The organism is Nocardia arthritidis (assembly GCF_011801145.1).
In the GTDB taxonomy this organism is placed as follows: domain Bacteria; phylum Actinomycetota; class Actinomycetes; order Mycobacteriales; family Mycobacteriaceae; genus Nocardia; species Nocardia arthritidis_A.
Window position 1 is genome coordinate 9932028 of record NZ_CP046172.1, and the last position, 57671, is coordinate 9989698.

Annotated in this window: 51 protein-coding genes and 3 pseudogenes (2 of these 54 cut by a window edge); 27 read left to right on the forward strand and 27 right to left on the reverse strand. The window is 66.6% G+C overall.

The window, feature by feature from the left end:
* Both F5544_RS45400 and lon read right to left on the reverse strand, forming a co-directional pair.
* Nucleotides 1–1481, reverse strand: the 5' portion of a protein-coding gene (locus tag F5544_RS45400) for an FAD-dependent monooxygenase (RefSeq protein WP_167478825.1). The gene continues 118 nt to the left of window position 1, outside the view; the window shows 1481 of its 1599 coding nt (coding positions 1–1481); the start codon lies at nt 1479–1481; its stop codon lies beyond the left edge, outside the window.
* A 146-nt stretch (nt 1482–1627) separates the two neighbouring features.
* Nucleotides 1628–4039, reverse strand: a complete 2412-nt coding sequence (gene lon, locus F5544_RS45405) for an endopeptidase La (RefSeq protein WP_275106998.1) — start codon at nt 4037–4039, stop codon at nt 1628–1630.
* A gap of 186 nt (nt 4040–4225) precedes the next feature.
* Here lon and F5544_RS45410 point away from each other — a divergent pair, with 186 nt between their 5' ends.
* The 10 genes and pseudogenes from F5544_RS45410 to F5544_RS46110 all read left to right on the forward strand — a co-directional run.
* Nucleotides 4226–4981, forward strand: coding sequence for an SDR family oxidoreductase (locus F5544_RS45410; RefSeq protein ID WP_167478826.1), 756 nt, complete (start codon nt 4226–4228; stop codon nt 4979–4981).
* Between the two features lie 10 nt (nt 4982–4991).
* A complete protein-coding gene (locus tag F5544_RS47260; protein WP_275106999.1) occupies nt 4992–5126 on the forward strand; it encodes a nuclear transport factor 2 family protein in 135 nt (44 codons plus the stop codon).
* 57 nt (nt 5127–5183) lie between these two features.
* Nucleotides 5184–5702: a hypothetical protein gene (locus F5544_RS45415; RefSeq protein WP_167478827.1), complete on the forward strand. Its 519-nt coding sequence runs from the start codon at nt 5184–5186 to the stop codon at nt 5700–5702.
* Nucleotides 5699–6766, forward strand: coding sequence for a PrsW family intramembrane metalloprotease (locus F5544_RS45420; protein ID WP_167478828.1), 1068 nt, complete (start codon nt 5699–5701; stop codon nt 6764–6766). Before F5544_RS45415 ends, F5544_RS45420 begins: the two co-directional genes overlap by 4 nt.
* An 87-nt stretch (nt 6767–6853) precedes the next feature.
* Nucleotides 6854–8209 carry a hypothetical protein gene (locus tag F5544_RS45425; RefSeq protein WP_167478829.1) on the forward strand — a complete coding sequence of 452 codons (1356 nt, stop codon included), beginning with the start codon at nt 6854–6856 and terminating at the stop codon, nt 8207–8209.
* A 101-nt stretch (nt 8210–8310) separates the two neighbouring features.
* Nucleotides 8311–9102: a TIGR03084 family metal-binding protein gene (locus tag F5544_RS45430; RefSeq protein ID WP_167478830.1), complete on the forward strand. Its 792-nt coding sequence runs from the start codon at nt 8311–8313 to the stop codon at nt 9100–9102.
* Nucleotides 9103–9550: 448 nt separating this feature from the next.
* Nucleotides 9551–10189, forward strand: coding sequence for a hypothetical protein (locus F5544_RS45435; protein ID WP_167478831.1), 639 nt, complete (start codon nt 9551–9553; stop codon nt 10187–10189).
* Between the two features lie 17 nt (nt 10190–10206).
* Nucleotides 10207–11397 carry an L-2-hydroxyglutarate oxidase gene (gene lhgO / locus F5544_RS45440; RefSeq protein ID WP_167478832.1) on the forward strand — a complete coding sequence of 397 codons (1191 nt, stop codon included), beginning with the start codon at nt 10207–10209 and terminating at the stop codon, nt 11395–11397.
* Between the two features lie 183 nt (nt 11398–11580).
* Entirely contained in the window at nt 11581–12051 is a 471-nt protein-coding gene (locus tag F5544_RS45445; protein ID WP_167478833.1) for an SRPBCC family protein, read from the forward strand.
* A 10-nt stretch (nt 12052–12061) separates the two neighbouring features.
* Nucleotides 12062–12535: pseudogene (locus tag F5544_RS46110) on the forward strand (ribonuclease H family protein); the annotation flags it as partial.
* 315 nt (nt 12536–12850) lie between these two features.
* On the opposite strand, the gene F5544_RS45455 reads toward F5544_RS46110, so the two are convergent.
* The 9 genes from F5544_RS45455 to F5544_RS45495 all read right to left on the reverse strand — a co-directional run bounded on the left by F5544_RS45455 (nt 12851) and on the right by F5544_RS45495 (nt 22475).
* The gene (locus F5544_RS45455) at nt 12851–13753 is read right to left on the reverse strand and encodes a hypothetical protein (RefSeq protein WP_167478835.1); all 903 of its coding nucleotides are present in this window, start codon (nt 13751–13753) and stop codon (nt 12851–12853) included.
* Between the two features lie 131 nt (nt 13754–13884).
* Complete coding sequence (locus F5544_RS45460) at nt 13885–15066, reverse strand: MlaD family protein (protein ID WP_238847011.1); 1182 nt, start codon at nt 15064–15066, stop codon at nt 13885–13887.
* Nucleotides 15063–16145, reverse strand: coding sequence for an MCE family protein (locus F5544_RS45465; protein ID WP_238847012.1), 1083 nt, complete (start codon nt 16143–16145; stop codon nt 15063–15065). The genes F5544_RS45460 and F5544_RS45465 overlap by 4 nt, the downstream gene beginning before the upstream one ends.
* Nucleotides 16146–16153: 8 nt before the next feature.
* Nucleotides 16154–17245 (reverse strand): MlaD family protein, encoded by a 1092-nt coding sequence (locus F5544_RS45470; protein WP_167478837.1) that lies wholly within the window; start codon nt 17243–17245, stop codon nt 16154–16156.
* The gene (locus F5544_RS45475) at nt 17245–18240 is read right to left on the reverse strand and encodes an MCE family protein (protein WP_167479966.1); all 996 of its coding nucleotides are present in this window, start codon (nt 18238–18240) and stop codon (nt 17245–17247) included. The genes F5544_RS45470 and F5544_RS45475 overlap by 1 nt, the downstream gene beginning before the upstream one ends.
* Nucleotides 18240–19283, reverse strand: a complete 1044-nt coding sequence (locus F5544_RS45480) for an MCE family protein (protein ID WP_167478838.1) — start codon at nt 19281–19283, stop codon at nt 18240–18242. The genes F5544_RS45475 and F5544_RS45480 overlap by 1 nt, the downstream gene beginning before the upstream one ends.
* Nucleotides 19280–20791: an MlaD family protein gene (locus F5544_RS45485; protein WP_167478839.1), complete on the reverse strand. Its 1512-nt coding sequence runs from the start codon at nt 20789–20791 to the stop codon at nt 19280–19282. Before F5544_RS45485 ends, F5544_RS45480 begins: the two co-directional genes overlap by 4 nt.
* A 6-nt stretch (nt 20792–20797) precedes the next feature.
* Nucleotides 20798–21661 (reverse strand): MlaE family ABC transporter permease, encoded by an 864-nt coding sequence (locus F5544_RS45490; RefSeq protein WP_167478840.1) that lies wholly within the window; start codon nt 21659–21661, stop codon nt 20798–20800.
* Nucleotides 21662–21665: 4 nt separating this feature from the next.
* A complete protein-coding gene (locus F5544_RS45495) occupies nt 21666–22475 on the reverse strand; it encodes an MlaE family ABC transporter permease (protein WP_225725747.1) in 810 nt (269 codons plus the stop codon).
* A gap of 564 nt (nt 22476–23039) precedes the next feature.
* Here F5544_RS45495 and F5544_RS45500 point away from each other — a divergent pair.
* Nucleotides 23040–23702, forward strand: coding sequence for a trypsin-like peptidase domain-containing protein (locus F5544_RS45500; protein WP_167478842.1), 663 nt, complete (start codon nt 23040–23042; stop codon nt 23700–23702).
* 50 nt (nt 23703–23752) lie between these two features.
* Here the strand turns inward: F5544_RS45500 and F5544_RS45505 are convergent, their stop codons facing one another.
* Entirely contained in the window at nt 23753–25213 is a 1461-nt protein-coding gene (locus tag F5544_RS45505) for an MFS transporter (protein WP_167478843.1), read from the reverse strand.
* 41 nt (nt 25214–25254) lie between these two features.
* Complete coding sequence (lppU, locus tag F5544_RS45510; protein ID WP_167479967.1) at nt 25255–25839, reverse strand: LppU family putative lipoprotein; 585 nt, start codon at nt 25837–25839, stop codon at nt 25255–25257.
* Between the two features lie 286 nt (nt 25840–26125).
* Here lppU and F5544_RS45515 point away from each other — a divergent pair, with 286 nt between their 5' ends.
* From F5544_RS45515 to F5544_RS45550, 8 genes are all read left to right on the forward strand, one after another.
* Nucleotides 26126–27319, forward strand: coding sequence for a serine hydrolase domain-containing protein (locus F5544_RS45515; RefSeq protein WP_167479968.1), 1194 nt, complete (start codon nt 26126–26128; stop codon nt 27317–27319).
* 35 nt (nt 27320–27354) lie between these two features.
* Nucleotides 27355–28737, forward strand: coding sequence for a cytochrome P450 (locus tag F5544_RS45520; protein WP_342760407.1), 1383 nt, complete (start codon nt 27355–27357; stop codon nt 28735–28737).
* A 351-nt stretch (nt 28738–29088) separates the two neighbouring features.
* On the forward strand, nt 29089–29994 hold the full coding sequence (locus F5544_RS45525; protein WP_238847014.1) for a L,D-transpeptidase: 906 nt from the start codon (nt 29089–29091) through the stop codon (nt 29992–29994).
* 370 nt (nt 29995–30364) lie between these two features.
* Nucleotides 30365–31294, forward strand: coding sequence for a carbohydrate ABC transporter permease (locus F5544_RS45530; RefSeq protein WP_194252459.1), 930 nt, complete (start codon nt 30365–30367; stop codon nt 31292–31294).
* Between the two features lie 71 nt (nt 31295–31365).
* On the forward strand, nt 31366–32157 hold the full coding sequence (locus F5544_RS45535) for a carbohydrate ABC transporter permease (RefSeq protein WP_225726253.1): 792 nt from the start codon (nt 31366–31368) through the stop codon (nt 32155–32157).
* A 15-nt stretch (nt 32158–32172) separates the two neighbouring features.
* Nucleotides 32173–33501 carry an ABC transporter substrate-binding protein gene (locus F5544_RS45540; RefSeq protein ID WP_167478847.1) on the forward strand — a complete coding sequence of 443 codons (1329 nt, stop codon included), beginning with the start codon at nt 32173–32175 and terminating at the stop codon, nt 33499–33501.
* 56 nt (nt 33502–33557) lie between these two features.
* Nucleotides 33558–34637 carry an ABC transporter ATP-binding protein gene (locus tag F5544_RS45545; protein ID WP_167478848.1) on the forward strand — a complete coding sequence of 360 codons (1080 nt, stop codon included), beginning with the start codon at nt 33558–33560 and terminating at the stop codon, nt 34635–34637.
* 44 nt (nt 34638–34681) lie between these two features.
* Nucleotides 34682–35872, forward strand: coding sequence for an alginate lyase family protein (locus F5544_RS45550; protein ID WP_167478849.1), 1191 nt, complete (start codon nt 34682–34684; stop codon nt 35870–35872).
* Between the two features lie 59 nt (nt 35873–35931).
* Here F5544_RS45550 and F5544_RS45555 read toward each other — a convergent pair whose 3' ends face one another.
* The 3 genes from F5544_RS45555 to F5544_RS45565 all read right to left on the reverse strand — a co-directional run bounded on the left by F5544_RS45555 (nt 35932) and on the right by F5544_RS45565 (nt 39316).
* Nucleotides 35932–37950, reverse strand: a complete 2019-nt coding sequence (locus tag F5544_RS45555; RefSeq protein WP_275107000.1) for a M13 family metallopeptidase — start codon at nt 37948–37950, stop codon at nt 35932–35934.
* A 121-nt stretch (nt 37951–38071) separates the two neighbouring features.
* Nucleotides 38072–38455, reverse strand: coding sequence for a DUF397 domain-containing protein (locus tag F5544_RS45560; protein ID WP_167478850.1), 384 nt, complete (start codon nt 38453–38455; stop codon nt 38072–38074).
* 9 nt (nt 38456–38464) lie between these two features.
* The gene (locus F5544_RS45565; RefSeq protein ID WP_167478851.1) at nt 38465–39316 is read right to left on the reverse strand and encodes a Scr1 family TA system antitoxin-like transcriptional regulator; all 852 of its coding nucleotides are present in this window, start codon (nt 39314–39316) and stop codon (nt 38465–38467) included.
* 172 nt (nt 39317–39488) lie between these two features.
* Between F5544_RS45565 and F5544_RS45570 the strand changes: the two genes are divergently transcribed.
* On the forward strand, nt 39489–40007 hold the full coding sequence (locus F5544_RS45570) for a hypothetical protein (protein ID WP_167478852.1): 519 nt from the start codon (nt 39489–39491) through the stop codon (nt 40005–40007).
* Here the strand turns inward: F5544_RS45570 and F5544_RS45575 are convergent.
* Both F5544_RS45575 and F5544_RS45580 read right to left on the reverse strand, forming a co-directional pair.
* The gene (locus tag F5544_RS45575; protein ID WP_238847015.1) at nt 39979–40302 is read right to left on the reverse strand and encodes a DUF4190 domain-containing protein; all 324 of its coding nucleotides are present in this window, start codon (nt 40300–40302) and stop codon (nt 39979–39981) included. The two genes, F5544_RS45570 and F5544_RS45575, sit on opposite strands and share 29 nt — an antisense overlap.
* A 243-nt stretch (nt 40303–40545) precedes the next feature.
* A complete protein-coding gene (locus F5544_RS45580; RefSeq protein ID WP_167478853.1) occupies nt 40546–41313 on the reverse strand; it encodes a pirin family protein in 768 nt (255 codons plus the stop codon).
* 272 nt (nt 41314–41585) lie between these two features.
* Between F5544_RS45580 and F5544_RS45585 the strand changes: the two genes are divergently transcribed.
* The 3 genes from F5544_RS45585 to F5544_RS45595 all read left to right on the forward strand — a co-directional run bounded on the left by F5544_RS45585 (nt 41586) and on the right by F5544_RS45595 (nt 45162).
* Nucleotides 41586–42053 (forward strand): NUDIX hydrolase, encoded by a 468-nt coding sequence (locus F5544_RS45585; RefSeq protein ID WP_167478854.1) that lies wholly within the window; start codon nt 41586–41588, stop codon nt 42051–42053.
* A gap of 133 nt (nt 42054–42186) precedes the next feature.
* Nucleotides 42187–43455, forward strand: coding sequence for an MFS transporter (locus F5544_RS45590; RefSeq protein ID WP_238847564.1), 1269 nt, complete (start codon nt 42187–42189; stop codon nt 43453–43455).
* 126 nt (nt 43456–43581) lie between these two features.
* Complete coding sequence (locus F5544_RS45595; RefSeq protein ID WP_167478856.1) at nt 43582–45162, forward strand: DUF4185 domain-containing protein; 1581 nt, start codon at nt 43582–43584, stop codon at nt 45160–45162.
* An 18-nt stretch (nt 45163–45180) separates the two neighbouring features.
* Here F5544_RS45595 and F5544_RS45600 read toward each other — a convergent pair whose 3' ends face one another.
* The 8 genes and pseudogenes from F5544_RS45600 to F5544_RS45630 all read right to left on the reverse strand — a co-directional run bounded on the left by F5544_RS45600 (nt 45181) and on the right by F5544_RS45630 (nt 52000).
* Nucleotides 45181–46035 (reverse strand): biotin-dependent carboxyltransferase family protein, encoded by an 855-nt coding sequence (locus F5544_RS45600; protein WP_167478857.1) that lies wholly within the window; start codon nt 46033–46035, stop codon nt 45181–45183.
* Nucleotides 46035–46736, reverse strand: coding sequence for a 5-oxoprolinase subunit B family protein (locus tag F5544_RS45605; RefSeq protein ID WP_167478858.1), 702 nt, complete (start codon nt 46734–46736; stop codon nt 46035–46037). Before F5544_RS45605 ends, F5544_RS45600 begins: the two co-directional genes overlap by 1 nt.
* A gap of 87 nt (nt 46737–46823) precedes the next feature.
* Nucleotides 46824–47579 carry a LamB/YcsF family protein gene (locus F5544_RS45610; RefSeq protein WP_167478859.1) on the reverse strand — a complete coding sequence of 252 codons (756 nt, stop codon included), beginning with the start codon at nt 47577–47579 and terminating at the stop codon, nt 46824–46826.
* A gap of 129 nt (nt 47580–47708) precedes the next feature.
* Entirely contained in the window at nt 47709–48491 is a 783-nt protein-coding gene (locus F5544_RS45615; protein ID WP_238847566.1) for a TOBE domain-containing protein, read from the reverse strand.
* Nucleotides 48492–48644: 153 nt separating this feature from the next.
* Nucleotides 48645–49223, reverse strand: a pseudogene (locus F5544_RS46970) (sulfate/molybdate ABC transporter ATP-binding protein); the annotation flags it as partial.
* 799 nt (nt 49224–50022) lie between these two features.
* Nucleotides 50023–50802, reverse strand: a pseudogene (locus tag F5544_RS45620) (ABC transporter permease); the annotation flags it as partial.
* A 38-nt stretch (nt 50803–50840) separates the two neighbouring features.
* Nucleotides 50841–51605: a molybdate ABC transporter substrate-binding protein gene (gene modA, locus F5544_RS45625; protein WP_167478862.1), complete on the reverse strand. Its 765-nt coding sequence runs from the start codon at nt 51603–51605 to the stop codon at nt 50841–50843.
* Complete coding sequence (locus tag F5544_RS45630) at nt 51602–52000, reverse strand: TOBE domain-containing protein (protein WP_167478863.1); 399 nt, start codon at nt 51998–52000, stop codon at nt 51602–51604. The genes modA and F5544_RS45630 overlap by 4 nt, the downstream gene beginning before the upstream one ends.
* A gap of 121 nt (nt 52001–52121) precedes the next feature.
* On the opposite strand from F5544_RS45630, the gene F5544_RS45635 reads away from it, so the two are divergent.
* Nucleotides 52122–52901, forward strand: coding sequence for a hypothetical protein (locus F5544_RS45635; protein WP_238847016.1), 780 nt, complete (start codon nt 52122–52124; stop codon nt 52899–52901).
* Between the two features lie 8 nt (nt 52902–52909).
* Here the strand turns inward: F5544_RS45635 and F5544_RS45640 are convergent, their stop codons facing one another.
* Entirely contained in the window at nt 52910–54370 is a 1461-nt protein-coding gene (locus F5544_RS45640; RefSeq protein WP_167478865.1) for a CCA tRNA nucleotidyltransferase, read from the reverse strand.
* An 87-nt stretch (nt 54371–54457) separates the two neighbouring features.
* On the opposite strand from F5544_RS45640, the gene F5544_RS45645 reads away from it, so the two are divergent.
* The 3 genes in view from F5544_RS45645 to F5544_RS45655 are tightly spaced (each overlapping or abutting the next) and all read left to right on the forward strand, a layout consistent with a single transcriptional unit that may run on beyond the window.
* The gene (locus F5544_RS45645) at nt 54458–54994 is read left to right on the forward strand and encodes an NUDIX hydrolase (RefSeq protein WP_167478866.1); all 537 of its coding nucleotides are present in this window, start codon (nt 54458–54460) and stop codon (nt 54992–54994) included.
* The gene (locus F5544_RS45650; protein WP_238847017.1) at nt 54991–57579 is read left to right on the forward strand and encodes a DUF6049 family protein; all 2589 of its coding nucleotides are present in this window, start codon (nt 54991–54993) and stop codon (nt 57577–57579) included. Before F5544_RS45645 ends, F5544_RS45650 begins: the two co-directional genes overlap by 4 nt.
* Nucleotides 57579–57671, forward strand: the 5' portion of a protein-coding gene (locus F5544_RS45655) for a murein biosynthesis integral membrane protein MurJ (RefSeq protein ID WP_238847018.1). 4308 nt of this gene lie beyond the right edge of the window; only the first 93 of its 4401 coding nucleotides appear in the window; the start codon lies at nt 57579–57581; the stop codon falls past the right edge of the window. The genes F5544_RS45650 and F5544_RS45655 overlap by 1 nt, the downstream gene beginning before the upstream one ends.

Below are 57671 nucleotides of genomic sequence, written 5' to 3' on the forward strand. Positions count from 1 at the left end.
CGCACCAGCAGCGCACCGCCCTCCGGCAGCCCGGTGCACGCCGACCACTCCGCGGCGGGCAGCGCGTCGACGGTGATGTCGATTCCGGTGTCGCGCTGGGCTTTTGCCGCCGCATCGCGCCAGCGCGCCGAGGTGCCCACGATGAGCAGACCGAAACCGGGGCCGGGCAGGTCGACGGTGGAGACCTGCTCGTCGGCGTCGATCCACATATGCGGCACCCTGGTGCCGACCTGGCCGGTCAATTCCGGGACGTGCCCGGCGGATTCGCCGCCGAACAGGGCCGTGGATTCGTATCGGTATTTCATCAGCACGGTGCCGAAATCCAGCTTCCCGGCGAAGGCTTCGGCATTGTCAGCGGTCCGGATGCCGTAGCGGGCATCGAAATCCACATTCCGCATTGTCTGTTCAACGGCGACGACGGCACGGGGTCGGCGTTCGGTCTGGTAGCTGTCCAACAGCGCGTCCTCGGCGACACCGGACCATACGGCCGCGAGCTTCCACACCAGATTGTGCGCGTCGGCGATACCGGTGTTCGCGCCGAAACCGCCCCACGGCGCGTGCCGGTGGGCCGCGTCACCCACGAGGAAGATACGGCCGCGGCGGTATTCGTCGGCGACGAAAACGCCAGTGTCCCAAGCCGCTTTGCCGAGAACATCGACTGGAATATCGGGGATGCCGACGGCTGCGCGGATCAATTCGACGCAGCGCGTGTCCGGGTAGTCGGCGATGCTTTCCCGATCTGGATCGTATTCGAGATGGAACGACCATTCATCGGTGTTGTTCTTCGCCAGCACCAGGCAGCGCACAGTGTCATTGCGAATTTCGCACTGGCTGAAGGTTTTTCCGCCGAGCACCGCGGTGAGGTCGACCCGCGCGAAGGTATTGATGTAATGCTCGGTCGGCGCCACCGTCCAGCCGCCGATGCCGAGCGTCTGCCGGACCGGACTGCTCGCGCCGTCGGCGGCGATAAGGTAATCGGCGCGAATGATCCTCTTGCCCTTGGCATCTCGCACGCGGGCCGTGACACCGGTGGTGTCCGCATCGAATTCGATCAACTCGGTACCGAAGCGCAGATCGCCACCGCGGGCCCGGGCCGTTTCGACCAACGCCGGTTCGAGCGACACCTGTGGGGCGAAGCAAAACTTGGACGGACTCGCCACGCCGCCCGCGACGCCGTGGCGCAGGTGCCCGAGATCCAGCTGAGTCGCGGTGGTCAGGGTCGCGCCACGGCTCGCTCCGCCGAAGGAGCCCGCCTTGACCACGCCCGCGGAAACCTGCTCGACCTGCCGCTCGACACCGACCTGCCGGAACATCTCGCTGGTCCTGGTGTGTACGCCGCGGGCGCGGGGCAACGCCGACACGGAGTTCCTGCGTTCGACGAGAAGATAAGGGATGCCGTGATATTCGAGGAACAGTGCGGTCGAGATACCGACCAGGCCGCCCCCGACCACGAGCACCGGGACACGTTCGGTTGTTGTCATGGGCCAAGTTTCGGTACGGACGCTTGCACGACTCTTGCATCGCGGTGTCGGCCTGCCGGCCCGGTCCGCTCCACGCCGAGCAAGACGCGGATAAACAAACGAGCCGTGCGTGTCCGAGGACAACGCACGGCTCGTTCGCGATCCGATCAGGCGGTCGCCGCGAAGGCGGGACCGTCCAGTGCCGGTTCGGCCACCGGCTCGATGGCGTACGCCAGGATCTCGGCCACATCGGCGACCGGCCGGACATCCAGTGCGGCAAGCACATCCGCCGGGACCTCGTCCAGATCCGGCTCGTTGCGGGCCGGGATGAACACGGTCTTCAACCCGGCGCGCTGGGCGGCGAGCAGTTTCTGCTGCACCCCGCCGATCGGCAGCACCCGGCCGTTCAGCGTGACCTCACCGGTCATGCCGACATCCGCGCGCACCTGCCTGCCCAGCGCCAGCGACACCAGGGCGGTGACCATGGTGACGCCCGCGGACGGACCGTCCTTCGGCACCGCGCCCGCCGGGAAGTGGATGTGGATATTGCGATCGAGCACCTTCGGTTCGATCCCGATCTCCTCCAGGTGTGAGCGCACGTAGGTCAGCGCGATCTGCGCCGATTCCTTCATGACGTCGCCCAACTGGCCGGTCAGGGTCAGCGAGCGCTCACCCTCGGCGGCGTTGGCCTCGATGTAGAGGACGTCGCCGCCCGCGCCGGTCACCGCGAGGCCGGTCGCGACGCCGGGCACCGCGGTGCGTTCCACCGAATCCGGGGTGAACCGCGGACGGCCGAGGTAATCCTTCAGATCGGCCACGTCGATCTCCAGTTGCCTTGCGGCCGAGCCGGATTCGACCTTCGGCAGGTCGTAGCCCAGATCTGCGTCGTAGCCCAGGTCGACCTTCGTCGGCCCCTCGGACAGCCGGGTGGCCGCCTTGCGCAGCGCCTTCGCTATCAGCCGCTCCATCTGCCGCACACCGGCTTCCCTGGTGTAGTTCGCGGCGATCTCGCGCAGCGCCGCCTCGGTGATCGAAACCTCCTCGGCGGTAAGGGCATTGCGCTCCAACTGCCGCGGCACCAGGAAGTCGCGGGCGATGGCCACCTTGTCGGCCTCGGTGTAGCCGTCCACGGTGATCAGCTCCATCCGGTCCAGCAGCGGGCCGGGGATGGTCTCCATGACGTTGGCGGTCGCGATGAACAGCACATCGGACAGGTCGAGATCCAGATCCAGGTAGTGGTCGCGGAAGGTGTGGTTCTGCGCCGGATCCAGCACCTCGAGCAGCGCCGCCGCGGGATCGCCGCGGAAATCGGAGCCGACCTTGTCGATCTCGTCCAGCAGCACAACGGGATTCATCGATCCCGCCTCCTTCATGGCGCGCACGATCCGGCCCGGCAGCGCACCGACATAGGTGCGCCGGTGACCCCGGATCTCGGCCTCGTCGCGCACGCCGCCGAGTGCGACGCGAACGAACTTGCGGCCGAGTGCCCGCGCCACGGATTCACCCAGCGAGGTCTTGCCGACACCGGGCGGGCCGACCAGCACCAGCACCGCGCCGGAGCCGCGACCGCCCACCACCTCCAGGCCGCGCTGGGCCCGCCGGGCGCGCACGGCCAGGTATTCGACCATCCGGTCCTTGACCTCGTCCAGGCCGTGGTGGTCGGCGTCCAGCACCGCCCGCGCGGCCGAAACATCGGTGGAGTCGGTGGTTTTCACGCTCCACGGCAGCTCGAGCACGGTATCGAGCCAGGTGCGGATCCAACCGGATTCCGGGCTCTGGTCGCTGGAGCGCTCCAGCCGGTCCACCTCGCGCAGCGCGGCCTGACGGACATTGTCGGGCAGGTCGGCCTGCTCGACGCGGGTCCGGTAATCGTCGGCGCCGTCGGGCTCGCCCTCGCCGAGTTCCTTGCGAATGGCGTTGAGCTGCTGGCGCAACAGGAATTCGCGCTGGCTCTTCTCCACGTTCTCGCGGACCTCGTCGCTGATCTTCTCGGTGACCTCGGCCTCGGCGATATGCGCCTTGGTCCAGTCGATCAGCGTGGTCAAACGCTTTGCCACATCCGGGGTTTCGAGCAGTTCACGCTTCTGTTCCGGCGTCAGGTAGCTGGCGTAGCCCGCGGTGTCGGCGATGGCCGACGGATCGGTCAGCTGGTTGACCGCGTCGATGATCTGCCACGCCTCGCGGCGCTGCAGCACCGAGACCACCAGCTTCTTGTATTCGGCGGCGAGTTCCCTGGTCCGGCCGTCGGGGGCGGGTGTATCGACCGGTTCGGCCTCGACCCAGAGGGCGGCGCCGGGTCCGGTGACCCCGTGTCCGATCTTCGCGCGGCGCTCGGCCTTCAGCACGGCGGCGGGCGCGCCGCCGCGCATCCTGCCGACCTGTTCGATGGTGGCGACGACGCCGTAGCTGGCGTACCCCTCGTCGAGCCGAGGCGCGATGAGAACCTGGCCCTCCTTGGCGGCGCGCGCGGCGTCGATCGCGGCCTGCGCGGCCTCGTCCAGCTCGATGGGCACGACCATGCCCGGCAGCACGATCGGATCGGTCAGGAACAGCACCGGCAGGTTCTGTGGTGTAGTCACGTCTTCGACCCTTCTTCAGTACGCAAAAGTTGAGCGATGCCTACTCAACCCCGCTCCCCTCCGGTTTGTTCCGCACCTGGTCCGACGTTCGCTGAGGGCGAATCACCCACCTCCCGCCGAGGTTCGATGGGCACCTCAGGGTGCCTATCGGCACTGCCAGGCTGGTGCGGAGGACAGGAGGAATTGATGGACAACCGAGGCAAAATCGCGGTGGTAACCGGCGGGAACAAAGGGATCGGCTACCAGATCGTGCGGCAATTGGCGGCTGCGGGACTCACCGTTTATCTGGGTGCGCGAGATGTGGAGCGCGGGTCGACGGCGGCCGAGAAATTGGTGGCGGACGGATTGGATGTGCGCGTCCTCCGACTCGATGTGACCGATCCGTCGTCGGTCGGGGTGGCCGCCGAGCAGGTGGCGGGCGATTTCGGCAGGCTCGATGTGCTGGTCAACAATGCGGGCGTGGTGGTGGAGTGGGGGATCCCCGTCAGCGAGATCACCGCCGAGCAGCTGCGCACCGCCTTCGATACGAATGTATTCGGCGTCGTGACGGTGACCAACGCCTTCCTGCCACTACTGCGGCGCTCGGCCGCGGCTCGCATCGTGAACATGTCCAGCCCACTCGGGTCGCTGACGCTGCTCAGTGACCCGGACAACCCGATCTCCACGCGGGGTCTGCTGGCCTACAGCTCGTCCAAGGCCGCGTTGAACGCCGTCACGGTGCTGTACGCCAATGCACTGCGCGCCTCGGGGGCCAAGGTGAACTCGGCGAATCCAGGCCTGGCGGCGACCGACCTCAATGCCGATTCACCGTTCAGCCGCGGCGTCCTCACCGCCGAACAGGCCGCGGCGGTGCCGGTGCGGCTGGCCCTGCTGGACGCCGACGGACCGACCGGAGCATTCCTCGGCGCCGACGGGCCGGCGGAGACCGTCATTCCCTGGTGAACCACGTCATATGACGTTCGCGCCCGGCGACCGAGGCAGCGCGATCATGGACATCTTCCGGATCGCCGACGGCAGAATCGTCGAGCACTGGGATGTCGGACAGGAGATCCCCGAGACGGCCGCCGACGACAACTCCATGTTCTGAGGCGGCACCGCGAGTCATATCGGGCACTTTGGACGGCGCGGCCCCAAGATGGGCGTTATGCGTGATTGGCGGCAGGCGGGGCTGGTGCTCGCGGCGACTGCGGTGTTGATCGGCGGACCCGTCGTGATCTCGGCGAACGTGCCGACGAAGCAGACGCCGGTCGGCGCCGAGCGGATCGAGGTGACCGCGCCTGGCGATTCGCCCGATACGGTCGGCTTCACCGGCGTGAACGGGTGGTCGCGCAGGCCCACCGGGGACCAGACCACCGCACTGCTGGACGCGCCCGACGGTTCGGTACTGCTGGTGACGGTGGCCAATGGCGTCACCGATCTGCCCGCCGCACTCGAGTGGCGGCGAAAAGTGTTGGGACTACAGGCCTTCGACGCGGTATTCGACGGCGGCGAGATCGGCAACCCGGCCGGATTCCACGGGCTCACCTGCCGGGCCGCCACCGCATCCGGAGTGTGCGCGGTGATCGGGAAGGACAACCTGGTGGTGAGCATCGCGCTCGCGGGCGGCGGCGCGCGGCTGCCGGAACTGCTGCCGATCGTGCAGAGCGTGCAGGTGGCGTCATGAGGTGGTTTCAGCCGAGTTCGGCGCTGTTCTGGGTGTATTTCCTGATCGTCTGCGTCGGCTGGGCCGGTCTGGTGCTGCAGTTGCTCGGCGTCTTCGCGCTGACGGCGTCGGAGGTGCTGGTCGGCTTGCCCTTCACGCTGGCCACCCTGGTGATCTTCGGCTGGGTCATCATCCGGCTGGACAGTCTGCGGGCGCGGCATGTGCTGCGCACCGGCCTGCGGTTCGGCTTCCTGTGGGGCGCGATGGCCGGGCCCGGTATCGCACTGTTCGGCAACGACCACCTGATGCGGGTGGTGCAGAACATCGCGGGCGACGATTTCGCCAACGACTGGCAGGCGCCGATCTCCGCGACCATCGTCGAGGAGGGCATCAAGGGCATCGGCGTATTCACCGTCGCCTGGCTCGGGCGGTGGATATTCGTCCGGCCGATGCACGGGCTGCTGCTCGGCGGCTGTGTCGGGCTCGGCTTCCAAGTGGTTGAGGATCTGATCTACGAGGCCAACGCGGGCTTGACCTCGGCGCAGGGCGGTGCGACGCCCGCCATCCTGGTCGGGGCGGTCCGGCTCGTCGCGGGTATCGCATCGCACTGGATGTTCACCGCGCTGGCCGGTATCGGCATCGTCGTCGCGGTGGCGCGGCGGGACTGGTCGATGACGCGCAGGCTCGGCGTATTCGCGGTCTTCTATTCGATGGGGTGCGCGCTGCACTTCGGTTGGGACGCACCGGATACCGCGCACATCGAATACCTCGGCATCGGGCTCAAGCTGGTCGTCTACGTCGTGTTCTTCGCGGCCGTATACGCCTGGGTGCTGCGCGGGGAACGGGAGTGGTTCCGTTCGATGATTCCGATAGCCGCCGCCCGCGGTATCGCGACGCCGGAGCAGCTGGCCACGCTGATCACCCGTCGCAGCCGGCGCGCCGCCCGCAAACCCCTTCGGGCACAGGGTTATTCGAATCGCCAACTGATCGAAGGGCAGCGTGGGCTGCTGGAGCGGATGCAGCGTCTCGGCACCGAACCGGTCGACCGGCTCGTCGCCGCGGGCGGCTGGCCCGCGACGCGTTGACACCTCGGAGAGGGCAATGAGAATGTGGGGCCGCAGCTATCTCATACCGACGGTCACGTCGGTTTCGGACTAGGGGAGAATCCAGCGATGACCACACTTTCGGCCGGTGTGCTCATCGATTGGGAGCAGCTGACCGGCCAGCCGAAGCTGGTGGTCGATCTGATCACCTTCCCGGTCTTCAGCGCGCTCGCCGGATGGCTGACCAACTGGACCGGTGTGCTGATGCTGTTCTGGCCGGTCCGGTTCCGCGGCATCCGCATTCCGGGACTCGCGGTGCTGTATCCGTACCTGCCGCGCCGGGTGCAGGTGCTGCCGACGTTCTCCGGCGACGGCAAGCAGATCGGCTTCCAGGGCTTCATTCCGGCGCGCGCCGAGAAGATGGCCAGCATCTGTGTGGACAAGGCGCTGATGCGGATCGGCAACCCGAAGGATTTCATCCACGAACTGGATCTGGAGGCCGTCGCCGACTACATCGCGGTGCTGGCCCGCAAGGAAGTACAGCCGCTGGTCAACGAGCTGATGCTGCGGGAGAATCCGGATCTGTGGCGGGGTGTTCCGCGCACCATTCAGCAGATCATCTATCAGCGGGTGGAGCGGGAGCTGCCGACGCTGTGCCGCAACGCCTTCCAATCGCTCGGCGACAATGTCGATCAGCTGATCGACATCAAAAGCTTCGTCATCCGCTATCTACGGGCCAACCCGGACATCCTCAAGGATCTCACCACCAGCATCGCGGCGCCGGAGCTGCGTTTCATGGTCCGCGTCGGCCTGCTCGGCGCGCCGTTCGGCCTGCTGCTCGCGCTGTATATGAATGTGCACCACAGCATTCCGGTATTCGGCTGGCTGCCCGGCTGGATCATAGTGCTGGCCAGTGCGGCGGCGATCGGGGTGCTGGTGAACGTGATCGCGATCAAGATGGTGTTCGAACCGGGCGATCCGCAGCCGCGCTACCGATATCTGTGGCGGCAGGCGCTGCTGGCCAAACGGCAACCGCAGGCCGCGAGCGATCTCGCGAAGATCCTGGCCTACCAGGTGCTCACACTGCCCAATCTGGCCACCGAACTATTGGAAGGCCCCAACGGGGACAAGACTTTTCAGCTGCTGGAGCGGCTCATCTCGGCGGAGATCCACCGTCAGCTCGGGCCGACCACCTCGGTGGTGCGGGCCGCGTTCGGGCGGCGCCAGTTCGACAACCTGAAGGTGGGTGCGGCGGGTGCGGCGGTGAGCCTGGCCCCGAGTCTGGTGGAGGATCAGGCCTTCGCGCTGGAACAGGCCAAGAAGATCGATGAATTCGCCGCGCGCAAGCTGCAGCAGTTGAGCCCGGGGGAGTTCATGGAGATGTTCTACGCCTCGGTCGAGCAGGATGCCTGGCTGCTCTACCTGCACGGTGCGGTGCTCGGGCTGGCGGTCGGGGCGGCGCACCTGATCGCCTTCGGCTGGTGAACCGGTAAAACAAGCATGCGTGCTTGCATTTCTTTCGGCCGATTGCGATGCTGGACCGCGAGCCGCGTTCGGCTCGTCGCCCGCGGGAAGACAGGGATCAAATGGCCGACCTCGACGCTCTGCTCAGCGATTTCACCGCCGAATGCGCGGATCTGGAGCGCCTGGTCGCCCCGCTGGACCCGGGCGAATGGGCCCGCCCGACACCGGCGCCCGGCTGGACCATCGCCCATCAGATCGGCCATCTGGCCTGGACCGACGAGGTCGCGACGATCGCGGCCACCGACGCCGATGCCTTCGCGGAGCTGCTCGCCGCCGCCGCGCCGCGCGCGCTGACCTTCGTCGACGAAGGAGCCGACGAAGCCGCCGCCACCGCACCCGCCGAACTGCTCGCGCGCTGGCGCGCCGGGCGGACCGGACTGGTCGCGGCGCTGCGCGCGGTTCCGGCCGGAACCAAACTGCCGTGGTTCGGCCCGCCGATGAGCACCGCCTCGATGATCAGCGCCCGCATCATGGAGACCTGGGCGCACGGACAGGATGTCGCCGACGCCCTCGGCGTCGACCGCATCCCGACGGCGCGACTGCGCACCGTCGCCCATATCGGCGTGCGCACCAGGAACTTTGCCTACTCGGTACACGGAAAGTCCGCTCCGGCAACGGAATTCCGGGTTGAGCTGACCGCACCCGACGGCGGGGTATGGACCTGGGGTCCCGAGGACGCCGAACAGCGGGTGAGCGGTCCGGCGGTGGATTTCTGCCTGCTGGTCACCCAGCGCAGGCATCGCGACGATCTGGCACTGCGGACGATCGGCCCGGATGCGGCCGGATGGCTCACCATCGCACAGGCTTTCGCCGGACCTGCCGGTAACGGCCGAAAGGCGGGCCAGTTCAACTGACCCGCCCGAGGCTCCGGCCCTGCGGGGGGCCGATCGCGACACCCCGACTCGCGGCGGCGAATCGCCGCCGCGCACACGATTTCTCCTGCACGCGGAACTATTTTGGACGCCGGCGAGCGCCACACTTGGGTGCGCCGTTCGTGTCGACGGCCGGACGCCGTTGGCCGGGGTGTCTCGATGTGGCAGTCGAGAATGGCGCTCGCCGACTAAAAAATGTTTTACCCCGTTGTCGACGCACGGAAACATGAACGACCCTCGGCATTAGAAGCGATGCGGCATCGTGCCGGGCCAAACGTGATCTTGACCGCACGGCTACCGCCTGTTCACCTGGGGCACCGTAACCTGGACGAGCGTACGGCTTTCAACGACGCGGGCCGCCATATTCTGATCCGCGGCGTCGACACACCTCACCTGGACGCCGCCGACCGGCGGAAGGAGAGAACGTATCGTGTCGGCAACCAGACCCGCCCACCACCCCGCATCGAAGCGCTCCACGACGCCGGGCCAGATCGCGCGGCACACCGCGATCGTGCTCGCCGGAGCGGCCAGCCTCACCCTCACCGTCGTCGCCGGCGCGTATGTCGCCAATCAGATGACCTCGACCGGCGGTCTGTCCGGCGCACACGCCGCACCGGCCACCCCGACGCCGCGCGAGGACATCGTCACCGGCCCGGTGCGTATCGAGACGGTGCTCACCAGCGAACGGCACCAATTGCCGCCGCCCGCCGGTCCGTTATCGACCGAAGTGGCGAAACCGACTGTATCGCAAGCCGATTCGCCCGCGCCACGGACGGGTGGGCGGCTCGGTCTCGGGGCGGCCTTCGTCGGCGCGCAGCTGGATCCGCCGCGCACCGGCTCGTACGGCGTCACGGTCGACACCAACGCCTTCACCGTCCTGTCCGAGATGTTGCTGCCGAACCAGGTCCGGCAGCGCCTCGGCGTGGCACCGGATGGAATCACGAAGGTGCGCACCGAAATCGACACCGGCAGAGGTGTTGTGCTGCTGACGGTCTCCGATCCGGCCATCGGTGAACAAAACCTGTGCCTGACTCGGCCGCACGGAGATACCGCGCGCGCCCTGGCGTAGAAGTACTGTCCGAGAGCATGTACGACTACTGCGTCATCGGCGGGGGGATCGTCGGGGTCGCGACCGCGCGGCGGATTCTGCAGCGCCATCCAGGGGCGGAACTGGTGTTGCTGGAGAAGGGCGGGCGGCTGGCCGGACATCAGACCGGACACAACAGCGGGGTCATCCATTCCGGAATCTATTACGAGCCGGGCAGTCTGAAGGCGCGGCTGTGCCGCCGCGGCGCCGCGCTGACCAAGGAATTCGCGGCCGCGCACGACATTCCCTTCCGCAGCTGCGGAAAGCTGCTGGTCGCAACCGATTCCGCGGAGCAGCGGCGGATGCTCGCGCTGTATGAGCGGTCGGTGACCAACGGCGTCGAGGTCGAGCTGATCGACGCGCCGGAGCTGGTGCGCCGCGAACCGCACATCACCGGAGTCGGCGCGCTTTTCGTGCCGGACACCGGCATCATCGACTATCGCCGGGTGACATCGGCGATGGCCGACGAGGTGCGCGCCGGAGGCGGCCGCGTCGAGCTGTCCGCCGAAATCACCGCCATCACCGAAACCGATTCCGTGGTAACGGTTTCCGGGCCCACCGGCGGCTGGACCGCGAAGCGGCTGGTGGTCTGCGGCGGTCTACAGGCCGATCGGCTGGCCCGGCTGGCGGGCGTGCGCACCGATTTCCGTATCGTCCCGTTCCGCGGCGAGTACTACCAATTGCCCGCCGCGCATGCGGAATTGGTGCGCACCCTGATCTATCCGATTCCGGACCCGAGCCTGCCCTTCCTCGGCGTGCACCTGAGCCCGACCATCGACGGCGAATTGACCGTCGGCCCGAATGCCGTGCTCGGGCTGTCCAGGGAGGGTTACCGGAAGGGCAGTTTCGATGCCGGGGACGCGCGCGAGGTGCTCGGCTTCCCTGGTATGCACCGGGTGGCCCGCCGCTACGCGCGAACCGGCCTGCGCGAGTTGCGCAATTCGCTCTTCAAACGCGGCTATCTGGCCGAGTGCCGTCGCTACTGCCCGGAGCTCACCGTCGCCGATCTGCGGCCGCGCGAGGCGGGCATCCGCGCCCAGGCGGTGCTGCGCGACGGAACCCTGGTGCACGACTTCATGATCGAGCGCACCCCGCGCTCGGTACATGTGCTCAACGCGCCGTCGCCCGCGGCGACCTCCGCGATGCCGATCGCCGAACATATCGTCGATCAACTGGATACCGACCAGTAAATACCAACCGACCACCCGGTCGTGATGTGGAAATCCTGTTCACCAAATTTCCGGGCAACGCTCCAATAAAGAGGAGAGCTGTAGTACTTTTGTCCGCAGCCGCGGCGACGCGGCACCAGCGACGGGCCGGATGCGGCAGTTTGCGTCACAGGCACCGCGAATGCCGCATATCAGGAGGGGCCGATGGGCCACATCAAGTTTGCGAGTGACGTCGGAGCACCGGTCGAGGTGGCGTTCGGTTACGCCGACAACCACCTGTTCGTCCCGGACTGGATGTTCGGCATCGTCGGCTTCGAACCCACCGGCGAGGTCGACAGCGGGCCCGGCGCCACCTTCACCGCCACCGCGCGAATCGGCCTGTGGCGCCAGGTATTCGAATGCGAGATCACCGAATACCGGCGCAACGCGGTGCTCGGCTACACCCTGCGCGGCAGGCTGCACGGCACCCTCACCCTGCGCTTCGATCCGCTCGGCTACGGCCGCTCGGCGCTCACCTCGGAGGCGGAGTACGCTGCACCGCGTGGCTTCTTCGGAAAGCTCTGCTCCGGATTGGTCGATGCCGCCGCGAAATCGGCGCTGCGTCGTACGGAAGCCCAATTGCGAAGGGAGATAGAGGAATTCCACGGTACCGATCTTGTCGGTCGGATTGCGTAGGGTGCCTGCCATGATCATCGTGAGCACCGACGGATCCTGCCTTCGCAATCCCGGCGGCGCCATCGGCTGGGCCTGGGTGAACCACCAGGGTGCGACGCGCAGCGGCGGCGCACCCTCCGGCACCAACCAAATCGCCGAATTACGCGCGGTATTGGAGGCCATCGTCGCGCATCCCGGCGCGGAGCCCATGCTCATCGAAAGCGATTCGCTCTACGCCATCAAATGCGCGTCGGAGTGGATCGCGAGCTGGCGGCTCAACGGCTGGCGCACCTCCGCGGGCGCGCCGGTCAAGAACGCCGACCTCATCAAGCAGATTGATCGGGCCATCTCCGGGCGCCCCGGGCCGGTCCGGTTCCGCTGGGTCCGTGGACACGTCGGCAACTACTTCAACGAGCAGGCGGACACGCTGGCCGGGGAGGCCGCCCGCCAGGCGGCAGCGGATCCGGCTGCGATCGCGCCGGAAGCCGTCGGAACGCCGGAACCGACTGCGCCGGAACTGACGTCGGATCTGGCAATGTCGGAACTGACAGCGACGGAACTGACGGTGTCGGAACTGGCGGTGTCGGAATTCGCGGCACCGAAATCGGCAGCGTCGAAATCAGCGGCGACGCAAACAACCGTCTCGACTTCGAACGGGGGCGCGCAGCCCGCTGCGCGCTCGCGGGCCGCGGGGAAGACGGTCACGCAGGCTCAGACGCTCACGCTGTTCTGAGTCGCGCGACCGTAGTGGCCCGCCCGAAAGACCTCCGGCGGTGGTGGCTCGGCCCACCGCCGGAGGTCGCGGGTTTACCTCTGACTATCAGTTGCCCTTCGGCGGCGCGGGCGGATTCGACGGTTGGTTCGGCGCGGGCTGCCCCTGCTGCGGCTGCCCCTGATCCGGTCCCGACGGCACCGGCACACCGCTCGGCAATCCGCCGTTCGCACCCTTCAGCTGTGGTGACTCCAGCTTGTCCACCAACCACTTGTCACCGTCGCGCTTCATGGTCGCGGACAGCACCAGCAGCGCCCGTTCCGGGGCGCTGCCCTGCTGGGTGAAGTTGGCGCGGTACTCGGTCAGCGAAATGAGCACCTTGCCCGAATCCTTGTCGCCGGATTGGTAACCGCACAGCACGTCATCGGACCACGACTTCACCTTCGCCTGCACCATGGCGTCCTTGAGCAGCTTCGCCGCATCGCCGTACTGGGAAAGGAATTCGCCGGAGGATTCGGACTTGATCTTGTTGATCCAGCCGTCGAGATCCTTCGAGTAGTCGTAGGTGGCGATATCCCGGCCGAATGCGCAACCCGCGGATGTCGCGTCGTCGCGGGCGGCCAATTTATCGCTGCGGTCCTTGGCCTGCAGATAGAACACCACCACCGCGGTGATCGCACCGACCAGCAGCACACCGGCGACGAATGCGGCGACGACGGCCATGGTGTTCGACCTGGCCGGTGCGGCATCCGATTTCGGCTCGGCGCGCTTCTTGTCCGGCTTCACCTTGCCCTTTTTATCCGCGGCGTCGGACTTCTCGGCCTTCGACTCCGCAGCGGAATCCTCGGCTTCGGCCTTCGACTTCGCGGCGGTGTCCTCGGCTTTCGCTGCGGCAGCGTCCTTTTCGCCCGCGGCATCATCCGACTGCGCCGCGGCGTCGGTATCCTTCTCGTGCTCGGTGTCCTCGGTGATCGCGGTATCCTTGCCGGTCGCGGCGTCGTCGGTAGACATCGATATGTTCCTGCACTTTCCCGGCGCGCGGGCGCGCCGATCGGCTGACCGGCTCGCTGGGGTCGAGCCGGTTCGCGTTCCACCGGCGAGTATGCCCGGACCTGCGGTGTCACCGCCGGACCGGGTACGACTCACCGCACCGGGGGCAGGGTCCGTTCGTTCGGATCCACACCCGGCGGCATATGCGCGCCATTGTTCGGCACGTCGGGCCGCGGTGCATTGGCCGCGCCGCGGATCTCCTGACCAGGCGGCGGGTTGTCACAGTAGTTCCACTTGGGCAGGCTGCCGTCCTGCACCACCTCGGGGGCCATCGGTTTCGCGTTGGTGTACTGGCAGAAGGGCCGCATCCAGATGTCGATGATCGTGTGGAATTCACCGTCCCATGCGGGCACACCGAGCGCATCGGCACCTAGCGCCAGCGAGGGGAACAGCGCCCGCAGCGCGGGCGTGCGCAGCTGTGCCGCCCTGGTCATCGCCGCGAAATTGGCGGCGAGGCTGGTGATCGGGTCGGCGGTCTTGTCCAGCACCGCGCCGAGACTCTTCAGCTGACCGGGCGCCTTCTCCAGCACCGCCTGCAATTCCTGATTGGCATTGTTGAACTGCTGGAACAGCGCACCCGAATTCCGGGTGAGGGTTTCCAGATCGGGTTGGGCGTGCGTGGTGGTCTCGGTGATGGTGCGCAGGTTCGCGATCAGATTGGTCGTCTGCGGCAGCAAATTGTCGAAACCCGCTGAGGCCAGGCTGATTCCGTTCACCAGGCCGCGCAGCTGATCCGGGCCGCCGCTGAGCGCGGTATCCAGCTCGTTGAGGATGACGCTGAACTTCTGCGGATCGATCTGGGCGATCAGCGCGCTGGAATTGTCCAGCACCGACCACACCGGGGTCGGCGTCTTGATCTTGCTCGGATCGAAGCGCACCACGGAACCGTCGTTCAGATACGGCGATTGGTCGGTGCCCGGGCGGAAATCGATGTACTGCTCACCCGCGCCCGACAGCGCCTGCACCGAAATATCGGAATCCACCGGAATCCGGTACTTGCTCTCGATCTGCGCGACCGCCGAAATGGACTGCCCCCGATCGGTGAGCTTGATCGAGGTGACCTTGCCGATGCGGTAACCGCGCAGGGTCACATCGTTACCCGGCTGCAGGCCGCCGGAGCGGTCCAGATTTATCGTCACGTCGTAGGTGGACTTCAGCGGGTTCACCCGCATGACGCTCACCATCAGATACGACGCGCCGATGACGAGCACCAGCGCCAGGCCCAGGTTGGACAGAAAGATCTTGCTGCGCAACAGTTTCCGCAGTCGGGTCACCGATGGCCTCCTTGCACCCGCTGCTGCACTATCTGCAGCACCTGGATCAGGCTGCCCGCGAAATCCTGCAGATCGTTGAGATCCTGCAGCTTGCCGTGCTGCGGATCGGTCAGCGCGCTGAGATCCAGGTTGGTCGCGTAGGCGAAGACCGCGAAACCGCTGCCGCGGAAGGTCGCGTCCACCTTGGGCCGGATGGTGTGCAGGCGATCGAGCAGCACACCGAACTGATCGCCGGTCCGGCTGAGCGCGTCCATCAGCGCTTTGGTGTTGTCGAGCAGGCCGGCCAGCTGCTGGCTGGAGGTGTCCGCGTAATCACCCAGTGCCGCACTGGTTTTCGACACCTTCTGCAGCAGATCGCCGAGCGCCCTGTTGTTCTCGGCCACCGCGCCGATCATCTGCGGCAGCGTATCGGCCACCTGGCCGAGTTCGTTGCGCCGCGATTCGATGGTGTCGGCGAAACCGTTGAATTCACCGAGCACCGCGTCGACCCGGGCCGAGTTTGCATTCAAATTGCTGACCACACTGGTCATTTGGGTGAGCAGATGGGCGAGCTGATCACCGCGCCCGCCGACGATCGAATCCAGCTCCGAGGTGAGCTTGCTGAGGCTGGCGATGCCACCGCCGTTGAACAGCATGGAGATCGAGATCAGCAGCTGCTCGACGGTCGCGCCCGCCGACGTCTGCTCGATCTTGTCGCCGTTTTTCAGCATGGCGGCGCCCGGCTCGGTCTTCGGCTTCGACACCGCGACGAAGACGTCACCGAGCGGGGTGGCCTGCCGCAGTTCGGCGCTGCTGCCCTTGGGCAGTTCGATGTCCTTGCGGATGGTCAGATCGACGATGGCCTTGAAATTCTTGGTCCGGATATTCGAGACCACCCCGACATCGGAGCCGCCGATCTTGACCTTCGCCTGCTCCGGCAGGTTCAGCGCGTTGTCGAATTCCGCTGTCACCGTGTAGGTTTCGCCCGACAGACCCGGTTTGGGCAGCGGAATCTTGTCCACCGTGAGGCCGCAGCCCGAGGTGACGCCAACCGTGGCCACCGCGGTGGCCGCGAGCACCGTGCGACGAACCTTGCTCATTCGGCGTGTCATTTCGTCAACCCCAGCAGTGCCGCGGTGAGCCCGTAGTCGGGCCCGAAATCCTGCATATTGCCGGTCCGGCAGCCGTCCGCCCGCATCTGGACCCGCTCACAGAAGACGCTGACCATCTCACCCGACAGCGCCGTGCCGATCAGCGCCTGCAGCCGGACGTAGTTGCCCTGCCGGTTCATCATGTTGTCGATGTTCTGCATCAGCATCGGCGCGACATCGACCACCTCGGTAAGGCCGTATGCGTTGGCGCGCAACTGATTCGTCACATTGGTCAACCCGGCCAGCGAGCTCGCCAGCTTGTCCTGGTACTGCGAGAACGCCCCATTGGTATTGGCCAGGAAGGCGTTCATCTGGTCCAGGGTGGCCTGCAGGCCGGGCGCCTGCTCGGCGAGCAGGCCGGTCAGCTGTGTCGTCCGGTTGCTGAAATCCCTTACCGCCTGGTCGTTTTCGGCGAGCATGGTGGTGAGCTCGTTCAGCTTGATGATGATGTTGGAGACGGCGTCCTTATTGTCGACGCCCACCTTCAGCGCACTGGACAGCGCGTTGAGCGTGTCGCGCAACTTCGTACCGTTGCCGTTCAGCATCGGGTAAAGCACCCGGCCGGACAGCGGGCCGATACCGTCCTGCCCCGGTTCCGGTTTCAGCGCCGCGGCGAACTGATCGATGGTTTTGATCATCGTGTCGAGTTCGACCGGGGTCTTGGTCTTGGCGAGCGGCAGGTGCGCGCCGTCCTTCAAGGTGTCACCCGCGGTGTACACCGGGGTGAGCTCGATATGCCGGTCGGTCACGATGGATGGCGAAATGATCGCCGCCATCGCGTCTTTCGGGATCTTGACGTCCTTGTCGATCGACATGTGGACCTCGATCATGGTGCCGTGCGGCACGATCTTCTCCACCTTGCCGACATTCAACCCCAGCACCGTCACCGGGTTGCCCTCGTACATGCCCGCGATGTTCTGGAAGTCTGCGGTGATCTTGATCGTATTGCCGAGCGAATCGTTCACCGAGCTGGGCAGCAGCGAGCAGCCGCCCAGCGTCAATGCCAGCACGCCTGCCGCGAGCGCCCGTGTCGCCGATATCAGTTTCATCACTGGCACCCCTCGATAACCTTGGCGAAGCACAACCAGTTGTCCGGGAAGACCCACGGCAGGCCCAGCGAGCCGTACGGGCCGTTGCCGCCGTACGAATTGGCCAGGTACCGCACCGTCGGCGGCAGGATGGACAGCAGCCGGTCCAGGTTGTCCTTGTTCTTCTGCAGACCCTCGGCCATGGTGTTCAGCTGATCGATGGTCGGTCCGAACTTGCCGTTGTTCTGATCGCCGATCTCCTGCAGCTGCCTGGTCAGCGTCGCGATATTGTCCAGCAGCTGCCGCAGCAGGCCCTGCCGTTCCATCACCCGATTGGCGATGGCCTCACCCTGGGTGATCACCAGCAGCACGCTGTTGCGGTTGTCGCCGAGGATCCTGGTGACCCGGTCCAAATCCTTGAGCAGGCTGTCCATTTCGCCCTTGCGCTGATCCATCACCTTGGCGATGGCGCCGATGCTGTCCAGCGACTGCGCCACCAGCGCGGGGGAGTCGCCGAGCTGCTTGTTGATCAGGTTGAGCGAATCGGCGAGTTTCTTGGTGTCGAGCGCCTCGAATTTCGGGGTGCCCTCCTGCACGACATCGGCCAGGTTGTACGGAACGGTGGTGTTGGACACCGGAATCCGGCCGCCCCTGAGTCCGGAGCCATCACCCGGCTCCACGTCGACGTAGCGGGCGCCGAGCAGGGTGGCCATCTTGATCGATGCCTTCGCGTCGGGCCCGAACTTGATGCCGTGGTCCACATTGAGGGTCAGCAGCACGTGGCTGCCCTCCAGTTTCGCGCCCGCCACCTGACCGACCTGAACACCGGCGACATTCACCTTGTCGCCCACCTTGATGCCCGCGGCCTGCACGAATTCGGCCTTGATGGACTGCTGGCCGACTCCGAGCAGTTTGAACGTGCTGGAGCCGACGAGCAGCAGCACGACGAGCGCGCCGCCGACGATGCCCAGCCAGAAGTAGCGATTGTTGTTGAAGCGGGTCCGCAGCTTGGTCATCATGGCCTGCACACCGCCGAATGCTGGTTGCCACCGATCTGGGAGGTCAGTCCGCGGGGGAAGAGGATGCCGTACAGCGAGATATCGAGACCGCAGAGGTAGCCGTTGGCGTAGGCGCCCTCGGAGGTGTGTCTGCCCGCGTCGGCGAGGACGCTCGGCAGATCGATCGCGGCCTGGTCGAGCTTGGCGCCATTGGCCAGCAGGAGGGCCAGCGCCGCAGAGGTCGAGTTCTGGGTATCTTGCAGCTTCGGTTGGATCGTGCCGATCATATCGACCAAAGAGCTTGTCGCCGTGGCGATCTGCACCGTGGATTGCTGCAGCGACTGGCCCTGCTCGTAGAGCCCGCCGATCAGCGCCCGGGTCTGGGTCACCAGGGTCTCCAATTCATCACCTCGCTTGGCCAACCCCTGCATCACGCCGGACAGGTTGCCGATCACATCGGACAGAATCGCGTCGCGTCGCTGGAAATCCGACGCCAATGTCGCGGCCTGGGTGACGAACGTGCTCAGCGACACGCCATCACCCTGCAACGCCTGGATGAACGTTTCCGACAGCTGGTTCACCTGCTCGGGCTGCAGCACCTGAAACAGTGGCTGAAAACCGTTGAGCAGCGCCGAAACATCGAACGACGGTTCGGTGCGGTCCACCGGGATGCTCGCGTGGTTCTTCAGCTGCTGCGGCGACCGCGCGCCGCCCGGCGCCAGCGCCACATACCGCTGCCCGATCAGGTTCTGGTAGCGGACAAGGGCTTTGGTGTCGTCGAAGATCGGCTGATCGCGCTGCACGACGAAGGTCACCTTGGCCACCGACTTGCCGAGCTTCGAATCCCTGGCCACCGCGATCTTCTCCACCTTGCCGACCCGCACGCCCGCCATGCGCACGTCATCGCCCTCGTGCAAGCCGAGCACATCGGTGAATGTCGCGGTGTAGGTGTTGGTTTCGCCCGTGACGACGCGGGCCAGCGTATTCCACACCAGCAGCGTCACCAGGACGGAGACGATCGCGAAGAGCCCGAACCCGATCAGCGGTTTGCGAATACTCATCGGCCGGAACCCTTTTCGGACACGGTCATGGTCCCGCCCTTCAAAATCGAACTCAGCAGCAGGTATTCGGCCGCGGTCGGTCGACGGCCGAGCAGCGCGGTCATCGCGTCCTGACCCTGTAGCGCGATCGGAGCGGCCGACGGCGTGCCCTCGGCCGGTGCCTGCGGCGGCGCCGGTGGCGCGGCGGGTGCGGGCTGCCCGAGTCCGGGCAGCGCCGGAATCAGTCCGTCCAGCGGCGTACCCGCGAACGGGTTCGGCAAGGTCGGCAGGGTCGGCAACTGCGGCAGTCCGGTGATGCCCGAAGCCATGTGCCCGTCCGGGCCCGGCATGGTGATGCCGGGAATGAGCGGCAGCCCCGCCAGCGGAAGCACCGGCGGCAGCCCCTTCGCCGAATCCAGCGCGCGCGGCTTCAGCTTGTCGGGCAACTCACCGACATCGGCGACGGCGGGCGCGGTGGCACAGCTCGGCCCGGCCAGATCGCCGTAGCGCGGGCAGTCGGCGACGGTGTACGGGCCGTACGGGGTGAGCGTGATGCCGGCGTTCCACACCATCTGCTGTTGCGGACCCCACTTGAAGGTGGTGTCGAGCTTCCTGACGGTTTCGCTGAGGTTGAGCAGCGCCTGGGTGACGGCGTTCGGATCGCTGGTGAGCGCGCCGAACATATCGCTGGTGCCCGCCGTGACCTGCTTGCCGATATCGCCGTTGCGGGCGAACAGGTTATTGACCGTATCGACCGTGCCGCCCGCCCCGGTGAGCAGCGCGACCAGCTGGCCGCGCCGGTCGGCGATGGTCTTGGCGGTTGTCACCGAGGTGCCGAGCACATCCATCAGTTCCGGCGCGGACCGGTTCAGCGCGTGGAAGGAATCCGAGAAATCATCCAGCTGCGCACCGAGATTCGGCACCGCGCCGCGCACCCCGGCCAGCCAGTTGTCCAATCGCTCGACGGTGGATCCCGGCATCCGGCCGCTGCCGTCGAGCGCCTGGGAGAGGGTGCCGAGCACGCGGCCGAATTTGATCGGGTCGATCTTGTCCAGGATATTGCGGACCGTGGTGAGGGTGTCCTGCAGCGCGATGGTGCCCTCGCTGCGATCCTCCTCGATGGTCGAACCCTGGTGCAGGTACTTGTCGCTGGGCCCGTTGAACACCAGCTCCACCGAGGTGACCGCGAACAGGTTGCTCGGCACAACGCGCGCGGTGACATTCGACGGGATATCACCGGCGAACTCCGGCTTCAGATCCATATGGACCTGCTGCAGTTCACCTTTCGCGGCGACGGAGACATCCTTGACCGCACCGACCAGCACGCCGCGGAACTTCACATCGGCATCCGCGGGCAGCCCGTCACCGGTGGTGGTGAGATTCGCCGTCACGCCGACCTTTTCCTGCAACAGCCCCTTGTACCGCACCATCAGGAAGCTCAGCACCAGCGCGAAGACAATGAGGCCCGCGACCCCGGCCAGCAGCAGCTGCCGCATCGTCGGGCCGCGCCCGCTCGGATCAATGATCATGTGGTCTTACCCCGAAATACGGATTCCGGGGTTGACGCCCCAGATGGCCAAGGTCATGAAGAGGTCGACGAATACGACGGCGATGATGCAGTTCTTGATCGCCCGGCCGGAGGCGACACCGACGCCCTCCGGGCCACCAGAGGCGAAAAAGCCGTAGTAGCACTGGATGAAGGTGGTGATCGCGACGAAGATCAGCGCCTTGAGCAGCGAATAGAGCACATCGTGCGGTATCAGGAACTGGTAGAAGTAGTGCTGGTAGGTGCCGGCCGCCGTGCCGCCGATCAACTGGACGGTCAGCGAGCAGGAGATGTACGCGACCGCGAGGCCCAGGCAGTACAGCGGAATGATCGCCACCATGGCCGCGAACATCCGGGTGCTGATGAGATAGGGCAGCGGCCGGATGGCGATCGACTCGAGCGCGTCGATCTCCTCGGAGATCCGCATCGCGCCGAGCTGCGCGGTGAAGCGGCAGCCCGCCTGCGCGGCGAAGGCCACCGAGGCGAGCAGGGGACCGATCTCCCTGGTGGTCGCGAATGCGGAGATTGCACCGGTGATCGGGCTGAGCCCCAACAGGTTCAGCGAGTTGTAGCCCTGGATGCCGACGGTTATCCCGCCGAACCCGCTCAGGATGACGACGACGCCGATGGTGCCGCCGCCGACGACGAGATTGCCGTTGCCCCAGGTGACATCCGAGATCAGCCGCCAGACCTCCTTCGGATAATGCTTGAGCGCCAACGGAATCGAACCGAGCGAGCGCAGCAGGAAGAACACCTGGTGGCCGATTCTGGCCACCCAGTCGAGCGGGGCCTGCGCGCCGCGCTGAACCGCGCGGAAGGGCCGCAGCAGCGGCGGTACATAAGTCGATGACACCGGATCAACCCACCTGTGCCGGGAACAATGCGTTGTAGATCTGGGTGATGATCAGGTTCACCCCGAACAACATGATCGCGGAGCTGACCACCGCCGAGTTCACCGAGTTCGCGACGCCGCCGGGGCCGCCGCGGGTGTTCAATCCGGTGTCGCAGGCGATGATCGCGGCGAGCAACCCGAAGATCAGCGATTTGATCAGCGCGGCGAGCAGGTCGCGGGTCACCGCGAAGGAGGAGAAGGTGCTGATGTAGGAGCCCGGAGTTCCGTTCTGCGCGAAGACATTGAAGAAGTAGCCGGTCAGGAAGCCGACGAAAACGACGAAGCCGCAAAGCAATACGGATACGATCATCGCCGCGCCGAGCCGGGGGGCAACCAGCCGGTGCAGCGGGTCGACGCCCATCACCTTCATGGCGTCGATTTCCTCGCGAATGGTGCGGGAGCCGAGGTCGGCGCAGACCGCGGAGCCGACGGCGCCCGCGATCATCAGCGAGGTGACGATGGGCGCGCCCTGCTGGATGATGCCGAGGCCATTGGCCGCGCCGATGAACGAGGTGGCGCCGACCTGGCCGGCGACGGATCCGACCTGGATGGAGACGATGACGCCGATCGGGATGGCCACGAGCAGCGTCGGGGCGGCCGAGACGCTGGACATGAAGGCGCACTGCCGGATGAATTCCCCGAACGGGAAGCGCCGCCGGAAGATCGAGACGAAGAGTTCGGCGACGGCGGCGAACCCCATGGTGATCTGGCGGCCGAAGGTCTCGACGGAACGCTTCGGGTGGTCTTCCCAATAAGCCTTCGTCCAATCGACCACATCACTGAACCGCGAACCTGGTGGACTCTCGGTCGACTGCACTGGCTAACCCCTCTCGACGCCGGTTGCCCGCCCCGACGACTTGTTTGCTTGACGCACCTTACTACGGAGTAGTGCAGAACACACCACTGTCGTGTGATTGCGGTCATAGATGAACGTCACCTTCACGAAAATGATGTGACCTGGGCCGGGAGACTTGTCCAGGAGACCAAGTGACCAGCCGGTCTTCTGGTACAAGTTACAGTGAAGCCGCTCTCCGGAGCTGCCGCTCAGGGCCGGATTTTTGAATTAGTCGGATTGAACTCGTAAAAAATATTCATCTAATTGAAAACGGACAACGCGCAAAAGTCGGCAAAATGAAACACTCGCGACACGCGGTCCGATGATCAGTGCAATAGCCCTTCGCTATCGTCGAGCTATATGAGACGCGGGGCTAAATCTGTCCGAAAAGTGTACAGAAGCACCATTTTGGACACCCAGAAGTACGTGACGCGCCCGAGACCGAATACTGACACGATGGGTGCGACAGATTGATATGGTGCGGCTTCCGACGTCTGGAGGGACATGTTCAGCAAACTCGCCAAGGCGGCCACTGCCGTCTTCGCCGCTGCCCTTGGTGCGGCACTGCTCGGGACGGGCGCCGCGCACGCCGCGGGACCGGTCATCGGTGGGGGCTCGGGCATCATCATCGACAACCAGTTCGAGTGCACGGTGACCACGGTCGGCTGGGACAACTCCGGACATCTCATCGGGCTGACGGCGGGGCACTGTGGCGATCCCGGCGCCCAGGTGTTCGCCGAGAAGGACCGCGGCGCAGGCCAAATCGGCCGATTCGTCTACTCCAACCACGACCTCGACTACGCGATCATCCAGTTCGACCCGGACAAGATCACCCCGGTCAACCGCATCGGCAACGTCACCATCACCGGACTCGGCCTACCCGCGCAGTTCCCCCAGATCGTTTGCAAGGAGGGCCGCACCACCGGCAACACCTGCGGTATCACCTGGGGTGACGTATTCCAGACGAATGTCGAGACCTGGTCCCAGATGTGTGTGGTGGAAGGCGATTCCGGCGCACCCGTGGTGGTCGGCACCACGCTGGTCGGCATGGTGAACGCCTACCTCGCCCTCGCCTGCTTCGGCCCCGAGGTCGGCACCAACATGAATGCGATCATGGCCGATATCAACGGCCGCGGCGGTGTCGGAGCGGGCTTCAACCCGATCTGATCGAACAGCGTCCCTCGAGATTTCGGATGAGCGAGCCCCACCGGGCTCGCTCATTTTTTATCGGCGACCCGCAACGACGGCGCCACCGCGGGCCCGCCGACACCGCACTGCGGCAGGCAGTCGACATTGTCCAATTCCGGACGGTGCCGCTCGGGCCGCAGCATGACACCCGCGAGCAGGGCGCCCGCCACCAGCAGTCCGGCACAGATACCCATCGCGACGGTGAATCCGTGCGCGAAGGCATCCGGATCGTGTAGCGAACCGGAGATACCGGCCAGGCCGGGCAGCGCGGCGACCGCGAGCAGCTGCGCGGTCCTGGCGACGGCATTGTTCACCCCGGACGCGATACCCGCCTCACTGGACGGCACCGCACCGAGCACCGCACCCGTCAGCGGGGCGACCAGCGCCGAGAGACCGAGCCCGAACACCAGCACACCCGGCAGAACATCGGTGAGATAAGCGGTTTCGCGCCCGATCCGCAGCAGAAGCAGCAGACCGGCCGCCGCGAGCAGCGGACCGATCGTCATCGGGATGCGCGGGCCGTGCGCCTGCGCCCAGCGACCCGCAGGCGCGGAGAGCACCAGCATCAGCAGGGTGATCGGCACCGTCGCCGCACCAGCCAGCAGCGGTGAATATCCCGCCACCAGTTGCAATTCCAGCGTCAGCAGGAAGAAGACGCCGCCGAGTGCCGCGTACACCGCGAGGGTGACCAGATTCGCCGCGGTGAACACCCGCGACCGGAACAGCGATGGCGGCACCAGCGGATGATCACTGCGCCGCTCCACCACCACGAACGCCGCGAGCAGCACCAGCCCGGCCACCGCGAGCAGCGGCATCCGTTCGATCAGGCCGAAGGTCAGCGCGCCGAGCCCGAGGGCGACCACGACCGCGCCCGGAACATCAAGGCGCGCGGGCGCATTCGGATCGTGACTGTCCGGCACGTGGCGCAGCGCGACCAGCACGACCACCGCGGCGAGCGGCACGTTGAGGAAGAAGATGGAGCGCCACCCGGCCAGATCGATCAGCCAGCCGCCGAGGAACGGGCCGAGCGCGCCCGCGACGCCGCCGAATCCGGACCACAGCCCGATCGCCGACCCCTGATCCCGCGAATCGATCGATGAGGAGATGAGGGCCAGGCTGCCGGGGGTGAGCATGGCGCCGGCGACGCCCTGCAGTACCCGCGCCGCGACCAGCATCTCGATATTCACCGCAGCACCGCACAGCACCGAGGCGATTGCGAAACCGATTGTGCCCCAAACGAATACCTTGCGACGGCCGAGTTTGTCGCCGAGCGACCCGCCGAGCAGGATGAACGACGCGAGGGTGAGTGTGTAGCCGTTCAGCGTCCACTGCAGGCCCGCGACATCGGTTTTCAGCTGATCGCCGATGCGGGGCAGGGCGATATTCACCACCGTCGCATCCAGCATCGCGACCGCGGACCCGAGGATGGTGGCCAGCAGGATCCAGCGACCGGTGGCCGATCGCAGACGCGGCAGCTCGGTGCTCGTCACCTCTCACAACATACGCAGGACAACCGACAAACTCGGGCGATTCAGAGGTCTTGGACACAAACCACGAAGTGGCGTTCCTTCTTGACGAATCCGCTGTTGCCCGCGCCGCAGCTGTTCACATCGGCGACGTTCTGCAGGATCTTGAGCACCTTCACCCCGTCCTTGATGTGCTGGGTGCAGTCGATGCGTTTGGCGATATCGCCGCCGACATCCATGCAGCCGCCGACCACCCAGTCGATATCCAGGCAGAACGCGCCCTGTTCGACGCCGTTGACGGTTTCCACGTAATAGCTGTCGCGGTCGCTGACGCATTGCGAGCTGCGCTGCGTCTTGCCGATCACCTTGTAGTTGGATTCCGGGCTGCCGCAGGCGGCCTTATCTATGGTGGCGTCCTCGGTGGTGCCGCCGAGGGTGACGCAGTCGCCGATCTCGGCCTGGAAATCGGTCTTGCCCGGTTTGGGCGCGGTGGTCGGTTTATTGGACGGCGTCGTCGGCGGTTTGGTGACCGAAATGGCGTCGACGGTGCCGTTCGCCTCGGGTTGGGCCCGGCCGCTGATCGTCGAACCGCATCCGGTGACGAATACGGCCGTGAGCAGAGCCAGCGCCACAACGACCAGCCGACCCAATGCCCCACGCTTGTTTTGCCGAGACACGAGTCCTCCAACGCCGCCGAACATCACGCCATAAATACACCATGCATCAGGTGCCGTCGAGTCGGCGGAAATTTCGGCCGCGGTGCGTGTTTCGTCCGGATCAGCCCGTCGGAGCTGCGAAGTTGCCCGCGCTCGCTACCCTGGGAATTCAGCCCCGTTGGGGACCCTCGGGTCAGGAGGTGTGGCGATGGTCGCGGCTTTCCAACCCCTACCGGCCGATGGGCCCGCGAGCGGCCACCGGCTGTCCGCCCCCAGGGAAATGCTGGTGACGCCGGAGTTCATCCGGCTGGCCGATCACTTCTTCGGCATGTTCACCCAGTCGAACCGCGGCGGCGGTGCGCTCGCCGTCTACCTGCACGGACGTCCGGTAGTCGATATCTGGGCCGGTTGGGCGGCCAAGGATCGGCGCTGGAACGGCGATAACGTCGCGCTCACCTTCTCCACCGGAAAGGGTGTCGCGTCGACGGTGGTGCACCGGCTCGCCGAACGCGGGCTCATCGACTACGAGGCGCCGGTCGCGAACTACTGGCCGGAGTTCGCCGCACATGGGAAACACGACATAACCGTCCGCGATGTGCTCGCCCACCGGGCCGGATTGCATCGGGTGCGCGGGCTGGTGCCCGGCCGCGAGGGCATTCTCGACTACGACGCCGTGGTTCGGGCGCTGGCCGACAGCCCGGCCGATCCGCGGCGCATCCGCTCCTCCGGCTATCACGCGATCACCTTCGGCTGGCTGGTGGCCGAGATCGTGTCCAGGGTGACCGGTCGGTCGTTCACCGATGTGCTCAGGGCGGAGATCGCCGAGCCGTTGGGCGTCGACGAATTCTGGTTCCGGGTACCGGAATCCGAGCGCTACCGGATCGCGAAGATCTTCCCGCATCTGAGCCCGCCCGGAATCCGGTGGAATACCGCGTCATCGGTGCTTTCCTGGGTGCGCCCGATCCGCGGGCTCGCCGAGGCGGGTATGCCGGAGAGCTTCGACGAGCTGGTCCGCGATCCGCGGGTGCACGACGCGGTGATGCCCGGCTGGAACGGCGTGTTCTCGGCGCGAGCGCTGGCCAGGATGTATGGGGCCATCGCCAACGGCGGCCGGATCGACGGCGCCCAGTTCCTGCGGCCGGAGACGGTCGAGATCATCGGCCGGACCCAGCCCGCCGAGGGCCGCGACTATGTGCTCGGCCTGCCGCTGCGCTTCACCCTCGGCTATCACCGGCCGGTGCTGATGTCCAAGCAGCAGCCGCGAAAAGCCTTCGGGCACTACGGTATCGGCGGTTCGGGCGCCTATGCCGACCCGGCCACCGGCATGGCGATCGCCTTCGTCACCAACCGCCTCGGCAATGCCGCCACCGCGCTGGGCGACGCACGCCTGGCCCGGCTGGCCGCCCTCGCACAGCACACGGTGCACCGCATCGAATCCGGCGCCCCGGTACCGGTGCGTCCCCGAACCGACTGACGGGTTAGTTCGTATACATCGATATGGGTGTGCGGGTGCGCGGTGCGAATGGCGAAATGCGCGGCGGCCCGCGCCCGCCCCGGCTCAGCGCACTGCACGCGGTGGCGGCCGGAATCGATTTCGAGCGGTACTTCCGATGGCGGCGGGCACGCGAGGGCGATCCGTTCTACGTGCGCTTTCCCGGATTCGATCCGGTGCTGTTCACCGGGACGCCCGATGGCGCCCGCGAGATTTTCCGCGCACCGGTCGATGCGCTGAAACCGCCGCGGCCCAATCCCATCGAGCCGATGGTCGGCAGCGCCTCGCTGATCCTGACCGCGGGCGAGCGGCACCGCCGGGACCGGGCACTGCTGGCGCCCGCCTTCCATGGCACTCGGATCCGCGCGCTCGCCGAACGCATCCGGGATTCGGTCGAAACGGAAATAGACGGCGGCACAACGGGTTCCGAGAAGGCCTGGACGCCGGGGCGACTGATCGATTCGCGGGCGGCGGCCCGGGCCATAACGTTGCGGGTGATTCTGGAGGCGGTACTCGGGGTGGACAGCGAGGGCCGCCGCGCCGACTACATCGCCGCGACCGCCGAATTCCTCGACGGGTTCTCCGGGCCGCTGCTGCTGCCAGCGCTGCGACTCGGACTGTTCGGGCATGCACCGTGGGACCGATTCCTGGCGGCGCGGGACCGCCTGGACGAACTGCTTCGCGCCGATATCGCCAGGCGCAGAGCCGATTCCGCGACCCCGCGCCCCGATATTCTCAGCGCGCTGCTGAACTGCACCTACGACGACGGCAGCCCGATATCCGACGCGGACCTGTGCGAGCAACTGCGCACGCTGCTGGTGGCCGGTCACGAGACGACGGCGACCACGCTGGTATGGGCGCTGTTCCATCTCCATCGCGAACCGGAGCTGCTCGGCCCGCTGCGCGCGGAGGTGCTCGCGGCGGGCCGTGGCGCCAGCGCGACCGAGCTCGCGGGCCTGCCGTACCTCGATGCCGTCTGCCAGGAAACGCTGCGGCTGCATCCGCCGGTGCCGGTCGTATTGCGCGGGCTCACCGAATCTTTCACGCTGCGCGGGGTGCCGCTGGCGCCGGGCGACATCATGGGGGTCGCGGTGCCATTACTGCATTCGGATCCCGAGATTTGGGATGAACCGGAACAATTCCGGCCCGAACGCTTCCTCGATCGCGGCGAAAAGGGTAAATACTCCATGTTCGAGTTCGCGCCGTTCGGCGGCGGGCATCGCCGCTGCGTCGGCGCGACGCTCGCCGAATACGAGCTGCGAATTGCGCTCGCCACCATCGTTTCCCGCGTCGAATTGCGTTTGACCACGCGCTATGCCGATGGCGCCGCACCGCTGCCGGTGCCACACAACATCGCGGCCGGTCCGCGGCGGCCGATCCCGTTCGAGGTGGTCGGTTAAGTCCCACCGGCTCAACCTCTTTGAGTGATTTACATCACTAAGTCGTTTGGACGCGCCGGAATCGACCGAACGGATACCCCGCCGGTAGCTCCGCCGGACACGCCGACCTGACCGGCAACTTTCACGAAATGCGGTGCCACACAATGCGATATGTGTCGCTCGACACACCGGACGGTCTGCTGGAATTACTCGCGAATACCGCTGGCATACGCCCACCGCCGGACGGTAGGAATGTCGGAGGGTCGGGCCGTCAAAATCCGCGGGGCGCTTCGTCGCAGGCCCCGCACCAAGGAAAGAAATCTCCCTCGCCGTCGCGTGTGCGGGGCGAGAGATGGAATGGACGAGAAACCTATGCATGCCGCTTTGTACAACAGGACACCGCTGCCATCCCGTCGGGAACGGCGGCTATCCCGCCGACTGCGGCAGGGCCTGTTGTTGACCGCCGCCTGCGCGGCGGCAGGCGCGGCGATCGTCGCTCCCGCACAGGCCGACACCGGCCTGCCCGGCCTGCTCGGCTCCGGTTCCTCGGGTAATGCGGTGCAGCCGCCGCAGCAGCCGAATTTCGCGCCGCCATCGATCAACGTGGCCGACGGTGACACCGTGGGTGTCGCACAGCCGATCGTCATCAGCTTCAAGGATCCGGTGCCCGATCACGCCACCGCCGAGAAGTTCATCAAGATCACCTCGTCGAAGAAGGCCCCCGGTCACTTCTACTGGCGCGGCGACCAGCAGGTGCGCTGGCGGCCGGACCAGTTCTGGCCGGACAACACCGACGTCAAGGTGGAGGCCGGCGGCACGACCACCTCCTTCAAGATCGGTGACGCGCTGGTCTCGACCGCCGACGACACCACCCACCAGATGACCATCACCCGCAACGGCGAGGTCATCAAGACCATGCCGATCGCGATGGGCAAGACCAAGCACGAAACGCCCAACGGCACCTACTACGTCGGCGAACAGCTGCGCAAGATGATCATGGATTCGTCCACCTACGGCGTGCCCACCACCGACCCGGAGGGTTACAAGGTGGAGGTCGAGTACGCGTCCCGGATCTCCTACAGCGGCATCTTCGTGCACGCCGCCCCGTGGTCGGTTGCCCAGCAAGGCAATTCGAACGCCAGCCACGGCTGCATCAACGTGAGCACCGAGAACGCCAAGTGGTTCTTCGAGAACGCGAAGAAGGGCGATCCGGTGGTCGTGCAGAACACCAAGGGCGGCACGCTGAGCCCGTCCGACGGTCTCGGCGACTGGAACTAGTCCCGCCTCTCCGCGTCTTCAGGCCAGACCTAGGTGCGGAGACCGTCGCGTTGGCGACCGGCGGTAAGGCGTTGGGTCAGGCTAGCCCGTCCCGGCGAGTTACCCATGTTCGTGCGAGATCAGATGTCGCCTCGACCTGTCGGAGCGGCAACTGGTCAGCCAGGTCGAGCGCCTTCCCGAGTCAGAAGTTCATACCTCGTTGGACATATGGTCCGCCGTTTTGGTGACGGCGGGCCATATGTCCGTTTACGCTCCCTGAGGATTTAGAGCGCGACAACGATTTCGGGAGACCATGAGTAAGACGTCAAAGTTCAGCGTGTCGGCGTCTACCGTTAACCGAACGTTTGCTCCTGTACGTAAAGTCTCCGCAGTGCGAACGAAGCCGGAACGTGTACTGCCCCAGCCGAAAGGACGCGGCCTACGCAATCGGCCCTGGCAGGACTATGCGCTGTTCCTGGTACTCGTGGTACCGAACCTGGCACTGCTCGGGCTGTTCGTCTACCGACCGCTGATCGACAACATTCGACTGTCGTTCACCGACTGGAACATCTCGGATCCGTTCGTCAACTATGTCGGGCTGGACAACTACAAGGAGTGGTTCGGCCGGTCCGACTCCTGGCAGATCGTCACCAATACGGTGGTCTTCACCGTGGCCGCCGTGGTCGGCAGCATGGTGCTCGGCCTGGCGCTGGCCCTGCTACTCGATCGCAAACTGTTCGGCCGCAATGTGGTTCGCTCGGCGATCTTCGCGCCGTTCGTCATCTCCGGCGCCGCCATCGGCGTCGCCTTCCAGTTCATCTTCGAGCCGAGCCTCGGCCTCATCCAGGACCTGCTGCACAAGGTGGGCGTGGAGAATGTGCCCGACTTCTACCAGAATCCGCACTGGGCGCTGTTCATGGTGACGGTCACCTACATCTGGAAGAACCTGGGCTACAGCTTCGTCATCTACCTCGCGGCGCTGCAGGGCGTGCGGGCCGAACTAATGGAGGCGGCCGAGATCGACGGCGCCAGCCGCTGGACCACCTTCCGCAAGGTGCTGCTGCCGCAGCTGCGGCCCACCACCTTCTTCCTGTCCATCACGGTGCTGCTCAACTCGCTGCAGGTCTTCGACATCATCAATGTGATGACCCGGGGCGGGCCGGTGGGCACCGGCACCACAACCATGGTCTACCAGGTGTATCAAGAGTCGTTCCGCAATTTCCGCGCCGGCTACGGCGCGACGGTGGCCACCATCATGTTCCTGGTGCTGCTGATCATCACGCTGGTGCAGGTTCGGGTCATGGATCGGGGCGAACAGTGAAACACGTTGGTCCGGAATCCCTTTCGTATCAGCGCCGGGTGCTGCTGGTCAAGGTGCTCGGCTACGCCGCCATGGCGTGCGTGCTGCTCATCGTCGGGGTTCCGCTGTTCTGGATCCTGATCACCTCGTTCAAGGCGCGCCCCGACATCTACACCCACCCCGCGGTCTATTGGCCGCACAGCTGGCATCCCGAGAACTACAAGGCCGCGACCACCGACCTGCCGTTCTGGACCTTCCTGCGCAATTCGCTGATCATCACCGGGATCATCTCGCTGGTGAAGTTCGTACTCGGCGTATTCAGCGCGTACGGGCTGGTCTTCCTGCGGTTTCCCGGAAAGACCATCATCTTCCTGGTGATCATCGCGGCGCTGATGGTGCCCAACCAGATCACGGTGATCTCCAACTACGCGCTGATCGCCCAGCTGGGCTGGCGAAATACCTTGCAGGGCATCATCGTTCCGCTCTGCGGCGTCGCCTTCGGCACCTTCCTGATGCGCAACCACTTCCTGTCGCTGCCATCGGAGGTGATCGAGGCGGCCAGGATGGACGGCGCCAACTGGTGGCGGCTGCTCACCAGGGTGGTGCTGCCGATGTCCGGGCCGACCATGGTGGCCTTCGCGGTGGTCACGCTGGTGAACGAGTGGAACGAATACCTCTGGCCCTTCCTGATGGCCGACGACTCGCGGGTCGCCACCCTGCCGGTCGGCCTGACACTGCTGCAGAACACCGAGAATCCGAGCAGCACCAACTGGGGTCCGGTGATGGCGGGCACGCTGCTGACCATGCTGCCGATCCTCATCGTCTTCCTTGTGCTGCAACGGCACATGATCAAGGGCCTCACCTCCGGTGCGGTCAAGGGATAAAACAGGAGAAACCACGTGTCCAGTTCCAAATTTCCCGCGCTGTCGCGACGCGGATTCATCGGCCTGGCCGGCGCGGCGGCCGCGGGTGCGGTGCTCACCGCATGCGCTGGCAGCGGCGGTGGTTCCAAACAGGGCGGCGACGCCAACACCATCACCTTCTGGTCCAATCACCCCGGCACCTCCAAGGACCAGGAGACCGAGCTGATCAACCGCTTCCAGGCCAAGTACCCGGACCTGAAGGTGAAGCTGATCGACGCCGGTAAGAACTACGAGGAGGTGTCGCAGAAGTTCAACGCGGCCCTCTCCGGCGGCGACCTGCCGGATGTGGTTGTGCTGTCGGATGTCTGGTGGTTCAACTACGCGCTCACCGGCGCCATCGAACCGCTCGACGCGCACTTCGCCGACGCGGGCGTGAAGCTGGACGACTACGTCGACTCGCTGGCCGCCGACTACCTGTTCAACGGCAAGCATTACGCGCTGCCGTACTCCCGCTCGACCCCGCTGTTCTATTACAACAAGGATGTGTGGGCGAAGGCGGGCCTGCCCGACCGCGGCCCGAACAGCTGGCAGGAATTCGACGAGTGGGGCCCGAAGCTCCAGTCCATCGTCGGCTCCGGCAAATTCGCGCACGGCTGGGGTGACGCCAAGAACTACCTCGCCTGGACCTTCCAGGGCCCGAACTGGACCTTCGGCGGCGCGTACTCCGATCAGTGGAAGCTGAAGTTCAACGAGCCGGGCACCATCGCCGCGGGCAACTACCTGCGCGACAGCATCAACAACAAGAAGTACGCCGCCATCCGGCCGGATATCGCGACCGATTTCGGCACCGGCGTCATCGCCTCGACCATCGCGTCCACCGGTGACCTCAAGGGCATCAAGGCCAATGCGACCGGCAAACTGGAATTCGGCACCGCCTTCCTGCCGCACCCAAGCGGTCCCGGCGTCACCACCGGCGGCGCGGGCCTGGCCATCCCGGCGCGCATCTCCGATCAGCGGAAGAAGAACGCGCTCAAGTTCATCGAGTTCATCACCAACGCCGAAAGCACGGTCTACTTCTCCCAGGCCACCGGTTATATGCCGGTGCGCAAATCGGCCGCGACCAACCCCGCCGAGGCGGATTTCCTGGCGAAGAACCCGAATTCGAAGGTCGCGATCGACCAGCTGCCGCTGACCAAATCGCAGGATTACGCGCGCGTCTTCCTGCCGGGCGGCGACCAGATCATCGGCACCGGGCTCGAGCAGATCGGCCTGCAGAACCAGGATGTCGCGACGGTGTTCGCCGATGTCAGCAACAAGCTGCAGGCGATATACGACCGGCAGATCGCGCCCAAGCTGCCCAAGTAATTCACCGCGGGAAAACCGCGCCGGAACAACGGATTTCGATAGGAGACCGGATCAACATGGCGACAGTGCAATTCGAGGGCGTCACGCACCTGTACCCGGGTGCGCCGACCCCCGCCGTCGACAAGCTGGAGCTCGATATCGCCGACGGCGAATTCATCGTCCTCGTCGGCCCGTCGGGCTGCGGTAAGTCGACCAGCCTGCGCATGCTGGCCGGGCTCGAATCGGTGGAGGACGGGCGGATCCTGATCGGCGGCCGGGACGTCACCGGCCTGCCGCCGCGCGCCCGCGACGTGGCCATGGTGTTCCAGAGCTATGCGCTCTACCCGAATATGACGGTCGCGGAGAATATGGGCTTCGCGCTGCGCAATGCGGGAATGAACAAGGCCGACACCATGGTTCGGGTGCAGGAGGCCGCCAAGATGCTGGAGCTCGAGCACCTGCTCGACCGGAAACCGGCCAAGCTGTCCGGCGGCCAGCGCCAGCGCGTCGCGATGGGGCGGGCCATCGTGCGCCGCCCGCAGGTGTTCTGCATGGACGAGCCGCTGTCCAACCTCGACGCCAAACTGCGGGTGAGCACCCGCTCGCAGATCGCGGCCCTGCAGAAACGGCTCGGCACCACCACCGTCTACGTCACCCACGATCAGGTGGAGGCGATGACCATGGGCGACCGGGTCGCGGTGCTGCGCGACGGCAAACTGCAGCAGATCGCCGCGCCGCGCGAACTCTACGACAACCCGGTGAACACCTTCGTCGCCGGATTCATCGGCTCGCCCGGGATGAACCTGCTGGAGGCGCCGGTCCGGGATAATGCCGCCGAATTGGGCGAGCTGCGAATCCCGTTGCCGCGCACCGCGAAAGCGGGCGACCGGGTGATCGTCGGCATCCGGCCGGAGTCTTGGGAGGTCACCGCCGAACCGGACAGCCTCGCGGTGGACGCGGAGCTGCTGGAGGAGCTGGGCGCCGAATCGTTCGTCTACAGCCATGGCGTCACCGAGGATTGGAGCAGCCGCTCCGGCAAGGTGGTGGCCCGGGTCGACCGGCGATTCCAGGTCGCGCTCGGCGACCGGCTCCGGTTGCGGCCCAAGATGGACGAGATATTCTTCTTCGACGCCGCCACCGAGGAACGGCTGCGCTGAAGGTAAAGTAGCTCCGCCCCAAAGCATTTCGGAGAAGACACCCGATGAGGTATCGCAACGGCGCCCGTCGGGTCGCCATACTCGTGGCCGTCACCGTCGGCCTGCTGTCCGGTTGCGCCGCACCGCATACGGTTGCGCGGGCGCACGCCGCTCCCGCGACGTTCGTCCATCCCGGTGTGCTCGTCTCCCGCGAACAGCTGGACCTGGTGAAGGTGCGCCTCGCGGTCGGCCTGCAGCCGTGGAAATCCGCCTACGACAAGATGATCGGCAGCGAATACGCGTCGGCGAACCATGCCGCCAAGCCGCGGCCGGTGGTGGATTGCGGCCCGTACGACAACCCGAACAACGGGTGCAGCGACGAGCGCCGCGATGCCATCGCCGCGTACACCGACGCGCTGGCCTGGTATCTGTCCGGCGATATCCGCTACGCGCACAAGGCGATCGAGATCATGGACGCCTGGTCGGCGGCGCTCACCGACCACACCGGCAGCAACGCGCCGCTGCAGAGCGGCTGGGCGGCATCGATGTGGACCAGGACGGCCGAGATCATCAAGTACGCCTACGGCGACTGGCCGAATGCCGGTCGCTTCGGCGACCTGCTGCGAAATGTGTACCTGCCCAAGGTGATCAACGGCTCGTCATCCAACGGCAATTGGGAGCTCACCGAATTGGAGGCGGCCATCGGGATCGCCGTCTTCCTGGAGGACCGCCCGGTCTACGACAAGGCGGTCGGCATGTATCTGGACCGGGTACCCGCCTACATCTACCTGACCTCCGATGGGCCGCAGCCGAAGATCGCCGGACGCAATAAGCAGCGCACGCCCGAGGAGATCACCAAGTACTGGTACGGCCAGACGACCTTGGTGGACGGACTGGCCCAGGAGACCTGCCGCGATTTCGCGCACACCGGATACGGGTTGTCCGCCATCGCGCATATCGCCGAGACCGGCCGCATCCAGCATCAGGACCTCTACCCGCAGGTCGCCGACCGGTTACGCGCGGCCTTCGAACTGCACGCGAAATACCAACTGGGCGAACCGATGCCGGATTGGTTGTGCGGCGGCCACCTGGAGCGTGCGCTCGGGCAGGTCACCGAGGTCGGTTACAACGCGCTGCACAACCGGATGGGTCTGGATATGCCGTATACGGGCAGACTCACCGAGCAGCAGCGACCAACCGGAGCGGATATGTTCTCCCTCTGGGAGACGCTCACCCACGCCGACAATTCGGCGTAGTCCCCGCGAACGCCGGGATCCAGCCGCGTGGATCCCGGCCGCATCGGAACGTCAGGCGATCACCAGATCTTCACGCGCGCATCGGGTTCCAGATACAGCGCATCGCCGGGTTCGACGCCGAACGCCTCGTAGAAGCTGTCGACGTTGCGGACGACGCCGTTGCAGCGGAACTCCGGCGGCGAATGCGGATCCACCGCGAGCCGCCGGATGGCCTCCTCCCGGCGCACCTTGGACCGCCACACCTGGGCCCAGCCGTAGAACACGCGCTGCAGGCCGGTGAGTCCGTCGATCTCCGGCGCATCCTTGCCGTCGAGCGAAATCTGGTACGCCGCAAGGGCGATCGAGAGCCCGCCGAGATCGCCGATATTCTCGCCGATGGTGAATTCGCCGTTCACCCGGTGCTCCGCGCCGAGCTCCTTGGGCGCGAACTCGCTGTACTGCTCGATCAAAGCCTTTGTGCGCTTACCGAATTCGGCGCGGTCGGCATCGGTCCACCAGTCGACCATATTGCCGTCGCCGTCGTATTTGGCGCCCTGATCGTCGAAACCGTGACCGATCTCGTGGCCGATCACCGCGCCGATACCGCCGTAGTTGGCGGCGTCGTCGGCGTGCATATCGAAGAACGGCGGCTGCAGAATCGCGGCGGGGAAGACGATTTCGTTCATGCCCGGGTTGTAATAGGCGTTCACCGTCTGCGGGGTCATGAACCATTCGGCACGGTCGACGGGGCCGCCGAGCTTACCGAGCTGGCGATCGTATTCGGCCGCGACGCCGCTGCGATAATTGCCGACCAGATCGGTGGGATCGATCGTGACGGCCGAGTAATCGCGCCACTTGTCGGGGTAGCCGATCTTCGGGGTGAACTTGGCGAGTTTGGCCAGCGCGGCCGCCCTGGTGTCCTGACCCATCCACTCCAGGTCGGTGATATTGCGGCGGTACGCCTCCTGCAGATTCGCGACCAGCTCCTCCATCCTGGCCTTCGCCCGGGGCGGAAAGTGTTCGGCCACATACAGTTTGCCGACGGCCTCGCCGAGCAGATCCTGCACCAGCCCGACGCCGCGCTTCCAGCGCTCCCGATTCTCCTGCGTGCCGCTGAGGGTGCGGCCGTAGAAATCGAAGTTCGCCTCGACGATCTCGTCGGTGAGCATCGGCGCACGCATCCGCAAAACCCGGATCGCCGCCCAGGCCTGCCAATCCGCCAGATCCTCGCTCGCCCACAGCCGGGCGAAGGTGCGCAGATAGTCCGGCTGACGCACGACCACCTCGGCGAGCAGCTCCGGGCCGGGCCGGTCGACGCCCGCGGCCAGCGCCGAAGCCCATGCGGCCCAGTCGAATTCCGGATTTTCCTCGGCCAGGGCGGCGAAGGTGGTGAGGTTGTAACTCAATTCGGCGTCGCGGCGGCGCACCACATCCCAGTGGCCCTCGGCCAGTTTGGTTTCGAGTTCGAAGATCCGCTGTGCGGCGGCGTCCGGATCGGCGGGCAGCAGTTCGGCGATGCCCGGATATCCGGCGGCCAGCCGGAACATCCCGGACACGAAATCGAGGTACTTCGCCCGGATCTCGGCGTACTCGTCCTTGCGGTAGTAGGACTCGTCCGGCAGTCCGAGCCCGGACTGAGACAGGTTCACCAGGTAGCGGCTGGAGTCCTTGTCGTCGGTGTCGACGAATGCGCTCACCGCGCCGCCGACACCGGTGCGCTGCAGCCTGCCGAGCAGTTCGGCGAAGGCCGACCGATCCGAAACCTCCTTGATCGCGGCCAGTTCCGCGGCGATCGGTTCGAGTCCGGCGGCGGCCACCGCGGCGGTATCCATGAAGCTGGCGTACAGGTCGCCGATTTTGCGGGCATCCGAACCCGGCTCGGCGTCCGCGGCAGCGGCGTCCTGGATGATCTTCTGGACATCCAGCTCGGCCTGGTCGTAAAGCGTGCGGAAGGCGCCGTCGACCGCGCGGTCCGCCGGAATCTCGTGTGTGTCCAGCCATTTACCGTTGACGTGCGCGAACAGGTCGTCCTGCACGCGCACGCGCTCGTCGATGTGGGACAGGTCGATACCGGAGGCGCCGGTCAGCTCGGAAGTCACGCAGTCCAGTATGCCGATGCGAGGCTGGCCTGCGTGTTCTCCATCGGCGAACGGTCAGGCGTACCTCCGCATTCGCTCCGGCCATGCGCGGGTCTGCGGACGACTTCGTCGACAGCGCCGATCAGGCCGGCAGCATGATCCGATCGAATTCACCGTCGCGCACACCGGCGAGGAAGGCATTCCACTCGGCGGGCGTATAGGTGAGCACCGTGGCGCCGTGCCGCAGTGCGGTGCCGCCGTCGGCGGTATCACCCGCGAACAGCGACAGACCGAACGGTGCGGTTCCGGCCTTCAGATGGGTCAGGAACGAGGTCCATTCGCTGATGTTTACGGTGATGACGGGCTCTTCGGCGGTGCGGTTGGCCGGGTTGCGGCGGTATTTGCTGTCGCGGATGAGCACCGCATCACCATCGAATCGCACCTCGACGCATTGGTTGCCATTGTTGGATCGGGATGAGGTGAACCAGCCGGTGGAAGCCGGCCATGGGCGGGCGGTGGTGGCCATGGTGAAATTTTACATGTGAGTGTTTCGCCTGATCAGAGCCAATGATTCGGTACGTGTCAACGATTGGCCCAACGCGCGCAGATAGGCGAATCCGAGATCGCGCACCTGATCCGGATCGTCGACCGAACCGCCGAATACCGCACTCTCCGCCCAGCCGAAGGTCGGCAGTTGCTCGCCCGCGAAATCGATCAGGTGAAAGCTGGAACCGCCGAGTATCGCGCCCTCGGGCGCGCTGAACGGAATGACCCTTATGTCGATGGTCTCGAATTCCTCGAGCAGATCGGCCAGGTATTCCAGCTGACCGCGCAGCACCTCGGGTCCGCCGGTCTGCTGCAGCAGCGTCGCCTCGCCGATCACCGCGGTCAACTCCACCGGGTCGGGGCCGCGCAACCGCTCCTGGCGGCGCATCCGAATGGCGACAAGCTGTTCCACCTGCACCGGCCGGATCATCACATCGGCACTGATCAGCGCCCGCGCGTAGGCCTCGGTCTGCAACAGGCCCGGTACGACGAGGCTGTCGTAACTGCGAATGCTCTGCGCGCCGTACTCCATTCCGTACAGCCGCTGCAGATCCGGGCCGATGAGCGCCGCCGATTTGGCCCACCAGCAGCGCTGCTTGCTGGCCTCCAGCAGGGCGAGCAGTTCCGCGGACTCCTCGGCATCCACCTCGAGCAGTTCCAGCACGGGACCGATCGTGTTGCCGGTCAACACCCGGCGTCCGTTCTCCACATGCGACCAGTTGGCCGGGGTGAAGCCGACGCGTTTGGCGAAGGTGGCCGAATCGAATCCGCGCTGCTCGCGCAGCTCCCGCAGCCGAAGCACCAGCTCCCAGCGCGCGACGGTCGGCGAGACGGGTGCCATGCACGGATGCTACGCCCGCGACCTGGTGCGACGGTGCGGCCACCGTCCGAAACGACACGACGTCAGCACCGGGCCGTGACTATTGTCAACCCAGTTGTGCCGGACTAGGGTCGGTTCCACGGTCGGTCACCCACTCCCCGCGCGATCCACCCGGCATTAGGCGAGGTTCGGCATGACAGGTAGTGAGACGGTTCCCGGGGGCTACGCGGCAGCCCAGGATTACACGGCCGTCCAGGACGCGATCGCGCGCTGTCGCGGCTACCGCAAGGATCACGGGCTTTACGGCGTCGTCGATCCGGCGCTCGGGCGAATCATGTTGGAAATAGGGGCGATCGGCGCCGTCGTCATGCCCGCGCCGCTCGGTGCGCGGGTCCGCGACCGGCTCACCGCCGTCGGCCCGGTGATCGCGCATCCGCGCTCCAACCGGTGGACCTTCCTGACCGGGCCTACGGATAACTCCTACCTGGATATGAACCTCTTCGCCGATCTGTTCCGGGTGTGCGCCTCGGTGGCGCTGCCCGGCACCAGGATCGTGCTGCCGTCACCGACCGACGAGCGGGGCGGCTACCGCACCTGGATCGCGTTGCCCGACGGCGACTATCGGCCCGCGCTGGCCGAGGTCGTCGCCGTCACCAGGGCGTGCGCCGGGGGCTGGCGCGAGGTCACGGGGTCGGCTGTGGAGTCAGTGTGACGCTGAACTTGTTCTCCAGCGTCCCCTTCCAGTCCTGGTTGCACTTGTCGATCTTCGCCTGATCGCCGTTCGCCTTGTTGACGCAGTCGTAGAAGTCCTTCACGCCAGTATTGACCGCGAAGATCGTGGCTCCGATCGCGATGATCAGGCCGATGACGCCGAGAATGATGCCCGCGATGGCCATACCCTTGCCGCCGCCGTTCTTGCGCGCCAGCGCGATCACGCCGAAGATCACGGCGAGCAGGCCGAACAGATAGGCGCCGAAACACGTCACCAGCGCGACGATGCCGAGCACCAGCGCGGCGATCGCCAGGCCCTTGCTCTTGGGCGATTCCTGCCAATAGGGGCCTTGACCAGGGCCGGGGTATTGCGTCGGCGGATATTGCCCCGGCGGGGCTGATGTTGACCAGGATCCTGGGGGTACTGATCAGGCGGCGGATACTGCGACATGTATTCCTCTCGATCGATACCACAACGTCGGGGACGGCAGGGGGTACTGATCGCGCCTGCTACACAGGAATGTTAATAGGACAAATCGTCACTGGGCGCCCAACCGGGCATGCATCTCCCAAACCAGGATTTCCGACGGCCGCCGCGCCGTGACGCGCTGCCCGCCCGAGCGGGTCAACCGCACCGCATCGCCCTCGTAGAGGGTGCCGACGCCCTCCATATCCACCTCGCCGCGCGCGACGAACAGGTGCAGGTACGGCGCGTCGGGCAGTTCGACGGCGCCCTCCGGCATCCGGGCAACGTGGAACGCCGAATGGCTGCTGTTGATCGCGATGGCGGTTCGGTCGCGGTAGCGGGGCAGGCCGGAGGCCACCGTCACCAGACGGCCGCCCGCCAGCTCGTCATCGATCTCCAGCTGCTCGTAGCCCGGTGTCAGGGCCGGTTCGTCCGGGACGATCCACATCTGCACGAAATGCACCGGTACGTCGTGTTCGGCGGCATTGGACAGCCGCCACGAATCGTTCTTCTCCGAGTGCAGGATTCCGGTGCCCGCGCTCATCCGCTGGGCCAGCCCCGGATAGATGACACCGCTGTGCCCGAGCGAATCCTGGTGCACCAGCGAGCCATCCAGCACCCAGGTGACGATCTCCATATCCCGGTGCGGATGCGTTTCGAAGCCCTGTCCCGGTGTGACGATGTCCTCGTTATTCACCAGCAACAGGCCGTGGTGGGTGTTTTCGGGGTCGTAGTGCTCGCCGAAGGAGAAGGAGTGTTTCGAATCGAGCCAGGAGACGCGCGTTTTCATGCGATCGCCCCCACGATGTACATCGATGTGTGGTGTCGTGAGTGTGGACATCGGGGTCCTCCTCTCGGGACCGTGCACCGATCGCCTTTCAGGGTAGGAGTACTTCCGTCGCGGTACTCCGAATTCCTAGTAAATTGTCCTGCACAGGGCATTTTACGCGAGCGACCTACGGGTGAACGCAAGGCGAGCAGTACCAACCGGTTCGTCGAATCGCCGGTAGCGCGGGCGTGCACCGCGGCCCGCACCGGCGCCGCGGCCGCGCGCGGGCGCCGCGGCGTCGGCGTATCAGAATGGGGCACAACGGATCCGGAGGTGACGATCGCATGCGACCCGAGGCGCTCGCGGGCATCGAGCGACAACTCCGCAACCAGGCGCGCCGAGACGGCATCTCGCACTTCGTAATCGGCGTCGCGGTATTCCGCGATCGGAAACTGCTGGTGGTGCGCCGAGTTCCGGACGACTACCACGGCGGCATGTACGAACTCCCCGGCGGCGGAGTCGAATCCGGCGAAACCTTCGCCGAATGCGTGGCGCGCGAACTACTGGAGGAGACCGGGTTACGGGTGCGGGAAATCGTCGAATTCCTGGGCGGTTTCGACTACGCGACCCGCACCAAGGATCGGGTGCGCAAGTTCACCTATGTGGTCGAGGCGGAGCCGGGCGAGGTCGCGCTGGAACCCGGCGAACACGACGCGTTCGCCTGGATCGACGCGGGCGCCCTGTCGTCCCTGCCGATGGCGCCGGATATGCGCGAGGCGGTCAGCGTGCTGGTCAACAGCGCTCCGGGATGATCGCGCGGTGATTCCCGCCGACTCGCGGTACCGGTGGTAACGGTCGGACACACGGTAGCCTCACGGCGTGTCCCTTGGTCGCCCCGACAGCTCCACCCCCGCGGACGAGCAATCCACATCGCTACGTGCGGCACTGCGCGGCCGGGGCGTCGCCAGATTGGCCATCGTGCGATTCACCGGACAGTTCGGCGACGGGATGTTCCAGGCGGCGCTTTCGGGGGCCATCCTCTTCAATCCGGAACGCCAGACCGACCCGCTGGCCATCGCCGCCGGATTCGCGGTGCTGTTGCTGCCGTATTCGCTGATCGGTCCCTATGCCGGTGCGTTGCTCGACCGGTGGGACCGGCGGACCGTGCTGCTGGTGGCCAATGTGCTGCGGGCCGTGCTGATCGCGGCGGTGGCGATCGGGCTGCTGGCCGGGGCCGGGGAGATACCGCTGCTGCTGCTCGCGCTCGCGGTGGTCGGCATCAGCCGCTTCGTCCTCGCCGGTGTTTCGGCGGCGCTGCCGCGGGTGCTGGAACAGCACTGGCTGGTCGCCATGAACTCGGTGCTCGCCACGGTGTCGTCCGGCTGCGCGGGCGCCGGGGCCGCGATCTCGGTCGCGATCATCGGCGGGATCGGCGCGGGCGATTTCGCCTCGTCGGTCGCGGTCGCGGTCAGCGCGATCGGCTCGGTGCTCGGCGCGCTGGCCGCCGCAGGATTCGGCGCCCGGCAGCTCGGTCCGGAGCAGGGGAGTACCGCGACCGAGGGCACGCTGCGCGCGATCGCCACCGGCCTGCGCACCGGCGCGCGGGCGGTGTGGGAGTCGGGTGAGGTGACGACGGCGATGATCGGCATCGGCACCCATCGAATCGTCTTCGGGCTCAACACCTTGATCATGGTGCTGGTGCTGCGCCAGGCGCCCGCCGAGGGCGCCGGGCTGAACAGCGGGCTGCTCGGTTTCGGCGTCGCCATCGGCTTCGTCGCGACGGGCATGCTGGTGGCCGCGGTGGTCGCGCCGCTGCTGATCCCGCGCCTCGGGCGGCCCAGGACGGTGCTCACCGGGCTGGTGTTGGCCACCCTGGTGCAGCTCACGCTGGTGACGGCCACCGCCGTCGCCAGCTCCGGCGCGCATCAGCTGCTGCTGGCGGGCGCGTTCCTGCTCGGGCTGGCCGGGCAGACGGTCAAGCTCACCGGCGATGCGACGCTGCAGGTCGATATCGACGACGATCGGCGCGGACAGGTGTTCGCACTTCAAGACACCGTCTTCAACATGGCCTTCGTGGCGGCCATCGGGATCACCGCGCTGGTGATTCCGGCCAACGGCCGATCGCTGCCGGTGGTATTGGCCGGGGCCGCAATCTATTGCGGCGGAATGGCCGCCATCGCGTTGAACGGCAGGCGCCACCCGGTCACCAGGTGAGCGCGAATTGGTTTGCCGGGCCGGGCTTTTCCCACGAGCCGCCGAAATAATGCGATACCGATATGTGATTCGGTTCGTCCCTATCGTCCCGCATTTTCACGATCGATTCGGGTATGTTCACCAGCCATGGGAACCCGTTGCGCACCGGCACTGTTCGGTGTGGTGCTCACCGGGATGCTCGCCCTGCCGTGCCCGGCGGCCGAGGCCGCACGACATCCCTGGGCGCCCCCACCGGTAAATAGTTGCGGCGAAACGGGTTTCGATCCGCTCAATCGCGAACCGGATCCGAGCCTGCCGCCACCGCCGATCATCCAGGTGCCGCCGACGATCGATATCCCGGTGCCGGTGCCCGAGCTCACCCCGGTGCCGGTGCCCGATCCGCCCCAGGACAACACCAGGATCGACGCCGAGCCGCTGCCCGAGGATCCGTGCCGGAATCCATGTCCCGACATCAGGGACACTCCGAAGCCGCCGGATCCGGACCCCGCACCCGACCCCGGCGGTCCCACCGGGTCGAGTTCCGGGTCCGGTTCGGGCTCCGGCACCGGCTCGTCGGACTCCGGATCCCCGATCAAGATTCCCAGCGTGCAGTTCCGGCCGGAGATCGAGCCGATCCCGATTCCGGTGCCCGGCGGTCCCGGTGATCCGCCGCAGCCCGCGCCGCCGCAGGTGGTGCATCCGGCCGAACCCGGGCCGGTGAGCGAGCCGGTGCCGCCGCCGCGCGTCGATTCGGTCGATCTGGTCGGTCAGGTCACCGGGCACGGCTCGCAGAACCGCACCGATATGCGCTGGCAGGTGGACGGCACCGACCTCGGCATCACCTGGGAGACCAAACCCGGCGAGATCGCGGTCATCTTCGGCGACACCTTCGGCGACGGCTGGGAGGCCGGCGGCGTCGGCGGACCGGACTGGCGCAGCAACGTCATCGGGTACAGCACCAACCGCGACCTGTCCAAGGGGCTGGTCATCGACAATATGGTGCAGAACAGCCGGTGCCACGCCGCCGAGCTGCTCGGCAGCCGCAAGATCAAGAACTGGGAGACCACCACCATCCCGACCTCCGGTTTCGCCCTCGGGAACCGGCAGTACCTGAGCTATATGTCGGTGAACCACTGGAGCCGGATCCCGGGCCTGTGGTCGACCAACTTCGGCGGCATCGCCTACTCCGACGACGACGGACGCACCTGGGTCAAGGATCAGCACGCCCACTGGGACAACCTCTTCGGGCTCGGCCGGTTCCAGGTGGCGGCGATGGTGCCGCAGGGCGACTACGTGTACATGTTCGGCACGCCGAACGGGCGGGTCGGCGTGATCGGCCTGGCCAGGGTGCCCAAGGACGAGGTGCTGAACAAGTCCGCCTATCAGTACTGGGTGGGCGGCACCTGGGCGCCCGCCGCCGAAAACCTCGCGACGCCACTGGTTCCCGGCATCGCGAGCGAACTTTCGGTGCGCTACGACCAGGATTCCGGGCAGTGGCAGATGGTGTATCTGGATACCGCGCGCGGCACCATCGTGCTGCGCACTTCGGCTACGCCGCAAGGGATTTGGACCGATGAGGTGCCGCTGGTCGACACCTCGGACTATCCCAAGGCGTACGGCGGCTTCATCCACCCCTGGTCCACCGGTAAGGATCTGTACTTCACCATCTCGGCCTGGGACACCTACAACGTGTACCTCATGCACGCCCAATTGGATTCGGCGAACTGAGCTGAGGCCCACAGGGCCTCAGGCCCGGCGGAATTCGATGATCCGGCCGGGACGCGCCTGTGCGACCGCATCGATATCGGCGTCGGCCACCACCGCGATCACCGGATAGCCGCCGGTGATCGGGTGGTCGGCGAGGAAAATCACCGGCTGACCGCTCGGCGGCACCTGGATCGAGCCGAGCGCCATACCCTCGGTCGGCAGTTCGGCGTCGATGGCGCGGCGCAGCGGCGGACCCGACCGGCGGTCCAGCCGGGCGCCGATCCGGTCGGTATCGGTGGACACCACCCACCGGCCCGCGAAAAGCGTTGCGGCATCGGCGAACCAGTCGTCCCGCGGGCCGAGGTGCGCGCCGATGATCAGCGGTTCCATCGAAGGCGCAGGCACCGGGGCGAATTCGACGATGGGCATGGTGCGCGGCGGTGGGCCGACCGGCAATCGGACGCCTGGGCGCAGCGGCTCCGGGCCCAGGCCGGAAAGGGTGTCGCGGCTGCGGGATCCGAGCACCGGAGCCACGTCGATACCGCCGCGCACCGCGACGTAGCTGCGCAGCCCGCTCGCGCTCAGCGCGAGCCGCAGCACCTGGCCTTCCGCCAATTCCAGCACGCTGGCATGACCCACCGGGGTGCCATCGATGGACGCCTGTGCCTGCGCGCCGGTCACCGCGACGGTGACGTGCCGTTCGGCGCGCAGCGCCAATCCGCCTAGGAGCACCTCGATTCCGGCGAATTCCTCCGGATTCCCGACCAGGCGATTGGCGAGGCGCAGCGAGCCGCGGTCGGCCGCGCCCGCTGGACCGACGCCGGAATCGAACCAGCCGGGACGGCCCAGATCCTGGATGGTGGCCAGCGGTCCGACCTGCTCGACGACGATCATCACCGCACCGCCTCGAAGCGCACCGCGGCACCCGCCCGGACAAGTGCGGGCGGATCTCGTTCCACATCCCACATGGTGAGTTCCGTGGTGCCGATGAGCTGCCAGCCGCCCGGGGTGCTGCGCGGATAGACGGCGCTGAAACCGCCTGCCAGCGCGACGGATCCGGCCGGGATCGCGGTCCGCGACTGGGCGCGCCGCGGCACGGTGAGCCTGCCGTCGGGGGATTCCAGATAGCCGAATCCGGGTGCGAAACCGACGAAGGCGCAGCGCCACACCGTACCGGTGTGCGCGGCAATCACTTCCGCGGTGGTCATGCCGAGGTGTGCGGCGACATCGGCCAGATCAGCGCCGTCATAGCGGACCGGTATCAGCACGGGCTCGTCGGCAAAATCATTGCGCGCCACTGTTTCACGGGAAACATCGGCCGAATCCCGCGTTCCCGCCGCCGTATCCAGGCGATGGAGCAGTTCCTTGCGGACCGGTTCGGCGGCCTGCGGCGAAACCAGCGTCACCAGAATGGTTTCCGAGGCGGGCAGGATATCGGCGACGCCGGTGACGGGTTCCCGGCGCAGCCGGTCGGCCAGCAGCGTCGTCGTCGCATGATCCGGTGGGGTGAGCAATAGCGCGCGATCACCGGCAGCGCGAATCAGCCGAGCCGGGTCGAGCCGGGTCGGCGGGCCCTTCGGGGCCGGATCCGTCATCGCACCGCATCCATTACCGCAGCACCGGAGGTTATCCGGTGGTTCACCAACCGTGGGAGCAGATGGTACCGCGCGGAAAGCGGGACCTCACACGAAGGCTTCGACCGGAATCCCTGCCTCGGTGAGACTGCTGCGGATCAGCCTCGCCATCTCCACCGCAGCCGGAGTATCGCCGTGCACACACAGGCTCGCCGCGGCGACCGTCACCTCACCCGAACCGTCGACGATCCGCGCGGTACCCGACATCGCGATCGAAACCGCCTGCGCCACCGCCTCCTTCGTGTGCAGCACCGCGCCGGGCAGCTTGCGCGAGGCCAACAGACCCTCGGCGGTATAGGCCCGATCGGCGAAACCCTCGCCGACGAACCGGATCCCGGCCTCCTCGGCGGCCTTCGCCATATGCGTATCCGCCGGCCCGAGCAGGGCCAGCTCGCTGTCGAAATCGACCATCGCGCCCACCAGCGCGGCCGCGAGCCTGGGATCGCCCGCTGCCGAATGATAGAGCGCGCCATGCGGTTTCACGTATCGCACCCGATCGCCCGCGGCACGCGCGAAAACCTCCAGGCTGCCGATCTGGTACAACACCTCGTCACGCAGCTCGGCCGGTTCGATGGCGATCGCGCGTCTGCCGAAACCGGCCAGGTCGCGATGACCGACATGGGCGCCGATCCGGACGCCGCGCTCCACGGCGAGCGCACACGTGCGGCGCATGATCGACGGATCGCCCGCGTGGAAACCACACGCGATATTGGCGCTGGTGACGATATCGAGCATGGCGGCGTCATCGCCCATGGTCCACGACCCGAAACCCTCACCGAGATCGCTATTGAGATCGAGCGGCATCGGGGCTCCTTTCTAAGACGCGAGGACTATCTCCAGACTGTCACGTCCGCGTCGGGTCGGCTTACCCGATCAGCATGTACGACCGGCGGTATTCGGCCGTCGCCGGGGGCGGGTCGAAATCCAGACTGCTCAACACGGGTAGACGTGCACTTCGGTCGCCTTCACCGCGAAAAAGACCGGCAGACCCGGCGCGAGATCCAATTCCGCGACGGCGGCGGGCGTCAGGTCGGCGGCCAGGCCGGGGGAGCCGTCGGGGTTGTCCGCGCCGCGCACCCTGATGATTCCGCCGCGATCGGTGAGTTCGGCGATCCGGATCCGGAAGGTATTGCGCGGGCTGCCTTCCGGCTGTTCACGATGCACCGCCACCGCCGAAGGCGCGAACACCGCGGCCGCCCGGCCGCCCCGGGTCAGCGCGCCGTCAATGCGTCCCAGCACTTCTACATCGTCGGCCACTACCGCGCCGACCTCGTCATTTCCGACCCCCGAACTGCTCGCGGCCGTGCCGACCAACAGGTTCACCCCCGCGACCCGCGCCGCGAACCCACTGCGGGGCCGCGTCAAAACCCTTGTGACTGGACCTGATTCGACCACGCGGCCCGACTCGATCACCACCAGACGATCGGCCAGCGTGAGCGCATCGATGATGTCATGGGTCACCAGCACCGCGCTGCGGGTCGCCCGCGAATGGCCGATTGTTCCGCGGCCCGCCACAGCCGTCGACCCGAATCCGTGCCCTGGCCGCACACCCGCACCGGCGGCGGTGTCGACCGATGACCCGATGCCACCCTGCGCCGCCAGCGACCCGAAACCATCCAGCGCCGAGCCACGCTGCGCTCGCGGATCGACACGGGTGTCGGCCGGTGATTCGTTGTGCTCACGCGCCGCAGCCGTCGACCTGAGATCATTCGGCACCGAGCCGCGCCGCGCTCGCGCACCGGCAAGGATGTCGCCCAATGATCTGATTCGGTCCCATGCTGTAAGGCTCGGCCTGCCGACAGCCCATGCGGCAGAGCTTGATTCGAAATCCAGCGGGTCGGCGTCAGGCCCGGCACCAGCCGCCGGATCGCGCAATACCCGGCGCAGCAGCGCCCGCATCGCCGGTGCCACGGCGACATCCAGTGCCGCCATCGGCTCATCCAACAGAATGAGCCGCGGGCGTACGGCGAGTGCCCGCGCCAGCGCCACCCGCTGCGCCTGGCCGCCGGACAATTGTCCCGGTTTGCGCCGTGCCAACTCCACAGCGTCGACGGCGGCAAGCCATTCGTGCGCGACGGCCCGCGCGGTGCCCGCCCGCAGCCCGCCGCTGCGCGGCCCGAACGCCACATTCTGCGCCACCGTCAGATGCGGAAACAGCAGCGGTTCCTGCGCGAGCAGCGAGATCCCGCGCCGATGCGGCGGCACCGCAATCGATTTCCCGGTATCGGTCAGCGTCCGTCCACCGAGCCGCACCTGCCCGGCGTCGGGACGCACCAACCCGGCGATCACATCCAGCAGCGTCGACTTCCCGGCCCCATTGGGCCCGAGTACCGCGAGCACCTCACCCGCGCCCACCTCCAGCCGCACATCGAAATCCCGATCCGCCAGCCGCGCAACAACTTCCAATCCGGCCCCGACCGCATTCGGGTCATCTGCCCGCCGCGTCATCGCCGACCACCAACCATCTGCCCCCGGTTCGTACCGAGCCCCGTTGACGCGGGCCATGGGCATACCCACACCGCCACGTCCATGAGTCGCCGTGGCTGCGCACCGACAGCACCACCCCGAACCAGCCCCTGGCTAGCCGAACTCCGAATCCCGTTCGCATTGCGCCAATCCGGCAAGGGGGATCGCGCAAAGGCTGACCGATCGCCCCACCGGTGCACGGTCACCTCGCGCCACCGCCATGGCCAATCCATCGACCAACCGCCGCATCGCCCAATCCCATTCGCATCACGCCAAGCCCACACAGAACGGGATCGCGCAACCGCTGACCAATGTCCCCACCGATGCACCGTCACCTCGCGCCACCGCCATGGCCGACCCATCAACCAACCGCCGCATCGCCCAATCCCATTCGCATCACGCCAAGCCCACACAGAACGGGATCGCGCAACCGCTGACCGATCCCGCCACCAATGCACCGTCATCTCGCGCCACCGCCATGGCCGACCCGGCATCGACTGGCCGTTTCTCCCGATTTCTTTCGCGCCAGGCTTATTCGGCACGGCACCGGAATCAACGCTCATCGGTTGGCCGCACATCGCCGCGTTTACTTCCCGGCGATACCGGCGTCCCGTTATCCCACAGACGATTCCCGAATCGCATTCATGCGGCGTTGGTACCGCGAGTTCGAGACTCATCGGTTCGCTCCCGTGTCGGGGCGCGGTTGGGTTCCGGGGCGCCACCATTCACGGATTGCCGAACGGCCGCTTTGGAGGGCGGTGCCGGGCATGGGGCCGGAGCGGCGGTAGGCGATCAGGACGATGAGGATGGCGACTATGACGAGCAGGACCGAAAGGGCTACCGCCGCATCGGGATCGGCCTCGCGTTCCAGGTAGATCTCCAGCGGCAGGGTGCGGGTGCGGCCTTGCAGGCTGCCTGCGAAGGTGATGGTCGCACCGAATTCGCCGAGGGCACGGGCGAAGGACAGCACCGCGCCGGACAGCAGCGCGGGACGCAGCAGCGGGAGGGTGACCCGCCACCACACCGTCGTCGGGCGGGCGCCGAGCGTCGCGGCGATCTGCTCGTAGTGGTTACCCGCCGTGCGCATCGCGCCCTCCAGGGTCAGCACCAGAAAGGGCAGGGCGACAAACGTTTGCGCGAGTACCACGGCGGTGGTGCTGAACGCGATATGAATTCCGGCCGCCTCCAACTGTTTTCCGAGCAGCCCCTGGCGCCCGAAGGTGTACAGCAGCGCGATACCGCCGACCACCGGCGGTAATACCAAGGGCAGCAGCACCATTGCCCGCAGCAGCGGCAACCCGCGCCAGCGCGACCTGGCCAGCACCGCCGCCATCGGCACCCCGAGCAGCACACACAGCACGGTGCTCGCGGTCGCGGTGCGCAGGCTAAGCCAGAGCGCGTCCTGTGAGGCGGTTGTGCGCACCGCGGTGAAAAAGCGCGACCATTGGACCCCGCCGGCCAGCGCCGCCAACGGCAACAGCACCAGCGCGAACCCGGCCGCCGACGGCAGCAGCAACCAGCGCGGAAGCCCGGTCCTCACCGGAAATACCCGGTCCGCCATGCGCGGGCATCGCCCCGCCGCTTCGCTCGCGTGGCCACTTACGGCGCCCCGAATCCGGCTCCCTGCAGCGCCGCCCGCCCCTTCGGCCCGGTGACCAGGCCCTCGAATTCGTGTGCCAACTTCTCCTGCTTCGAATCCTTCAGCACCGCAATGGGATAGGTGTTGACCGCGGCCGCGGACTCCGGCATCGAAACGGTGGCCACCTTCGCACCCGCCGAGGTCGCGTCGGTCACGTACACCACGCCGGCATCGGCCTGGCCGGAGGTCACCTTGGTGAGCACATCCGTCACCGACTGCTCCTCGCTCACCGGTTTCAGCGCGACACCCGCCGCATCGGTGACCTTCTTGGTGGCCCGCCCGCACGGCACCGGCGCGGCGCACACCACCAGCTGCAACCCGGGTTGGGTCAGATCACGCAGTCCGGCAACGTGTTTCGGATTGCCGGGCGCGGTGACGATGGTGAGCACATTGGTGGCGAAGTTCTGGGTGGCCTCGGTGATCCGGCCGCCCTTGACCGCAGTATCCATGGTCACCGGGTCGGCGGCGGCGAAAACGTCGGCGGGCGCGCCCTGATTGATCTGCGCCGCGAGGTCGGATGAACCGGCGAAGGAGAACTGCACCTTGGCGCCGGGATGATCGGCCTCGAATTGTTTGGCCAGATCGGTGAACACCTGCTTCAACGACGCGGCCGCATACACCGTAACGGTATCCGAGCCGGACTTACCGGAATCATCACTGCCGCAACCGGTTACCACCACCGCGGCGAGCGCGCCCGCGACCGATGCGGCGACCACCCGGTTCATTCGGCGGCCGTTTCGACCACGACGGTGGTCGCCTTCACGCTGGCCATCGCCACACTTCCGGGTTCCAGCCCCAGTTCGCGCACCGCATCGGCGCTCATCAACGACACCACTGTGAACGGTCCGCATTGCATCTCCACCTGAGCCATTACCGTGTCGGTCACCACGCGGGTGACCAAGCCGGGAAACCGATTACGCGCCGAGCTGGCGCTGCCGAGCCGAGCCCGCGGCGTCCGTGCCTGCTCGACGGCGAGGGCCGCGAGTTCTTTGCCATCGATCACCAACCGGCCGGAGGAATCCTTCGTCGCGGTGAGCGCGCCGGCATCGATCCAACGGCGCACGCTGTCGTCGCTGACGCCGAGCAGTTCGGCGGCGTCACGTATTCGCAGGGTGGCCACGCGCCGAGCTTAGTTCCGCGAACTCGGACAAACCAATCGTATGAATCCGCAAACGCGGAGGAAAACCGGGCAGGCATGGTTGTGTTCTCCGCCGAGCAGTACGCTCGACCGGGTCATGGCCATGAATTTCGTTGACTTCGGTCGGCGCCTGTTCGACCCGTCCTGGCTCGAGCAATGGATCACCGTCACCACCGCATGGGTGGATCCGGTTGCCGACCTGGGCTCGGGTGCGGTCACCGCGCTGGTTCCCGATGTCCTGATGACGGTGCTCAGCGAGGGCATCCTGAGCCGCTTCGGCGGGCAGGAGGTCAGCGCCACCCTGCTCGGCCACGACCTGCACGCAACGCTGGACGTGTTGAAGGTGCGCAGGCGCGGAGCGCATTTCCAGACCAAGACGATGCTGTCGGCACTGCGCTGGGACGAACATCCGATCGAGCAGGTCACCGTCATCGCGCACGGCGTCCGCCTGATCCCCGGCGTGCCCGCGAAGGTGCGCAGCTCCCAGCTCGACATCGACGGCGTCATCACCACGGCAGCGCTGGTCGGCTGGCTCAACACCCGGCAGCCGGAGTGGCAGCTCACCGTGCACAAATCCGGCCTGATCCGCGCCCATCACCGCAAAAGACGCCTGTCCGCCCTGGTCGACGCCTCAGTGACGGACAACCAGCTCGCGCTGGAGATAAGGCGGGCCAACTGGTTCGGCATCCGGCTGCCGCGCCGCCTCTACCGCGTGCCGCCCGTCCCGCTGACCGACCTGCCGAACAATGCCCGTGTCGTACAGGCCGTCCGCGACGGCCACCTGATCCGCTGGCGCGTCGAACTCCCGGAGATCGTCGGCTCCTTCGATTTGGCGCAGATCCGCGCCGCGATCGTCGCGGGCACCACCCTGATCGTCTTCTGAAACCCGGCTCAGCCTTGGGTTTTCCACCATTCCCGCAGCGCGGCCTCGGCCTCCTCGCGGGTCATCGGACCGCGATCGAGCCGCAGCTCCTTGAGGTAGCGCCAGGCCTTGCCGACCTCGGGCCCCGGCCGCAACCCGAGCAGTTCCATGATCGAATTGCCGTCCAGGTCCGGCCGCACCCGATCCAGATCCTCCTGCTCCTGCAGCCGGGCGATCCGCGCCTCCAACTCGTCGTAGGTGGCGCGCAACGCGGCGGCTCGGCGCTTATTGCGGGTGGTGCAGTCGGCGCGGACCAGCTTGTGCAGCCGGGGCAGCAGCTCACCCGCATCGGTGACGTAGCGGCGCACCGCGGAATCGGTCCACTGTCCCTTGCCGTAGCCGTGGAACCGCAGGTGCAGGAACACCAGCCGGGCCACGTCCTCGGTGAACTGCTTCGGATACTTCAGCGCCCGCATCCGCTTGCGCACCATCTTCGCGCCGACCACCTCGTGATGGTGGAAGCTGACACCGCCGCCCGGCTCGTTGCGCTTGGTATCCGGTTTGCCGATGTCGTGCAGCAGCGCGGCCCAGCGCAGCACCAGGTCCGGGTCGCCCTCCTCCTGATCGATCGCCTGCTCCAGCACCGTCAGCGAATGCCAGTAGACATCCTTGTGCTGGTGGTGCTCGTCGATCTCCAGCTTCATCGCGGGTACCTCGGGCAGCACCAGCTGTGCCAAACCGGTCTCGCACATGATGTTGATGCCATCGATCGGATGCGCGGCGGCGATCAGTTTGTCCAGTTCGGCGCGGATCCGTTCGGCGGTGATCCGCTCGATCTCACCGGCCATCTCGGTGATCGCCGCCCGCACCCGAGGGGCCAGCTCGAATCCCAGCTGGGCGACGAACCGGGCAGCGCGCAACATCCGCAGCGGATCGTCGTTGAACGAATCGTGCGGCGCCGCAGGAGTATCCAGCATTCCCGCGAGCAATGCGTCCATTCCGCCCAGCGGGTCGACGAATTCCAGCTCACCGTCCGCGCCGATCTTCACGGCCATCGCGTTCACCGTGAAATCGCGGCGGATCAGATCGCCCTCCAGCGTGTCACCGAAGGTGACCTGCGGATTGCGCGAAACCCGGTCGTAGGCGTCGCTGCGGAAGGTGGTGATCTCCAACTGCTGGCCGGATTTGCTCGCGCTCACCGTGCCGAAGGCGAGCCCGCCGGTATCCCACAGGTGATCGGCCCAGCCGCGCATCAGCTCCTGCACCACCTCGGGCCTGGCGTCGGTGGTGAAATCGAGATCGGTGCCCAGCCGGCCGAGCACCGCGTCGCGCACGCTGCCGCCGACCAGATACAGGTCGTGCCCGTGCGCGCCGAACAGCGCACCGAGGGGCTTCAATACATCGGACAACCGTTCCAGCGTGACCGCCGCCGCGGCGAGCAGCCGGGTACGTCGATCCAGCACTGCATCCTCGGACTTGGGCGAAACCACGAAGAAGCAGCTTACTGATTTCGCTGCCGCCCTACCGATACCCGGTGGTTGCACGGGTGCGGAATACCAACCCAGTAGGATTGCTTGGTGTCTCCGGCCGATCGTGCGAACAGTAGACGCCGCCAGCCCCGGCGCCGCGGTTCGGCCGCCAGCGCGGCGAAACCGCGCATGCGCACGGTCCGGGAAACGTCGGCGGGCGACCTCGTCGTCGACGGATTGGACGGCCCTCCCGAAAATCGCAGTGCCGCACTGATCGGTCGCACCGATCGGCGCGGCAGGCTGCTGTGGTCCCTGCCCAAGGGACATATAGAAGAAGGTGAAACCGCCGAGCAGACCGCGATTCGCGAGGTGGCCGAGGAGACCGGAATCAACGGGGTTGTTGTCGCGGAATTGGGCAGCATCGATTATTGGTTCGTCACCGACGGCCGTCGGGTACACAAGACCGTGCACCATTATTTGCTGCGTTCGGTCGGCGGCGAGCTGTCCGACGCCGATGTCGAGGTCACCCAGGTCGCGTGGGTTCCGTTGAGCGAGTTGGATTCCCGGTTGGCCTACGCGGACGAACGCAGGCTGGCCGAGGTGGCGAACCGACTGATCGACCGGATGGAGACCGGCAAGCGATGACGCGTGGACCGCGCCCCGAGCGCCGGGCTCGGCCGAACCAGCGAAACGTAACCACGAAGGTCGGGGGTGTCGTGCTGTTGCGGCTCGTCACGGCGCTGCTGGCCGTCCTCGGCTCGGTGACGCTGGCCGGGCCCGCCGGTGCACAGCCGAGCAGCACCACCAACGCCCCGACGGCGCCGGAATTCCTGAAGCTGACCCTGGATTCGGTGAGCCCGACCGCGGTGACCGCGAACAGCGATCCGCTGCTTACGGTTTCGGGCACCGTCACCAATATCGGCAACCGGGTGGTGAAGGACATCATCATCCGGTTGCAGCGCGGCGCGGCCATCAGCACCCCGGCCAACCTGCGCGCGACGCTGCGCTACGACCAGGTGAACTTCGACATCCCGGCTCCGTGGGAGGACATCTCGAACGAATTGAGTCCCGGGCAGCGCCAGCAATTCACGCTGAGCGTCCCGCTGCGGGGCAAGCCCAACCAATCGCTCGAGATCACCAAACCCGGCGTCTATCCGCTGCTGCTGAACGTCAACGGGCAGCCCGATTTCGGCCTGCCCGCCCGGCTCGACGACGCTCGCTTCCTGCTGCCCGTGCTCGGCCTGCCGCCGACGCCGGACAGCTCCGACCCAGGTCCGGTATTGCCGCCCACCGACGCCCCGATCGCCACCACCATGATCTGGCCGCTGGCCGACCGGCCGCGCATGGTCGGCGGCCAGCTCGGGACCGTGGACCGGCATGTCGAACTGACCGATGACGAGCTGGCCGCCTCATTCGGCAAGGGCGGCCGCCTCGATCAACTGCTCGGCGCACTCGAATCCGTTGTCGGCAGCAACACCGGCCGGGACCGGCCCGCCGTCGCCAACGCCATCTGCATCGCCATCGATCCCGATCTGGTGCGCACCGCACAGGCCATGATCAAGGGCTATCGGGTGCTGGCGAGCCCATCCGATCCCGGCGGCCCGACCCGGCCCGGCACCGGCGCCGACGCGGCACAGGCCTGGCTCGATCGCCTGCGTGCGCTCGCCGAATCGATGTGCACCATCGCGCTGCCGTTCGCCCAGGTCGATCCGAGTGCGCTGGCCGCGGTGAACGATCCGGACCTGTCCGCCGAAGCGCTCAACGCGCCCGCCGACATCGTGGACGAGGCACTTGGCGTCCGGTCGCTGCGCGGCGTCAGCCTGCCCGATTCCGGCAGCATCGACACCGGCGCCGGAATGCTGTTGCGCGGCCGCGGTTTCGGCACAACGGTGCTCGCGGACTCGGCGGTCACCGCGGTCGGCGACCCGAGCACGAAGGACACGTCGGCGAGCGCCGGATCCGGTCACGGCTCGGGCACCGCAAGCCCGGCCGCGAGTCAGTCGGTGGTCGAAACCGGTACGCCGGATATGGTCCGGCTGCCCGATATCACCGGCCCGGCCGCCCACCCCGACACTCCGGCGACCCCGCCCGCCGATCCGGCGCTGCGCGCGGCCACCTTCGATATCTGGTCGGCCACGGCACTCGCCGCGATCGGGTCCAACCCGCCGACCCCGTCGTTCACCCCGGCCAAGGTCCGCTACGACGTGGCCGCCGACTCCAGAGCCGCCCGACTGCAGGACGCGCTCGGCGCGGTCTCCTGGGCCGCGCTCAACCCGCAACCGAATCACCCGCGCACGCTGCTGCTCATGCCGCCGCAGCAGTGGGGCGCGAACCGGGACGAGGCCATCACGCTGCTGCGCCACCTCGACCTGATGATCCACGGCAATTTGGCCACCGCGCGCCCGTTCACCGAACTGCTCGCGACACCGCCGGACCCGCAACCGTACGAACTGGATTATCTGCATCGGGCGCAGCAGGACGCGGTACCCGGTGGCTTCGTACTGCCGGTGCGGGACCAGGCCGCCCGGATCACCGATCTGCAGCGCGCGCTGCTCGACGTCCCGGAGGCCAAACCGACACCGCACGACTACCTCACCCCGCTGCGCGACGACCTGATCCGCGCGCTGACCCTGTCCGACCGGCGCACCGGCGACACCGCCCAGCCGGATACCTTCGCCCAGCGCCGGATCGCGCAGACCACGCGCGCGCTCGACGACCTCTACGGCGGCGTCACCGTGCTTCCGCCCGGCGGCGTCTACACCCTCGCCACCGAGCAGAGCCCATTGCTGCTGGTCGTGCGGAATAAGCTGCCGGTGACCGTCCGGGTGAAGTTCAAGATCACCGCGCCACCCGAGACGAAGATCACGGATCTCCCCGAGCAGCAACTGCCACCGAACAGCACCCGTTCGTTCCAAATCCCGACCGAGGTCACCTATAGCACTAGCCTGCGCATTCCGATCTCCCTTACCACGCCGGACGGTATTGCGCTAGGTGCGCCGACGGAAGTATCGGTGCGTTCGAATGCTTATGGTCAAGCGTTCGCGATAATTACCGCATGTGCCGGAATACTGCTGTTCCTGTTGGTCGGCCGTCGCCTGTGGCGTCGGTTCCGCGGGCAACCCGACCCGGCGGACGAGGGTGTCGACCCCAGCACCCAGCGCCGGGTCTATAGGTACTGGCGTGCGCGGAACCGAGTGCTGCAGCAGGAACAGGAACACCAGGAGGTCTGATGAGCGACGATGAATATTCCGCTCATCGCCCCAGGTCAGGCGACCGCCCCGAGGGGCAGCCGCCCCGCCGCGCACCCGCAGCCCCCTGGGAG

Coding starts and splice junctions, on each gene's coding strand:
- F5544_RS45410 (WP_167478826.1), top strand. CDS start 4,226: ATGGACAACCGAGGCAAAATCGCGGTGGTAACCGGCGGGAACAAAGGG.
- F5544_RS47260 (WP_275106999.1), top strand. CDS start 4,992: ATGACGTTCGCGCCCGGCGACCGAGGCAGCGCGATCATGGACATCTTC.
- F5544_RS45415 (WP_167478827.1), top strand. CDS start 5,184: ATGCGTGATTGGCGGCAGGCGGGGCTGGTGCTCGCGGCGACTGCGGTG.
- F5544_RS45420 (WP_167478828.1), top strand. CDS start 5,699: ATGAGGTGGTTTCAGCCGAGTTCGGCGCTGTTCTGGGTGTATTTCCTG.
- F5544_RS45425 (WP_167478829.1), top strand. CDS start 6,854: ATGACCACACTTTCGGCCGGTGTGCTCATCGATTGGGAGCAGCTGACC.
- F5544_RS45430 (WP_167478830.1), top strand. CDS start 8,311: ATGGCCGACCTCGACGCTCTGCTCAGCGATTTCACCGCCGAATGCGCG.
- lhgO (WP_167478832.1), top strand. CDS start 10,207: ATGTACGACTACTGCGTCATCGGCGGGGGGATCGTCGGGGTCGCGACC.
- F5544_RS45445 (WP_167478833.1), top strand. CDS start 11,581: ATGGGCCACATCAAGTTTGCGAGTGACGTCGGAGCACCGGTCGAGGTG.
- F5544_RS45455 (WP_167478835.1), bottom strand. CDS start 13,753: ATGTCTACCGACGACGCCGCGACCGGCAAGGATACCGCGATCACCGAG.
- F5544_RS45465 (WP_238847012.1), bottom strand. CDS start 16,145: ATGAGCAAGGTTCGTCGCACGGTGCTCGCGGCCACCGCGGTGGCCACG.
- F5544_RS45470 (WP_167478837.1), bottom strand. CDS start 17,245: ATGAAACTGATATCGGCGACACGGGCGCTCGCGGCAGGCGTGCTGGCA.
- F5544_RS45475 (WP_167479966.1), bottom strand. CDS start 18,240: ATGACCAAGCTGCGGACCCGCTTCAACAACAATCGCTACTTCTGGCTG.
- F5544_RS45480 (WP_167478838.1), bottom strand. CDS start 19,283: ATGAGTATTCGCAAACCGCTGATCGGGTTCGGGCTCTTCGCGATCGTC.
- F5544_RS45485 (WP_167478839.1), bottom strand. CDS start 20,791: ATGATCATTGATCCGAGCGGGCGCGGCCCGACGATGCGGCAGCTGCTG.
- F5544_RS45500 (WP_167478842.1), top strand. CDS start 23,040: ATGTTCAGCAAACTCGCCAAGGCGGCCACTGCCGTCTTCGCCGCTGCC.
- F5544_RS45515 (WP_167479968.1), top strand. CDS start 26,126: ATGCTGGTGACGCCGGAGTTCATCCGGCTGGCCGATCACTTCTTCGGC.
- F5544_RS45525 (WP_238847014.1), top strand. CDS start 29,089: ATGCATGCCGCTTTGTACAACAGGACACCGCTGCCATCCCGTCGGGAA.
- F5544_RS45535 (WP_225726253.1), top strand. CDS start 31,366: ATGGCGTGCGTGCTGCTCATCGTCGGGGTTCCGCTGTTCTGGATCCTG.
- F5544_RS45545 (WP_167478848.1), top strand. CDS start 33,558: ATGGCGACAGTGCAATTCGAGGGCGTCACGCACCTGTACCCGGGTGCG.
- F5544_RS45550 (WP_167478849.1), top strand. CDS start 34,682: ATGAGGTATCGCAACGGCGCCCGTCGGGTCGCCATACTCGTGGCCGTC.
- F5544_RS45560 (WP_167478850.1), bottom strand. CDS start 38,455: ATGGCCACCACCGCCCGCCCATGGCCGGCTTCCACCGGCTGGTTCACC.
- F5544_RS45565 (WP_167478851.1), bottom strand. CDS start 39,316: ATGGCACCCGTCTCGCCGACCGTCGCGCGCTGGGAGCTGGTGCTTCGG.
- F5544_RS45570 (WP_167478852.1), top strand. CDS start 39,489: ATGACAGGTAGTGAGACGGTTCCCGGGGGCTACGCGGCAGCCCAGGAT.
- F5544_RS45580 (WP_167478853.1), bottom strand. CDS start 41,313: ATGTCCACACTCACGACACCACACATCGATGTACATCGTGGGGGCGAT.
- F5544_RS45585 (WP_167478854.1), top strand. CDS start 41,586: ATGCGACCCGAGGCGCTCGCGGGCATCGAGCGACAACTCCGCAACCAG.
- F5544_RS45595 (WP_167478856.1), top strand. CDS start 43,582: ATGGGAACCCGTTGCGCACCGGCACTGTTCGGTGTGGTGCTCACCGGG.
- F5544_RS45600 (WP_167478857.1), bottom strand. CDS start 46,035: ATGATCGTCGTCGAGCAGGTCGGACCGCTGGCCACCATCCAGGATCTG.
- F5544_RS45605 (WP_167478858.1), bottom strand. CDS start 46,736: ATGACGGATCCGGCCCCGAAGGGCCCGCCGACCCGGCTCGACCCGGCT.
- F5544_RS45610 (WP_167478859.1), bottom strand. CDS start 47,579: ATGCCGCTCGATCTCAATAGCGATCTCGGTGAGGGTTTCGGGTCGTGG.
- modA (WP_167478862.1), bottom strand. CDS start 51,605: ATGAACCGGGTGGTCGCCGCATCGGTCGCGGGCGCGCTCGCCGCGGTG.
- F5544_RS45635 (WP_238847016.1), top strand. CDS start 52,122: ATGAATTTCGTTGACTTCGGTCGGCGCCTGTTCGACCCGTCCTGGCTC.
- F5544_RS45650 (WP_238847017.1), top strand. CDS start 54,991: ATGACGCGTGGACCGCGCCCCGAGCGCCGGGCTCGGCCGAACCAGCGA.